General features: G+C 69.5%; 44 protein-coding genes and 1 pseudogene (2 of these 45 cut by a window edge). 21 read left to right on the top strand and 24 right to left on the bottom strand.

Features of this window, described 5'->3' with window-relative positions; genetic code table 11:
* On the top strand, nt 1-337 hold the final stretch of the coding sequence (locus tag Q7C18_RS06835; RefSeq protein ID WP_311024739.1) for an ATP-binding protein. The gene continues 1,166 nt to the left of window position 1, outside the view; 337 of the gene's 1,503 nt are visible here — the last part of the coding sequence; its start codon lies off the left edge, out of view; it ends in the stop codon at nt 335-337.
* A 9-nt stretch (nt 338-346) separates the two neighbouring features.
* On the opposite strand, the gene Q7C18_RS06840 is transcribed toward Q7C18_RS06835, so the two are convergent.
* A complete protein-coding gene (locus tag Q7C18_RS06840) occupies nt 347-1,297 on the bottom strand; it encodes an endonuclease/exonuclease/phosphatase family protein (protein WP_311024740.1) in 951 nt (316 codons plus the stop codon).
* 193 nt (nt 1,298-1,490) lie between these two features.
* On the opposite strand from Q7C18_RS06840, the gene Q7C18_RS06845 reads away from it, so the two are divergent.
* The 5 genes from Q7C18_RS06845 to Q7C18_RS06865 all read left to right on the top strand — a co-directional run bounded on the left by Q7C18_RS06845 (nt 1,491) and on the right by Q7C18_RS06865 (nt 5,116).
* Nucleotides 1,491-2,000 carry a hypothetical protein gene (locus Q7C18_RS06845; RefSeq protein ID WP_396954349.1) on the top strand — a complete coding sequence of 170 codons (510 nt, stop codon included), beginning with the start codon at nt 1,491-1,493 and terminating at the stop codon, nt 1,998-2,000.
* Complete coding sequence (locus tag Q7C18_RS06850; protein WP_311024741.1) at nt 1,997-3,775, top strand: TraM recognition domain-containing protein; 1,779 nt, start codon at nt 1,997-1,999, stop codon at nt 3,773-3,775. Before Q7C18_RS06845 ends, Q7C18_RS06850 begins: the two co-directional genes overlap by 4 nt.
* Before the next feature lie 257 nt (nt 3,776-4,032).
* Nucleotides 4,033-4,332, top strand: coding sequence for a hypothetical protein (locus Q7C18_RS06855; protein ID WP_311024742.1), 300 nt, complete (start codon nt 4,033-4,035; stop codon nt 4,330-4,332).
* A 14-nt stretch (nt 4,333-4,346) separates the two neighbouring features.
* Entirely contained in the window at nt 4,347-4,919 is a 573-nt protein-coding gene (locus Q7C18_RS06860; protein WP_311024743.1) for a hypothetical protein, read from the top strand.
* Nucleotides 4,916-5,116, top strand: coding sequence for a hypothetical protein (locus Q7C18_RS06865; RefSeq protein ID WP_311024744.1), 201 nt, complete (start codon nt 4,916-4,918; stop codon nt 5,114-5,116). The genes Q7C18_RS06860 and Q7C18_RS06865 overlap by 4 nt, the downstream gene beginning before the upstream one ends.
* Here Q7C18_RS06865 and Q7C18_RS06870 read toward each other — a convergent pair.
* The 12 genes and pseudogenes from Q7C18_RS06870 to ffh form a co-directional block, all read right to left on the bottom strand.
* On the bottom strand, nt 5,100-6,746 hold the full coding sequence (locus Q7C18_RS06870; protein ID WP_311024745.1) for a recombinase family protein: 1,647 nt from the start codon (nt 6,744-6,746) through the stop codon (nt 5,100-5,102). The two genes, Q7C18_RS06865 and Q7C18_RS06870, sit on opposite strands and share 17 nt — an antisense overlap.
* Before the next feature lie 49 nt (nt 6,747-6,795).
* Nucleotides 6,796-7,776: pseudogene (locus Q7C18_RS06875) on the bottom strand (ATP-binding protein); the annotation flags it as partial.
* The gene (locus Q7C18_RS06880) at nt 7,773-8,183 is read right to left on the bottom strand and encodes a YraN family protein (protein ID WP_070161417.1); all 411 of its coding nucleotides are present in this window, start codon (nt 8,181-8,183) and stop codon (nt 7,773-7,775) included. The pseudogene Q7C18_RS06875 and the gene Q7C18_RS06880, both read right to left, overlap by 4 nt.
* Before the next feature lie 95 nt (nt 8,184-8,278).
* Nucleotides 8,279-9,046, bottom strand: coding sequence for a ribonuclease HII (locus Q7C18_RS06885; protein WP_311024746.1), 768 nt, complete (start codon nt 9,044-9,046; stop codon nt 8,279-8,281).
* Nucleotides 9,046-9,825, bottom strand: a complete 780-nt coding sequence (gene lepB, locus Q7C18_RS06890) for a signal peptidase I (protein WP_083277663.1) — start codon at nt 9,823-9,825, stop codon at nt 9,046-9,048. The genes Q7C18_RS06885 and lepB (Q7C18_RS06890) overlap by 1 nt, the downstream gene beginning before the upstream one ends.
* The gene (lepB, locus tag Q7C18_RS06895) at nt 9,815-10,522 is read right to left on the bottom strand and encodes a signal peptidase I (RefSeq protein WP_070161413.1); all 708 of its coding nucleotides are present in this window, start codon (nt 10,520-10,522) and stop codon (nt 9,815-9,817) included. The genes lepB (Q7C18_RS06890) and lepB (Q7C18_RS06895) overlap by 11 nt, the downstream gene beginning before the upstream one ends.
* Nucleotides 10,523-10,674: 152 nt before the next feature.
* A complete protein-coding gene (rplS, locus tag Q7C18_RS06900) occupies nt 10,675-11,067 on the bottom strand; it encodes a 50S ribosomal protein L19 (RefSeq protein ID WP_070161411.1) in 393 nt (130 codons plus the stop codon).
* A 245-nt stretch (nt 11,068-11,312) separates the two neighbouring features.
* On the bottom strand, nt 11,313-12,059 hold the full coding sequence (gene trmD, locus Q7C18_RS06905) for a tRNA (guanosine(37)-N1)-methyltransferase TrmD (protein ID WP_070161409.1): 747 nt from the start codon (nt 12,057-12,059) through the stop codon (nt 11,313-11,315).
* Nucleotides 12,060-12,130: 71 nt separating this feature from the next.
* A complete protein-coding gene (rimM, locus tag Q7C18_RS06910; protein WP_083277662.1) occupies nt 12,131-12,712 on the bottom strand; it encodes a ribosome maturation factor RimM in 582 nt (193 codons plus the stop codon).
* Nucleotides 12,713-12,736: 24 nt separating this feature from the next.
* Nucleotides 12,737-12,979 carry an RNA-binding protein gene (locus tag Q7C18_RS06915; protein WP_070161407.1) on the bottom strand — a complete coding sequence of 81 codons (243 nt, stop codon included), beginning with the start codon at nt 12,977-12,979 and terminating at the stop codon, nt 12,737-12,739.
* A gap of 18 nt (nt 12,980-12,997) precedes the next feature.
* Complete coding sequence (gene rpsP / locus Q7C18_RS06920; RefSeq protein ID WP_311024747.1) at nt 12,998-13,423, bottom strand: 30S ribosomal protein S16; 426 nt, start codon at nt 13,421-13,423, stop codon at nt 12,998-13,000.
* 205 nt (nt 13,424-13,628) lie between these two features.
* Nucleotides 13,629-15,251 (bottom strand): signal recognition particle protein, encoded by a 1,623-nt coding sequence (ffh, locus tag Q7C18_RS06925; protein ID WP_311024748.1) that lies wholly within the window; start codon nt 15,249-15,251, stop codon nt 13,629-13,631.
* Nucleotides 15,252-15,357: 106 nt separating this feature from the next.
* Here ffh and Q7C18_RS06930 point away from each other — a divergent pair, with 106 nt between their 5' ends.
* From Q7C18_RS06930 to Q7C18_RS06945, 4 genes are all read left to right on the top strand, one after another.
* Nucleotides 15,358-18,780, top strand: a complete 3,423-nt coding sequence (locus tag Q7C18_RS06930) for a glycosyltransferase (RefSeq protein WP_311024749.1) — start codon at nt 15,358-15,360, stop codon at nt 18,778-18,780.
* Nucleotides 18,781-18,944: 164 nt separating this feature from the next.
* Nucleotides 18,945-19,316 (top strand): hypothetical protein, encoded by a 372-nt coding sequence (locus Q7C18_RS06935; protein WP_070158633.1) that lies wholly within the window; start codon nt 18,945-18,947, stop codon nt 19,314-19,316.
* Nucleotides 19,313-22,102, top strand: a complete 2,790-nt coding sequence (locus tag Q7C18_RS06940) for a glycosyltransferase family A protein (RefSeq protein WP_311024750.1) — start codon at nt 19,313-19,315, stop codon at nt 22,100-22,102. The genes Q7C18_RS06935 and Q7C18_RS06940 overlap by 4 nt, the downstream gene beginning before the upstream one ends.
* A 120-nt stretch (nt 22,103-22,222) precedes the next feature.
* Nucleotides 22,223-23,728 carry an ATP-grasp fold amidoligase family protein gene (locus Q7C18_RS06945; protein ID WP_311024751.1) on the top strand — a complete coding sequence of 502 codons (1,506 nt, stop codon included), beginning with the start codon at nt 22,223-22,225 and terminating at the stop codon, nt 23,726-23,728.
* Here the strand turns inward: Q7C18_RS06945 and Q7C18_RS06950 are convergent.
* Nucleotides 23,692-25,866 carry an acyltransferase family protein gene (locus tag Q7C18_RS06950; RefSeq protein ID WP_070158629.1) on the bottom strand — a complete coding sequence of 725 codons (2,175 nt, stop codon included), beginning with the start codon at nt 25,864-25,866 and terminating at the stop codon, nt 23,692-23,694. The two genes, Q7C18_RS06945 and Q7C18_RS06950, sit on opposite strands and share 37 nt — an antisense overlap.
* 281 nt (nt 25,867-26,147) lie before the next feature.
* On the opposite strand from Q7C18_RS06950, the gene Q7C18_RS06955 reads away from it, so the two are divergent.
* The 4 genes from Q7C18_RS06955 (at nt 26,148) to Q7C18_RS06970 (ending at nt 32,590) form a co-directional block, all read left to right on the top strand.
* Nucleotides 26,148-28,244 carry an acyltransferase family protein gene (locus Q7C18_RS06955; RefSeq protein WP_311024752.1) on the top strand — a complete coding sequence of 699 codons (2,097 nt, stop codon included), beginning with the start codon at nt 26,148-26,150 and terminating at the stop codon, nt 28,242-28,244.
* A 310-nt stretch (nt 28,245-28,554) separates the two neighbouring features.
* Complete coding sequence (wecC, locus tag Q7C18_RS06960) at nt 28,555-29,793, top strand: UDP-N-acetyl-D-mannosamine dehydrogenase (RefSeq protein ID WP_311024753.1); 1,239 nt, start codon at nt 28,555-28,557, stop codon at nt 29,791-29,793.
* Nucleotides 29,794-29,874: 81 nt separating this feature from the next.
* Nucleotides 29,875-31,092, top strand: coding sequence for a signal recognition particle-docking protein FtsY (ftsY, locus tag Q7C18_RS06965; protein ID WP_311024754.1), 1,218 nt, complete (start codon nt 29,875-29,877; stop codon nt 31,090-31,092).
* A 232-nt stretch (nt 31,093-31,324) separates the two neighbouring features.
* The gene (locus tag Q7C18_RS06970) at nt 31,325-32,590 is read left to right on the top strand and encodes an ammonium transporter (RefSeq protein ID WP_070160403.1); all 1,266 of its coding nucleotides are present in this window, start codon (nt 31,325-31,327) and stop codon (nt 32,588-32,590) included.
* A 101-nt stretch (nt 32,591-32,691) separates the two neighbouring features.
* Here Q7C18_RS06970 and Q7C18_RS06975 read toward each other — a convergent pair whose 3' ends face one another.
* Complete coding sequence (locus Q7C18_RS06975; RefSeq protein ID WP_311024755.1) at nt 32,692-33,930, bottom strand: MFS transporter; 1,239 nt, start codon at nt 33,928-33,930, stop codon at nt 32,692-32,694.
* 181 nt (nt 33,931-34,111) lie between these two features.
* Between Q7C18_RS06975 and Q7C18_RS06980 the strand changes: the two genes are divergently transcribed.
* The 3 genes from Q7C18_RS06980 to Q7C18_RS06990 are packed head-to-tail and all read left to right on the top strand — an operon-like array spanning nt 34,112 to nt 37,141.
* Nucleotides 34,112-35,098, top strand: a complete 987-nt coding sequence (locus tag Q7C18_RS06980; protein WP_311024756.1) for a hydroxyacid dehydrogenase — start codon at nt 34,112-34,114, stop codon at nt 35,096-35,098.
* A gap of 33 nt (nt 35,099-35,131) precedes the next feature.
* Nucleotides 35,132-35,821, top strand: a complete 690-nt coding sequence (locus Q7C18_RS06985) for a methyltransferase (protein ID WP_070160407.1) — start codon at nt 35,132-35,134, stop codon at nt 35,819-35,821.
* A 9-nt stretch (nt 35,822-35,830) separates the two neighbouring features.
* Nucleotides 35,831-37,141, top strand: coding sequence for a 2-hydroxycarboxylate transporter family protein (locus Q7C18_RS06990; RefSeq protein ID WP_311024757.1), 1,311 nt, complete (start codon nt 35,831-35,833; stop codon nt 37,139-37,141).
* A gap of 11 nt (nt 37,142-37,152) precedes the next feature.
* On the opposite strand, the gene Q7C18_RS06995 is transcribed toward Q7C18_RS06990, so the two are convergent.
* The 3 genes from Q7C18_RS06995 to wecB all read right to left on the bottom strand — a co-directional run bounded on the left by Q7C18_RS06995 (nt 37,153) and on the right by wecB (nt 43,564).
* Nucleotides 37,153-38,709 carry an IclR family transcriptional regulator C-terminal domain-containing protein gene (locus tag Q7C18_RS06995; RefSeq protein WP_311024758.1) on the bottom strand — a complete coding sequence of 519 codons (1,557 nt, stop codon included), beginning with the start codon at nt 38,707-38,709 and terminating at the stop codon, nt 37,153-37,155.
* Between the two features lie 38 nt (nt 38,710-38,747).
* Entirely contained in the window at nt 38,748-42,317 is a 3,570-nt protein-coding gene (gene smc, locus Q7C18_RS07000; protein WP_311024759.1) for a chromosome segregation protein SMC, read from the bottom strand.
* Between the two features lie 98 nt (nt 42,318-42,415).
* A complete protein-coding gene (gene wecB / locus Q7C18_RS07005; RefSeq protein WP_070160420.1) occupies nt 42,416-43,564 on the bottom strand; it encodes a non-hydrolyzing UDP-N-acetylglucosamine 2-epimerase in 1,149 nt (382 codons plus the stop codon).
* Between the two features lie 158 nt (nt 43,565-43,722).
* Between wecB and Q7C18_RS07010 the strand changes: the two genes are divergently transcribed.
* The 4 genes from Q7C18_RS07010 to Q7C18_RS07025 all read left to right on the top strand — a co-directional run bounded on the left by Q7C18_RS07010 (nt 43,723) and on the right by Q7C18_RS07025 (nt 49,182).
* Nucleotides 43,723-44,850 (top strand): hypothetical protein, encoded by a 1,128-nt coding sequence (locus tag Q7C18_RS07010; RefSeq protein WP_311024760.1) that lies wholly within the window; start codon nt 43,723-43,725, stop codon nt 44,848-44,850.
* 135 nt (nt 44,851-44,985) lie between these two features.
* Entirely contained in the window at nt 44,986-47,127 is a 2,142-nt protein-coding gene (locus Q7C18_RS07015; protein WP_311024761.1) for an acyltransferase family protein, read from the top strand.
* Nucleotides 47,128-47,194: 67 nt separating this feature from the next.
* Nucleotides 47,195-48,145: an ABC transporter permease gene (locus tag Q7C18_RS07020; protein ID WP_311024762.1), complete on the top strand. Its 951-nt coding sequence runs from the start codon at nt 47,195-47,197 to the stop codon at nt 48,143-48,145.
* Complete coding sequence (locus Q7C18_RS07025; RefSeq protein ID WP_083277532.1) at nt 48,142-49,182, top strand: ABC transporter ATP-binding protein; 1,041 nt, start codon at nt 48,142-48,144, stop codon at nt 49,180-49,182. The genes Q7C18_RS07020 and Q7C18_RS07025 overlap by 4 nt, the downstream gene beginning before the upstream one ends.
* A 155-nt stretch (nt 49,183-49,337) precedes the next feature.
* On the opposite strand, the gene Q7C18_RS07030 is transcribed toward Q7C18_RS07025, so the two are convergent.
* From Q7C18_RS07030 to ileS, 6 genes are all read right to left on the bottom strand, one after another.
* The gene (locus tag Q7C18_RS07030) at nt 49,338-50,051 is read right to left on the bottom strand and encodes a hypothetical protein (RefSeq protein WP_311024763.1); all 714 of its coding nucleotides are present in this window, start codon (nt 50,049-50,051) and stop codon (nt 49,338-49,340) included.
* A 130-nt stretch (nt 50,052-50,181) separates the two neighbouring features.
* Nucleotides 50,182-51,834, bottom strand: coding sequence for a hypothetical protein (locus Q7C18_RS07035; RefSeq protein WP_311024764.1), 1,653 nt, complete (start codon nt 51,832-51,834; stop codon nt 50,182-50,184).
* Between the two features lie 212 nt (nt 51,835-52,046).
* Nucleotides 52,047-52,460, bottom strand: coding sequence for a nucleoside-diphosphate kinase (gene ndk, locus Q7C18_RS07040; protein WP_311024765.1), 414 nt, complete (start codon nt 52,458-52,460; stop codon nt 52,047-52,049).
* Complete coding sequence (locus Q7C18_RS07045; RefSeq protein ID WP_311024766.1) at nt 52,461-52,967, bottom strand: DUF4233 domain-containing protein; 507 nt, start codon at nt 52,965-52,967, stop codon at nt 52,461-52,463.
* 1 nt (nt 52,968) lies between these two features.
* A complete protein-coding gene (locus Q7C18_RS07050) occupies nt 52,969-54,372 on the bottom strand; it encodes a folylpolyglutamate synthase/dihydrofolate synthase family protein (protein ID WP_070160428.1) in 1,404 nt (467 codons plus the stop codon).
* Between the two features lie 69 nt (nt 54,373-54,441).
* Nucleotides 54,442-57,671: the 3' portion of an isoleucine--tRNA ligase gene (gene ileS / locus Q7C18_RS07055; protein WP_311024767.1), read on the bottom strand. 115 nt of this gene lie beyond the right edge of the window; the window shows 3,230 of its 3,345 coding nt (coding positions 116-3,345); its start codon lies beyond the right edge, outside the window — the gene reads right to left on this strand; its stop codon occupies nt 54,442-54,444.

The following is a 57,671-nucleotide window of genomic DNA, read 5'->3' on the forward strand; positions in this document are numbered from 1 at the left end:
TTACGGGATCGCGAACATGCTGATCTTCCATAAGCTCTCTGACTTGGACAACGTGGGCGATGCCGGCTCGGCCATGCGCTCCCTCGCCAACAGCCTCCTCGCCAACGCCGAGACCCGAATCGTCTACCGCCAAGAATCCGACCAGCTCGGCCCCACCGCGAAAGCCCTCGGACTGACCGGCACCGAACAGAAACTCCTCCCCACCCTCGGCGTCGGACAGGGGCTCTGGCGGATCAAAGATCGCTCCTTCGTCACCCAGCACCAACTCCACCCAGCCGAACACTCCCTGTTCGACACCAGCGCCAGAGCCGCCGGTCTCGCTCAGAACACCCCCTGAGCGGCGGGCTCACAGGTCCAGGGTGGCGACCACCAGGGCGTGGTCCGAATACGGGGAATCCCGGCGCGTGTTCGGCAGATCGTCGATCGAGGCCAACGGTTCACCACCGGTCAGCGTGGTCGCCTCAGTCACGATCTGGCGGGTGGCGTTGGTGACGAACAGGTGGTCGATCAGCTCACCCCGGCCCCGGTAGACACGGGAGAACCGCAACTCCTCCGGGATCAGCGGAGCCAGGTTGAACAAGCGCCACGCATCGCCTTGGTCGGGACGGTTCTCACCCGGCGTGCCGATCTCGCTACCGGGCGGTCCGTGAATGATCTGCGTGGTCGCCGCCTGGACCTCGTCATTGAAGTCACCAGCCACGATCACGTGTCGGCTGTCGCCTTCGCCGTCGATCAGCTCATCAGCGAAGCCGCGTACCGCCACGGCCTCAGCCGCACGGCGGTAGAGCCCGTAAGCGGCGTAACGGGCGCGCTCGGCCTCATCCCGTGGAGTGAACCGGCCACCGGGGTAGGTGATCAGCTTGGACTTCAAATGCACGCTCACCACATCCACACCTGCGCCGTCCGGTGTCTGCACTCGAATGTGGAGGGCACCGCGTCCCATCGCCGTCAACGCTGTCTGGTTGTCATCGACCGGGACGCCTTGCAGCTCGGCCGGGATCGCATCGTGCTCACTGACGGCCTCGATCGGCAGGCGGGACACGATGCCGTTGCGGATGGTGTGCGGGGTCGCGAACCGGGTGGACAGCTCACCGGCCCACCCCGAACCGAGCGCATCGATGAGCGCGGCGAAGGCGTCCTCGTCGCCGACCTCCTGCGCTGCCACCACATCCAGCCCGGCATCGGTGATCGTTGAGGCCAGCCCTGCGACCTTCTCCTCGAACACACCCTGCTCGGTCGGCCCATAGGCAGCTCCGGGGGTGAACAGGTTCTCCACGTTCCACGTCCCTACCCGCATCCGCACGCACCCGCCTCTCTGTTCGTGCAGTCGTCCTGGGCATGACGGTACGGGTCGGAGATGACCAGCCGATGAACTCGCTCACGGTCGTGCTCGCCGGGCAGGGCCGGTGCACCTGGCCGGTATGGGTTCCAATGCTGATCATCCGTCTCGCCGTAACCGCCGCAACACGCCATCCGAGTCGTCGCCGGTGGTGCTGCCGCACGTGGTCATCACGGTCACCCAGACCGGTGCCCTGGACGTCACCGTCGACGGCGTCGCCTACCCGCCCCCGGCTGAAGGGCAGACGTGGACGCGTGCCACCTTCGGCGGCCTGTTGGACGCCATCACCAAGGACCGGACAGTCGCGGTGCGGATCGAGGTCCGCGAAACCGACGGCACCGTATTCACCGACCTCATCCACACCCGCAAGCCCACGGCGCCAGAACCGGCAGAGAGCCAGCCGAGGGAACCGCGCCGGAAGCACACCAAGACCAAACGCAGGCAGACACCGAAGCTGGTGGAAGTCACGAGCGAAGGGTTCGTGCCCGGCGAGGACATCGCCGTCGCCCTCGTCGTCGCGCGCACCGACGCGACCGGCACTGGCCACGCCCGTGCGCTGATCGACACCAACCGCATCGGTGACCTGCTCGACAATGGCGCCGGGGAGATCCTGTTGTTCGGCCGGGTCTCAGGCACCGTCGAGGTGCGGCGGCTCCCATGACCGGGCAGCGGCAGGCCGGGAGCATGGGCGATGAACTGACCAACGCCGCCATCATCGCCCTGATCGGGGCGTTCGGCGTCGCGCTGATCCTGCGTGGCGCAGGGTCAGTGGCGGCGTTCCTGACCGGCGCACCCCAACCCATAGCCGGACCTGCATCCGGGCTGGGGGTGCTGTTCAACCCCACCGACCCCGCGACGGCGTTGGATGCCGAGGGATTGAGCCCGGTCGCGTACTGGATCACCGCCGCCGTGCTCCTCGGTGGCCTCGCGACGGCTGGCGGGTGGGTCTGGGTGCGGCTGCGCCGCCACTCACGGAAGGTAGAGACCGATCCGCGGCGCCTGGCCGGCACCGCGACCGGTCCCGAGGTCGCCACGACAGCCTCAGGCAAGGCGCTGCTGCGCCGGGCCGGGACGCTACGCCCTTCGTTGGATGATCCCAAGCCTTCCGATGTCGGCTACCTGCTGGGGCGCTCGCGTGGGAAGCAGGTGTGGGCTTCGGTGGAGGACTCGATCCTGCTCATCGGTCCACCCCGTTCAGGCAAGGGCCTGCACGTGGTCATCAACGCGATCCTGGACGCCCCCGGCGCCGTGGTCACCACCTCGACGCGGCCGGACAACCTCACCGCCACCCTGCGGGCCCGAGAGCGAGACGGCAGGCCGGTGGCGGTGTTCGATCCCCAGCACCTGGCTGAGGGCATCCCTGCCGGGATGCGCTGGTCGCCCATCCGCGGATGCCACGATCCGCTCACAGCAATGATCCGTGCCACCGGACTCGCCTCCGCCACAGGACTCAGTGCTGGTGGGGTGGAGTCCGGGGGATTCTGGGAAGGCAAGACACGCACCGCTCTGCAAGCCCTGCTGCACGCCGCCGCCCTCGACGGACGCCCGCCATCGGAGCTGTTCCGGTGGACCCTTGACCCCACCGCGGCCGCCGAGGCCGTCGCCATCCTCACCAACAGCACCCATGCCGCGACCGGGTGGGCGGACTCGCTCGGGGCGATGATCGACTCAGACCCCAAGACAAGGGACTCCATCTGGCAGGGGGTGGCGCTGGCCCTCGGAGCGCTCGCCGACCCCCGCGTGCTGGACGCGGTCTCACCGGGGCCGGGTGAGGACTTCGATCCCGAGACTTTTATCCAAGAGCGCGGCACTCTCTACCTGCTCGCCACCGGAGCCGGAGCCGGCGCATCCGCCGCGCTGGTGGCGGCGTTCGTCGAAGATCTCATCGAGACCGCCCGCCGGATCGCCGCCCGTTCGACCGGTGCCCGCCTGGACCCTCCGCTGCTGCTGGCGCTCGATGAGATCGGCAACCTCGCACCACTGCCCTCCCTGCCGACGCTGATGGCCGAAGGCGGCGGCACCGGGATCACCACTTTGCCAGTGCTCCAGTCGTTGCCGCAGGCGCGGGAGAAGTGGTCGGACAATGCCGCCGGGGCGATCTGGGATGCCTCCATCGTGAAGGTCATCCTCGGGGGCGCCTCCAACTCCCGCGATCTCCAAGACCTCAGCACGCTCATCGGGGAACGCGACGAGTACACCGACAGCGTGACCCTGGGTGATCACGGGACTCGATCGAACCAGCGCTCGGTTCGCCGCGTGCCGATCCTGCCCCCAAACCGGATCAGGACCCTGCCCTTCGGCACCGGCGTGACCCTGCTGCGCGCCTCGCCACCGATCATCACGGACTTGCGCGCGTGGCCCACACGACCCGATGCCGCGTCGCTCAAGGAAGACCGTGCAGGGGTCGAAGCACTGCTACGCCGATCCGGTACTTGACGGCACGTTCTGCCTGGGCGGGCGGGTGCACCTTCCTCACACAGCCGCGTATCGACTGAGCGTGGCGCGAGCGACGGCAGGAGCAGAAGATGTCGATTCACACACGACCTTCGATCAGAGGATTCATCGCCTCAGAGCCACAGGTCTCCCAAACCCAGAACGGTGACCCACGGGTACGGGTCAGGTTCGGTCAGGAGCACTCCCGTAGGGAGTCAGACGGCTCGTTCACCAAGCTGGACACGACTTTCAACACGCTCGTGGCCTATGACGAGAACGCTCGGCGGATCGCGGAGAACTTCGTCAAAGGCGACCGGTTCGTTGCACAGGGCTACACCCGCTCCTACACGAACGACACCACCGGCGCCGAAGGTGAAGTCTTCGTCGCGACCGGGATCGGCCCCGATGCCGCCTACACCCGCTATGAGGTCGACCGCTCAGCTCGACGCAACGGCATCGAGCAGCCGACCCCCGAACGCGACGCCTCCCAGAATGCGGCGGCACTCGATCCCCCTGAACGTCAAGCGCCGACCAACACCGCCCCGGCGATCGGTCTGTGAAGCGGAGCCTAGCTATGGACGAATACACCCCCGAGCTGGACGCAGTAGACGACGATGACCCCGTTACGGATGACGATCTTGTCTCCGACGATGTACCGGAGACCGCCGAGCCGCCGCATCCGGTGAACTGGAACCTGCTGACTGCCGATGAGCTGGAGGCCGAGTGGTTCGCGCTGGACCGATGGGTGAAGTGGTTGCGCACGACATACGGGCTACCCGCCTCGGTGCTTCCTCCTTTCTGGCACCACCACCTAGAGTTGGTGTGGGAACTCTCAGCGCTGCATCTGCACTGGCTGGGTGCCTACGACCGCGAGCAGAACGCCTCCGCCGCAATCGGCTGGCACCGTGACTTCGCCGACACGAGAGCGCGACTGCGCGACTGGGTGGCCGCCTCGGGCACCCGCGTGGACCGTGACCGCCCCACCCGGCAGACCGTCTGGCCTGGCGAAGACCCGGCCGAACCAGTCGAGGAGACTGTGATCGCAGACCGGGACTCGGAGTTCACCGAGTTCGTTCAGGCTGATGTGGCACGGCGCCGCCAGGCCGAGGAGGATTTCTACGCCTCGATCGCCGGAGACGAACAATGAACATCGACCCGTTCTGCCCGCCGGCCAACGAGTTGCGTGAGGTCGTCGCAGAGCCCGCCTATGGCGCGTTCGCCGCTGGGTGGTGCGCCGGCACCCTCCGACGCACCACCCAGCCTGCTTGTCAAGAGGTGATCGAGCAGATCGCCACGATGCTCGATTCCGCGAGCCTGAGCGACACCCTTAGCCGACCGGAATGATCATCAACCGTTCCTCGGTCGGGGTCTTTCCCGGCGATGCGTCAATCCGGTGAATCATCCGCCGTAGATAGGCGCGCTTCTCGGCGATCGCGCGCTCCTTCCACGACGCAATCAGCGTCGGCCCGTCCTGGATCGGGGACTCCTCCAGTTCCATCGCGTCAAGACGCCGCTGGAGCCCATCGACTCGCCGCTGAGCATCCTCGATCAGGCTCAGCAGCACTGTGACCATCGCACCCCGGTACTCCCCGGTGCCCTGCTTCGATAACAGCGCGTCACGCTCGGCCCTGGCCTCGTCAAGCTCGGATAGGACCTCGTCGATCCCGGCATCTGAGCGGGCTGCCCGGCGGCGGGCGCGGGCCGCCGCGAGCGCGTCGTCGCTGATCTGGGCGAAGAACCAGCCCAGCACGAACGCCTCACCCTTGACCGCATCGATCGTGCACCCGCCCGAACAGTTCCCCGGCCCCCGCACCTTGTTGGCCTGGCACCGGTAAGCAAATGCCTGCACTCGCTCGCCTGAGGCGCGCTTGCGGTACTTCTGATGCCCGTAGAGACGCTCCCCGCACTGGCAGAACAACAGTCCGGTCAGCAGCCACTCATGCGAACCCCACGGCCGCCTTGCCCGGGAGGTCTTCGCCTCCTCCAAGAGCCGCCGAACCCGTAACCACGTCCCCCGGTCACACACCGGCTCCTGGGCGATCACCGGCTCACCCGAGGCATCACGGGCGATGTAATCCAACAGATCGAGTTTGATCCCACGCTGATGTTCGGGCACCTGCCGCATCCGATACCCGATCATCCGCGGCGAGATCAGTGCCCGATACACCGTCGCCTCATAGACCGGGCCGCCGGTCGCAGTTGTGATCCCGTAATGCTCGCCCCAATAGCGTCCGATCTGGGCCAGGCTCTTGCCAGCCAGCACCATGTCCACCGCATCCTTCAATGCCGGATGCTCCACCGGATGCGGCAGCAGTCGCACCCCCGAACGTCCAAACTCATCGACCACACGCGGGCCAGCCATCCACCCCAGCGGCGGCGTGCCGCCATGATGAAACCCAGCCTCAGCCAAGTGCCGCTTCGAGGCGAGCTGGCGCTCACTCATCGAGTCCGTCTCCACCTCCGCCAGCAGCGCCTTGATTCCAGTCACCAACTTCGCCCCCGCTGTCGCGGTGTTCAACTCATCAGCGCTGTCTTGATGCGACACCAAGTACACGCCCGATCGTTGGCACTGTCCGATCCACTCAATGCACTTCGCCGCGATACGGTTCGTGCGATCGAGCTTCCAGAACGCCACCGCTGGCACCGTCCCGGCTTGGATATCTTGGTTGAGTTGACGCCAGCCCTTGCGGTTCTTCGCCGCAGAAGCGCTCGCTGAGTCGTTGTCGATGTACTCACCCATCACCGTCCACCCGCCCTCTACCGCGAGCTTGCGAGTCAGATCAAGGCGCTGACGTTCGATCGCATCCGCTTTGTCCTTGTGATACTTCGACAGCCGCAGATACAGATAGATCGGCCGTGTGCCCTCCACCGGCACATCCGGACCCGTCTGGGTGAACGCCGGATAGACCACCGCGCGTGTGGCCCGTCCCGGCCGGGCATGAGCGCCAGGCGCTTGTTTCGTAGTCGTCTTCATCAGTGACCTCCTTCGATAAGGAGGTGCACTTTCCATTGCACGACTCATCGAGGAACAGGACGCCCCGGTGGGACCGCGTCACCGCGCCCGGGCGGGGCAGCCGGGAGCCGCCGCCGACGATCGCCGCCGTGCTGGCGCTGTGATGCGGCGCTTCGAAGGGAGGACGTCGTGTCAGGGCCGTGACAGGTCCCGTCGGCCCCGCCACCGAGCCGATGGCGGTCACCTCCATCGCCTCATCGTCGCCCAGCGGTGGAAGGACGCCGGGCAGTCGTTCCGCCAACATGGTCTTCCCGGCGCCGGGTGCACCCATGAGGAGGAGATGGTGACCACCGGCGGCGGCCGCTTCCAGCGCGAACCGTGCCTGGGGCTGCCCACGGACCTCTGCGAGATCGGGCAGGGCTTCGGGTCCCGGCTCCACGTGCTGGTCCGCCGCGGCGCTGCCGGTGTGGCGGTCCATCACCACATCCGGGTCCACCGGGAGACGGCGTGGATCCACGCCGGCGACGCCGCGATCCCGCCGTCCGGACACGGCGAAGCCTTGGGCAACCTCGTAGGCATGGGACGCGGCCCAGACTTCGATGCCGGGCACCAGCGCGGCCTCGGCCGCGTTCTGTCGGGAGACCACCACACGCACCGCCCCGGCCCGCGCGGCAGCCGCGACCGCAGGCAGAACGCCTCGCACCGGGCGCAGGCGGCCGTCCAGACCGAGTTCAGCCAGAAAGACCACGTCGTCGGTGCCGGCGACCAGCCCGTCGGCCGCCCACGCGCTCATCAGGATCGCCAGATCCAGGGCTGAGCCGGACTTCGGCAGAGAAGCAGGCAGCAGATTCACGGTCAGCCGCCGGGAGGGCAGGTCCAGTCCGGAGTTCTTCGCCGCGGACCGGATGCGGTCCTGGCTCTCCCGCAGCGATGCGTCCGGCAGCCCCAAGAGGATGAAGGCCGGCAGCGACTGGCCGATGTCGGCCTCCACGTCGATCAGGTGCCCTTGGACTCCCACGAGCACCACCGAGCGGGCGCGTCCCATGCTCATGGCCGCAGGTCCTCCAGGTGCTCGATCTGCGGCACACCCAGTGCGGTGTCGCGCTCGGCGGGGAAGAGCACCGAGACGGCGTCCACACGCAGAGGCACCCGCACGCCGCTGTGCTGAGCGGCGTACTCGCGGAGCAGCCGGTGCAGCCGGTGCAGCTTCACCGGGGTCACGGCTTCGAACGGATGACCCCAGCCACGGCCACGGCGGGTCTTGACCTCGACGGCCACCAGGACGCCGTCGTCGAGAGTGATCAGGTCCAGCTCACCGTGGCGGCTGCGCCAGCGTCGGTCCAGCACGATGTGGCCGGCCGCGACCAGGTGCGTCTCCGCGTACTCCTCCCCCAGCAGTCCCAGCTCGTCCTTGCTCGGCGGCGCCTGGTGCTGGTGCCGCGACGGAGTGATCTCCATCTGTGGTGCTCCCTTCCTCGGTGCGCACCACTCTGCCCCGCCGCCGAAAAGCCCACGAGCTCCGCGACGCGGTCTGTGGAGGGCTGGGCGTGTCGTCAGCCCACCGGTCGCTCCTGTGGAGGAACGGAAGACGCCACGTGCCGGCCCGAGTCACCGGCGGAGGGGGCGCGGAGGGCGGCGTCCCGGAGGGAATGCCCTCCCGGCACCAGCTTCCAGGAGCGCCGATGCTGAGGGGTCAGCCCCCGCTCCACCAGGGCTGCACGGTGGGCCGCCGAGCCATAGCCGCGGTTCGACTCCCAGCCGTAGCCGGGGTGCTGCTGCGCCAGGTCCGCCATCAGGGCATCGCGGCGCACCTTCGCCACCACACTGGCCGACGCGACGGAGAGGGCCTTGACATCAGCCTTCACCAGAGGATGGACGCGCGGGGACGCCCCGCCCGTCAGCCAGTCATGGGAGCCATCGAGGATGACCGCGTCGACGGCGAGCCCCAGCGAGTTCTCCACCTCGTCCAGGCCCGCCAGGCCCGCCTCGCGGAGCGCCGCCGTGATGCCGATCTGGTCGATGCGGGCGGCCTCTCGGTGCTGGACGCTGCACGAGGCTGCCCGTTCGAGCACCACCGGAGCCCATCGCTGCCGAGCTGCGGCGGTCAGCAGCTTCGAGTCTCGCACCCCGTCGAGCCCCTCGACCACGCCCGTCGTGGGACAGTACTCAAGTCCAGACTCGTAGAGGTCGAAGACCGTCACGCCGACGGTCACGGGCCCGGCCAACGCCCCACGGCCCACCTCGTCCACTCCGGCGACGTAGCGCGCACCGATCGACGAGGCCAGGGCCAGCTCCGGCAGCAGCGTCGCGTTCTCCGGCATCAGGGCGCCTCCGGCACCTCGATGAAGGGGTCGCGGTCCGACCCGCCACCGGCCCACCGGTCCCAGGGCCAGATGATCGCCGTCGAGCGGCCGATGACGTCGTCGAGCGGCACCGCTCCCATGTCACCGTCCTGCACATGAGCTCTCGAGTCCGCCGAGGCCGATCGGTGGTCACCGAGCAGCCAGACGTGACCCTCCGGCACCGTCACGGAGAACTCAGTCTGGCTCGGGGCGTCTCCGGGGAACAGGTACGGCTCGTGGATGGGTTCGCCGTTGACGCTGATTCTGCCGGAGTCGTCGCAGCACTCCACCTCGTCGCCGTCCATCCCGATCACCCGCTTGACCACGTAGTGCGCCGAGGTGTCAGGCATGAGGCCCAGGAAGATCAGTGTGTCCTGCAGCGCCGTCGTGTCGGCGGCCTCCGCGGCACCCCACCATCCGCGCGTGTCCTCGAAGACCACGACGTCTCCCCGCTCGACGTCCATGACCTCCGGTGCCAGCAGGTTCACCACGATGCGGTCATCGACCTCCAGCGTCGACTCCATCGACTCCGACGGGATGTAGAACGCCCGCATCAGGAAGGTCTTCACCACGAAGGAGATGATCAGCGCGAGCACCACGATGGTCGCGATCTCGACCAGGAAGGCGGCGGCCGGACTGCGATCCCGCAGCCGGCGGCGCTCCTGCGGACCGTCGGCCCCGGGCCGGTCCGGACCTCCCGTCCCCTCACCCGAAGCGGGCTCCTCGGACACGCCGCGCGGCTCGTCCTCACTGCTCATCCGTGCCCTCCTGGCGTTCGTGGTCGTCGGCGGATCCCAGCAGGGGATGCGGGTCCGCTGCGGACGTGCTGTCCTCGGCGAGGTCACGCCGCGCGCTCCAGGGCCAGAAGACATCGGTAGCGCGGCCGATCAGCCGATCCTCGCTGATCATACCGCCGCCCGGAGCCCCGAGCAGGGCTCGCGAGTCCACCGACTCGTCGCGATTGTCGCCCATGACCCACAGGCGTCCCGGGGGCACCTCGACGTCGAAGGACTGTTCGGAGGCCGGCTCCTCGGGGCTGGGACGCCACCCCAGGTAGGGCTCCTCGAGCGGTTCGCCGTCCACCGTCACACGCCCCTGCTCGTCACAGCAGGCCACCGTGTCGCCGCCGACGCCGATCACGCGCTTCACATAGGTCTGTGGGGGCGACCCGATGCCGAACCAGTGACCTGCCCTCTCAGCCAGCTCCACGAGCGCACCATGGTCTGCCTGGTACGGAGTGAAGGAACCCGTGCCGTCGAAGACGACGACGTCCCCACGGTCCGCACCCGAACTTCCCGGATAAGAGCGGTCCACCAGGATCCGTTCGCCGTCGTCCAGGGTGGGCTGCATCGAGTTCTGGTCGACCGTGTAGACGTCGACCACCCAGGTGCGCACCGCCGTGGTGGCCAGCACGGCCGCCAGCACGGTCAGCAGCATCAGATGCCAGAGCCTCACGCGTCGCTGAGCAGACGACGAACCCCGAGCCTCATCGGCAGTGCCGGGAGACTCGGGGTTCGGAGATGACGACATGGGCGCAGCCCGATCGGCTCGTCGGACATCGGACCGGGTCCGACAGACCGGAGCCGGTCAGACCTGGTCCAGACCGATCAGGCCTCGGTCGCCTCGACGTCCTCGCCCTGCTGCCGGGCGATGGCCGACTCGCGCTTCTCGCGGATGCGAGCGGCCTTGCCGTGGCGGTCACGCATGTAGTAGAGCTTGGCGCGACGGACGTCACCGCGGGCGACGACCTCGACCTTCTCGATCACCGGGGAGTGCACCGGGAAGGTGCGCTCCACGCCGACGCCGAAGGAGACCTTGCGGACGGTGAAGGTCTCGCCGACGCCGCGACCCTGGCGGCCGAGCACGTAACCCTTGAAGACCTGGACACGAGTGGTCTTGCCTTCGACGATGTTGACGTGCACGTTCACGGTGTCGCCGGGGGCGAACTCGGGGATGTCATCACGCAGGCTTGCTGCGTCGACGAAGTCGAGAGTGTGCATGGTGTTTCTCCTCGGACGACTGCCACAGGTCACTCGTCCTGATCGACAGACCTCTCACCCGGAGGCGGGCGTATGCCCTCGGGGCGCAGGTCATCAGGTGTGATCTCCGGCGCCGACAGGATCAGCGGCACCGGCGGCCTCACTGTTGACGGTCATCCCCCATGGCAGATGAACCCGTCCAGCAGGCACGGAGGACCATTATGCCAGATCGTCGACGCCTGGGCGACCGGACCGGGACGAGTCCCTCAGCCCTGGGCCTCGTCGGCGCGCCGCGCCGCCTCCTCCTGGGCGACGATGTGCTTCGCGTAGAGATCGGGGCGGATGCGCCGGGTCCGCAGCAGCTGCTCCTGGCGCCGGTGCTCGTCGATCTTCGCGTGGTTGCCCGAGAGTAGGATCTCCGGCACCTCATGCCCGCGCCAGACGGCCGGCTTCGTGTAGACGGGATACTCGAGGAGGCCGTCGGCGTGGGACTCCTCGTCGAGGGACTCCGGATTCCCCAGCACTCCGGGAAGCAGACGCGTGATCGCCTCCACCATCACGATGATGGCCGCCTCCCCCCCGTTGAGCACGTAGTCGCCGATGCTCAGAGGCAGGACGTCGAAGTGCTCCTGGGCCCAGTCCGTGACGCGCTGGTCGATGCCCTCGTAGCGACCAGCGGCGAACACGAGATGCTCCCGTGCGGCCAGCTCCTCGGCGGTGCGCTGGGTGAAGACGTCACCGGCGGGCGTGGGGATGATCAGCACGGGGCGCTCAGCGGGGCTCGGAGCCGCGAGCACGTTCTCCAAGGCCAAGGCCCACGGCTCCGGCTTCATGACCATGCCCGCGCCGCCGCCGGTCGGTGTGTCGTCGACCGTGCGATGCCGGTCGGTGGTGAAGTCGCGCAGCTGGTGGCGGCGCAGCTCCAGAAGTCCGTCACGCTGGGCCTTGCCGATGAGCGAGAGGTCCAGCACGTCGAAGAACTCGGGGAAGATCGAGACGGCGTCGATGCGCATCAGAACGGATGCCTTCCTGGTCATCGGTCACGGAGGGCCGGCTGAGAGGCCTGACGGCTCGGGACGTGGGGTCAGAAGAGACCGGCGGGAGGGTTGAGGCGGATGAGCTGGGCCTCGAGGTCGATCTCCGGAACGAGCTCGACGACGAAGGGAACCAACACCTCCTCGCCCGAAGGCGTCCCCACGGACAGCAGGTCCTGCGCGGCGCCGGTGATGAGCTCCCGCGCGGTGCCGAGCTCCTCACCGTCCGGGCCCACGCAGCGCAGGCCGGCGATCTGATGGCTGTACCAACCGTCGTCGTCCTCCGGCTCCGCCGGGACGTCGATATGCAGGAACGAGCCGCGCAGCGCCTCTGCGGCATCGCGGTCGTCGACCTCGGCGAACCGCAGCAGGCAGATGCTCTTGTTCCACCGCTGACCGGTCACAGTCAACGACGTGGTGCTCCGGTCGAGGGTGTCCCGCCCCGGCGTGCGGATGAGCTCGGCTCCGGGGGCGAGCCGCTCGGAGGGCTCATCGGTGAACAGCTGCACCGTGACCTCGCCACGGACGCCGTGCGGCTTGCCCACGCGAGCGACCCGCAGGCGCTCCGCCGTCTCCGGCGGTGCCTGCGGGTCGCTCGTCTCTGGGCGCTTCCCGTTCTGGGCAGTGCTCATAGTGGTCGCAGCCTGGGACGTCGCTCAGCGACGCCGGTCGGTGTCGACCACGTCGACGCGGACGTGCTCGCCGTCTGGGAGCGCGGCGATCACGGTGCGCAGTGCCTTGGCAGTGCGCCCCGCTCGACCGATGACCCGGCCGAGGTCGTCCGGGTGGACCCGGACCTGGAGCACATCGTGACGGCGCCCGCTGCGACGACGGACGTCGACGTCATCAGGTGAGTCGACGATGCCGCGCACCAGGTGTTCGAGAGCATCGGTCAGCACTGCATCAGCCACGCGGAATCACTCAGCCTTGTCCTCGGTGGTCTCCTCGGCGGAAGCCTCCGCGGACTCCTCGGCCTGGGGCTTCTCGGGAGCCTTCTCGGAGGTTCCGACGATGACCGAGCCCTTCTGCGGGACCTGGTACTCCTCCTTGGGAGCCTTGGTCTTCAGAGTGCCCTCGGCGCCGTCGAGGCCCTTGAACTTCTGCCAGTCACCGGTGATCTTCAGCAGTGCCATGACCTGCTCGGTCGGCTGAGCGCCGACGGAGAGCCAGTACTGGGCACGCTCAGAGTCGATCTCGATGAACGAGGGCTCCTCGGTGGGGTGGTACTTGCCGATCTGCTCGATGGCCGCTCCGTCACGCTTGGTGCGGGAGTCGGCGACGACGACACGGTAGTACGGTGCGCGGATCTTACCCATCCGCTTCAGACGAATCTTGACTGCCACTTGAGTGGTCCACTCCTGTTTCTTGTTTTCAGGGGCGCGGCCGAGCATCGTGCTGCGTGGGGATTGCTGCTCAGTCGATGCGACCGCTCAAGGAACAGTGATCTGCCGCAGGGTCAGAGGGTCGCCACGGCCGATCACAGTACCTGCCCATTGTGCCAGACAAACCCTCAGGGCGCGATTCGACGCGCCCCGGACGCACGGCGCCTCACTTGAGGTACTTCTCGAAGCCCTTCGGCAGGTTCAGCTGGGCCGGGTCGAAGGCGTCGTCACCGGCCGCTCCGAAGCTCGAACCGTCCATGCGCTTCTTGGCCGCCTCGGCCTTCCGGCGCTCCGCCTCCTGGGCCTCCTGCGCGGCGCGGGCCGGGTTGCCGGACTTCGCCTTCTTCTTCCCCTTGCCCTTGGCGGGCTTCTTCCGCCCCTTGCCGGCACCCATACCGGGCATGCCGGGCATCCCGGGCATCCCGCCGCCGGGCGCCCCTCCGCCGCCGGGCATCTGCGGCATCCCGCCCCCGCCGGCCATCTTCTTCATCATCTTCTGCGCCTGGGTGAACCGCTCGAGGAGCTGGTTCACCTCGGAGACATGGACGCCCGAACCCCGGGCGATGCGGGCCCGACGCGAGCCATTGATGATCTTCGGAGCGACCCGCTCATGCGGGGTCATCGAGTAGATGATCGCCTCCACGCGGCCGATCGAGGACTCGTCGAACTGGTCAAGCTGCTCCCGCATGCCCTGGGCGCCGGGCATCATGCCCAGCAGCTTCTTCATGGAGCCCATCTTCTTGAGCTGCTGCATCTGGGCGAGGAAGTCCTCGAGGGTGAAGTCCTCCCGGTCGGCGAACTTCTGGGCCATCTTGGCGGCCTCGGCCTTGTCCCAGCTGGCCTCGGCCTGCTCGATGAGCGAGAGCACGTCACCCATGTCCAGGATGCGCCGGGCCATCCTGTCGGGGTGGAAGACCTCGAAGTCCTTCAGCCCCTCACCGGTGGAGGCGTACATGACGGGCTTCCCCGTCACCGAGGCCACGGAGAGCGCGGCTCCGCCTCGGGCGTCGCCGTCGAGCTTGGAGAGCACCACGCCGGTGAAGTCCACGCCTTCGTTGAAGGCCTGCGCCGTGGTGACCGCGTCCTGACCGATCATCGCGTCGATGACGAACAGCACCTCGTGGGCACCGACGGCGGCCTTGATGTCGGCAGCCTGCTGCATCAGTTCGGAGTCGACGCCCAGACGGCCGGCGGTGTCGATGATGACGACGTCGTGGAGCTTCTCACGTGCCTCGGCCACACCGTCGCGGGCCACGCCCACCGGGTCCCCGGTGGGCGTCTCCTCCTCGGAGGACACCCCGGGATGCGGCGCATACACCGGCACGCCGGCCCGCCGCCCGCCGACCTGCAGCTGGTTCACCGCGTTGGGGCGCTGGAGGTCGCACGCGACCAGCAGGGGGGTATGACCCTGGTTCTTCAGTCGGTACGCGAGCTTCCCGGCCAGGGTCGTCTTTCCCGCGCCCTGGAGACCGGCGAGCATGATGATGGTGGGAGGCTGCTTGGCGAACTGCAGCTCGCGCGTCTGACCTCCGAGGATGCCCACGAGCTCCTCGTTGACGATCTTCACGACCTGCTGGCCTGGGTTGAGTGCCTCGGCAACCTCGGAGCCCAGCGCACGGGCCTTCACGCGGGCGATGAACTCACGCACCACCGGAACGGCGACGTCGGCGTCCAGCAGGGCCCGACGGATCTCACGGGCTGTGCCGTCGATGTCCGCCTCGGTCAGGCGCCCCTTGCCGCGGAGGTTCTTGAATGTCGCTGTGAGGCGATCGGAGAGGGAGTTGAACACTGGGTGCAGATCCTTAGATCGACAGAGCTGGGGCAGGCAGGGCAGAGCCGCTCCGGCCCGCGTGGCCGACCGGGCGTGTCATCTGCCGAACCTCTAGAGTAGCAATGTGCGTTGGACAGAGACTCCCCCGGCGGGGCCGCAGGAGCCGACAGGCTCCCTGACCGGCTCCCCCGCTGCCCCCTCCCCCCGACCCGGCCGACTCCGCGAGACGGATGTGCTCGGCGCCGCTCTGCGCACCCATCGCGCGGCGCTGCGGACCGTGGAGGACGCCCATCGGCGGGCGGCCGGGAGCTGGTGCACCGACGACGCGGCGGGAGACGACGGCGACGTCCGCAAGACCGGTGCCGAACCTCGACCCAGGACCGCCGCAGAGGCCGACGCGGGGGCGCATCCGACGGATCGGCTGCGCCGGGACCACGCTCGGGACCACCTGCGCCGCGCTGAGGAGCACCGCCAGCGGCACGAGTTCCTCGCCCAGATCGCGACCATCTCCCCGGGGGCGGTCTCCTCACTCACCGCGGACGACCTGCAGGCGCTCACCGTTGCGGACACCATCGGGCCTCAGGCCCTGCACACGCCTGCGCATCGCCTCCAGGAGGCCCTCGAGGCCGCCCAGGGCCTCCCCGACGGCGAGATGGGCATCTCTCGTCCTCGCCTGCCGGTGCGACTGGGGATCATCGGGGCTCCCCGGGTCCAGGCCCGCTTCAGCGGACTCGCCGACGTCGTGGCACTGACCGGCTCCACGTGGCGGGAGCACCTTGAGGACCTCGACCTGCTGCTGGTGGCCACCGACACGGGGCCTCTCCCGCTGCTCTGGGAGGACGGCTTCGAGGATGCCGCGGCCTCCCCCGCTGCTCGCGACGCGCTCGACGGCGCGGAGGCCGCCGAGGCTGCTGACGCGCGGGCCGAGCTGGAGCACGCGCTGACGATGCGCCATCTCGCGAAGACCGTCATCCCCGCGTTCCGGGGCAGAGGGGTCCCCACCGTGCTGGTGTCCACCGCAGGGACCGCCGTCGAGGAGACCGCGGAGCTGGCGCGCGCATGCTCGCGGATCGTCACCACCGACGCCGAAGCCGCGGCCCTGTACCGCGCTCAGGAGACCGAGTCGACCGGCGTGGACGTGATCCCGGCGGGCGTCAATCCGCTGATCCACAGTCCGATCGGCACGCGCCCGGCGCGCACCGACCTGGTGGCGCTGCTGGGCTGCGAGCAGACGCACCCGGCGGGCCACCTCTCTGACCCGCCCTACGCCCCGGCGCTGCTCGACGGTGCCCTGATCTCCGGTCGTCCCGTCGTCCTCCTGCAGCCCGACCCCGCGCAGGCGCCGGACTCGGAGCACTGGGTGATCCCCACCCGCTACGGGCCTTGGACGGTCTCGGCGGACGAGGCCGCCGACATCGACCTCACCTACGGCACCGACACGCTGCAGCGAGCCATGGATGTGGCGCTGACCATCAACGCCGTCGTCGACTCGCAGGCGGTGTTCGACCCGCAGATCCTGGAGCTGCAGGCCAGCGGCACGATGGTGCTCTCCACCTACAACCAGGGCCTGAACTCCTACCACCCGCACACCTACATCGCGAACTCCGCGGAGGACGTCGCCAAGACCCTGCAGCTGATGTCGCAGGAGGAGCTGCGCCGCGTCCAGGGCGACGGCATCCGCAAGGTCTTCACCGACCACCACGCCTCCGACGTGCTGCGGCGCATCTGCGAGCGCGCGGGGCTGAACGTGACGCCCGTGCGGGAGAGGGTCCTGGCGGTCACCGAGCAGCGCACGGACGACCTCGCCCGCGAGATGGCCGAGCAGACTCATGCCGACGTCGAGCTGATCACGTGGGAGGAGCTGGCCGGGCGGGTGGAGGAGTCCGGGGCGGAGGCCGCGGCCGGGAGCTTCGACGTGCTGCTGCCGGTCTCCCCCACCAGGCACCATGCCCCCACCTACGTGGCCGACCATGTGGCGGCGTTCCGCTATCAGTCGGCACCGGTGACCCAGAAGCTCTCCGGCGACGCCGCGGACAGCGACTCCCAGGCCCACCGCCATCGCCGCGGAGTCCTCGCGCTCGAGCTCACGGCCTGGTGGCGCCCGGCCCCTGACCTCCTCGGGACACGTGAGGAGCTGCTCCGGGCGGCCGAACGGAGCCGGGTCTACTGCGTGGACCACCTGGGCCATCGCCCGGCTGGTCCGCTCACCACCGGCGCTTCGCGTCGGGACGCCCGAGAGGCGTCGGGCACCGCATCGGCGGGGCCGACGACCCCGCATGCGGCCCCTGCCGAGCACCCGGAGACGCCGGCCTCCGCACGTCCGTCCTTCTGGGACGTCGTCCGCGGCGTCGCTGCCGCCTCGGAGGTGAGCACCCCGATGACCCCGAACCTGGAGCGGGAGTCCGCAGCGTCCGGCAGCGCCGGCACGCCCGCGCCGCCGGACGGCTCGTCGTCCGAGGCGGCGCGGCCATCCCCGGAGTCCGCGGCTCCGAGCACACGGGACGCCCCACCGCGACGTCGACCGGCGCCGTCGCCGCTGACCGCAGACGATCTCGAGGCGGTCCAGCAGGAGGCTCGCCGCACGGCCCACGAGCTCGGCCTTCAGCTGGCGGTGATCGTGCCCATCTACAACAACGGCGACCACCTGCGCCACAAGGCCTTCGCCTCGCTGCGACGCTCCTCGATCTTCGAGAGGATGCACGTCCTGCTGGTCAACGACGGGTCCACCGACCCGGTGACGGTGGACACGGTGGAGGAGCTCGCTCACCGGTGGCCGAACGTGACCGCCTACCACCATGCCCGCGGGGGCTCGGGCTCCGCCTCCCGTCCGCGCAACACGGGGCTGGCCCTGAGCTTCACCCCGTACGTGACCTACCTGGATCCGGATGACGAGGAGCTCGACGACGGCTACTGGGAGCTGATGGACACGCTCGAACAGGCCCCAGAGGCGAACTTCGCCCTGGGCACCATGGCGGTGTGGACCAGGAAGCATTCGGTGCACGACTACCACGCGTGGTTCGCCGGAGCGATACCACACCGCGACGGACTGTTCCGCGTGGACCGGGAGTCGCTGCCGGCTGTCGGCTTCAGGCCGGCCAGCATCGAGGCCCTGGTCGCCCGGACCGACTGGCTCAAGGGGCTGGGACTCGTCCAGCCGGAAGGGGCCGTCGGTCAGGACACCTACTTCTTCCAGCAGATGCTCTTCCACACCGAGGCCTACGCTCCGGTGTACCGCCCCGTGTACACCTACTACGGCGCGGTGGACACCTCGATCGTCAATGTCGTCTCCCCGGGCTACTTCCGCAAGTACCTCATCCTGGAGCAGGCCCGGGCGGCCTGGCTGCGCGAGACCGGGCTGCTGGAGGCCTACATGGAGCAGCGGTTCGAGAAGTTCTTCGTCACCTGGTACCTGGACAAGTACAAGCGAGTCCTCCCCCACCAGCGGGCGGAGGCCGCGGCCGTGTTGCGTGAGATCGCCGCAGCCTACGGCGAGTACAGTTGGACGTCACCGAAGGCCAGGAGGTTCTTCGAGAGCGGGTCCGGCTGACCTGCGGCCCGCCTGCGTCAGCCGACCTGTCTGTTCCGCCCGCCCATCCTGCTGTGGCCCTTCCCCGCAAGGCCCGCTACCGTGAAGCACAGCCCGCCCTGTGCGGTCCGCCGCCTCTGGAGGCGCTGCGGCCCGCCCCATGACAAGGAGTACCGAGGACACGCATGAGTGCAGAAGCCGCGACCGAGCAGCCCCTGTCGGAGGACGCGCGTGACGTCATCGTCGCACTGCTCGGGCAGCAGGAGGCCCTCCTGGCCGAACTCCGCTGGGCCTACGACCAGCTGGAACGCACCCAGGAGGCCGACATCGCCGAGCTGCGCTCCCGGGTGGCCAAGCTGGAGCACCGCGTGGCGGCCCGCCGACAGGCTCCGACTCCCCCGGTGACGGGCAGCTCCCCTGACGAATCTCCGGCCAGCAGGATGCGGCGACGGCTGGAGTCCGCCGTCCAGGATCCGGAGCGGACCGTCCGGGCGGCTTCCCGTCGTGTGCGCCGCCAGGTGGGGAAGGTCGCCCGGCGCGCGGGGATCTCCCGGTGAGCCGGGCTCGACTCCTGGGGCCCTCAGCCCGCCAGTCGGAGCTGGATGAGGCTCGAGAGCGGATCGTCGGCCTCGTGGCGTCCCGCGATCCGTTGCGCCAGCTGCTGGAGCCCGGGGCCCTGCAGTCGCTCGGTGTCCGTGACTCCTCTCCCTTCTGGGGCGGGCGGGCCGGGGCCGAGGCGTTCCTGGACCAGCTGATGCCCGCCCTGGAGGCGCTGCCGCCGCTCGAGGCGGGAGTCTCGCGTCCGGCGCTTCCGAAGACCGTGGCGGTGCTGGGCGATCCTGACCTGATGGAGGTCCTGGCCGGTGCCGCCGATCTCCGGCTGATCGACCCGGACGACTGGGAGTCGACGCTGTCCGCCGCCGACGCGGTGCTGCTCTCCCCCCGCACCGTGAAGGCCCCCCGGGCACGCGGCCGGGTGATCACTGCCGCCCGGGAGGCGGCCATCCCGCTGATCTACTGCGACACGACGCTGCCGGAACCTGGGCGCCCCGAGGTGAAGCTCGCGGCACGCTGCGACGTCGTGCTCACGACCTCCGAGGAGGGCGCCGAGGAGTACCGCCGTGGCGTGCCGAGCTCAGTGCCGGTGGCCACGGTGGTCCAGCCGGTGAGTCCGCTGCGCCGGTCGCCGCTGGGGTCCCGGACGCACACGCATCGGCTGGTGACGCATCTGGAGCGCCGCCGCGCCGGAGCGCTGGATGCGGATGCCCGCCGCGGTCTGCAGTGGATCCACGACGGCATCGTCTCCTCCGGGTCGCCGCTGCTCCTGGGCCTGGAGGTCCGCGGGCCGGGCGCACGGCGGGAGACTCTCCCCGTCCGGCACCGCCCCTACTGCGCACCGTCGGCGATCTCCCACGCGCCCGGTCTCGACCGGCTCTCCCCGGTCGGCGTCGTCACTCAGGCCGTGGCCGGCTCTCAGACCTTCTTCTCCCCCCGGACCCTGGATCTGCTGGCCTCCGGCTCCCTGGTGCTCTCCACCTACAACCAGGGGCTGAACTCGCACTATCCGGAAGTGCGCATCGCGAACTCGGCCGAGGATGTGGCGGTGGGGCTGGAGTCCCTTGAGCTCGAGGAGCTCCGGCGGGCCCAGGGCGACGGCGTCCGCCACGCGTTCCGTCGGCATCATGCCGTGGATGTGCTGCGCACCGCGCTGGGCATGGCGGGCATCTCCGTGCCGGAAGCCCCGGACCGCGTGCTGGCGGTCGCCTCGGGGGACGACGCCGCCGACCCTGTGCTGGCCGAGCAGCTGCGCCTGCAGACGGCTGGGGCCGTCGAGACCGTGACGTGGGACGAGCTGACGGGCCGCCACGGCGACTACGACGTGCTGGTGCCGGTCTCCTCTGCTCACAGCTACGCTCCCACCTATGTGGAGGACCACCTGGCCGCGCTGGCGCACCAGTCCTGCCCGGTGACCGCCAAGGTGGACGTCCGGCGCGCCGACGCCGGTGATCCGCACGCCCAGCGGCATCATGGGGCGGGCGCCCTCGCGGCCGAGGAGGTCCCGCCGTCGGGCCGGCCGCTGACCGAGCTGGCGCTCTCGGCCTGGTTCCAGCCCCCGGCTGACGCGTCGCTCTCGCCGGAGACGCTGATCGCGTCGCTCCAGCGCGTGCATCTGTCCGATCATCTGGGACACCGGCCTCGCCGGGGGCACACCGTGGTGACGTCCGACGGCGGAGCCGTGCCGGGCCCCCGGACCCCTTCCGGGCTCGCCGACGGAGACGACCTGGAGACCGTGCGGCGCGAGGTCGCCGCCACCGCAGAGAGGGAGGGGCTGCAGCTCTCCGTCATCGTGCCCGTCTACGACAACGGCGACCATCTGCGGCACAAGGCCTTCGCCTCGCTACGGCGCTCGTCGATCTTCGAGACGATGCACGTCCTGCTCATCAGCGACGGTTCCACCGACCCCTCGACGGTGGACACGGTCGAGGAGCTGGCCGCGGAGCACCCCAATGTGACGTCCTTCCACCACGGCGGGGGAGGCTCCGGCTCGGCCTCCCGGCCGCGCAACACCGGACTGGACCTGGCCCAGACCCCGTTCGTGACCTACCTGGACCCGGACAACGAGGCGATCGAGGACGGCTACGCGCAGCTGCTGGAGGATCTCCGCGCCCACGAGGACGTCGACTTCGTGCTGGGCAACATGTCGCAGTGGGCCCGGCACCACACCCGTCTGCCCTACGCCGGCATCCTTGAGGAGACCTTCGCCGACCATGCTGAGCCGGACGGCACCCTCGTGGTCCCGGACCGTGCCCTGGAGGCGCTGCGGTTCCGGCCGTTGGGCATCCAGACGGTCGTGGCCCGCACGGGGTGGCTGAAGTCGCTGGGCATCAGCCAGCCGTTGGGCGCGGTGGGACAGGACTCCTACTTCTTCCAGCAGATGCTCCACTATGCCCGACGGATCCGGACCCTCGACGTCGGAGTGCACACGTACTACATGGCAGTGAGCAGCTCCACCATCAACACGCTCAATCCGGGGTACTTCAAGAAGTACCTCCCGCTGGACTCCTCCCGCGCCCGATGGCTTCAGGAGGTGGGGCTCCTGGAGGCCTACCGGCGCGACCGGCTCGAGAGGTTCCTCGTCTCCTGGCACCTGCCGAAGCTGAAGAGGGTCCGGCCCGAGGAGTGGTTCGACGCCGCTGAGAACCTCGCGGAGCTGCTGGCCTGCTACGGGGATCATGAGTGGACGGACCCGGCGGCGCTGGAGTTCTGGGACGACCTGGACCTGGCGCGACGGCGCGAATCGTCGCGCCGTCGTCGTGCCGGCGAGAGGACCGGGGCAGGCTGAGCACGCCACCTGCGCCCGGCCGGGACCTTCCCCGATCAGGCTCGGAGCAGTAGGTTGGAGGCGATGAGCCAGACCCTGGGACACGCTCGTCGCCCCTGATCAGCCGCAGAAGGGAGCCGCATGGTCCGCATCCCGGCCGCAGTGCGTCGCCGCCTGCCGGGCATCGCCTGGCGGGACAGGAAGATTCTCCATCTGGAGACCAGGGTGGCTCACCTCGAGGCCTCCCGCGAGAGGGTGCGGCGTCTGCTGCGGGAGGCGCGCAGCTCCGGCCGCGATGAGCTCCGTCGTCGCGAGGAGGAGATCACGAGGCTCTCCGATGATCTTCAGGAGGCCATCCTCCGCGCGGAGGCCGCTGAGGCGGAGCATGCCCGATTCCGCCGCTCCTCCTTCAAGGGGAAGCTGTCCTCCCACATGGCGGCGGTCAACGCAGCGAAGCTCAGCGGCTGGCAGGCGACCACTCCGGCGCTGCAGCTGCCCTACAAGCTCCGCAGCTACGCTCTGGCACAGAGCCACGGAATCGCCGTGCCGAGGATCCACCAGGTGTGGTCACGCACCGAGGACATCCGGATCCCCGACGACCTGCCCGCAGACCGGGTGGTGCTCAAGGCCGACGGCGGCCACAGCGGTCTCGGAGTCATGCCGCTGCGTCGCACCGCCGAAGGCTGGCAGACGCTCACCGGACGCGACACGCTCGTCGACGGGCGACCCGGCGATCGACTGCTGAGCCGGCTCGAGCGAGCTCGAGGGCCGTTCTTCCTGGAGTCCTTCCTGGAGCCCTTCGCGGAGCCCTTCGCGCAGCCCTTCGCGACGACGGACTCCCGGGCGGGCGCGGATCACGGGGCCGCCGGTCAGGGATCCGCCGATCTGGCGCTGGTCGGCCCGCCCCAGGGAGCCGAGGTCCGCCTCCCGGAGGACATCAAGGTCTACACCGCCTATGGCGAGATCATGCAGGTGCTGGTGATGCGCACCCACGGGGTGAAGGTCATGAACCGGAGCCGCTTCACCCGGCGCTACTTCGACGCCGAGGCGCGCCCGCTGGGCGAGGTGCTGCCCGGCAGGCCGGAGGACCCGGAGATCACCGCGCCGGAGAGGTGGGAGGATCTCATGGAGGCCGCTCGCCGCCTCTCCATCGCCGTGGGGCTCCCTTTCGTCCGTGTCGACCTCTACTCGACCCCTGACGGCCCGGTGCTCGGGGAGCTCACGCCGATGCCCGGAGGCGTCCAGGAGTACCGGCTGAACCACGACCTGCGATTGGGCGCCGCGTGGATGCGCGCCGACCTGAGGCTGGCCCGAGACCTGGCGCGGGGGCGGCCCAGCGGGACGCTGTTCGGCTCTGAGCCCTACCAGTGGTGGTATCCGGAGCCGAGGGGCGGAGAGCCGGCAGGCACGGAGGGAGGTCCTTCCCGGTGGCCGCGGCTCCAGGCGGACCCGTTGCAGTGGTACACCCCGCCGGAGGACGTGGTCCGACTGGGGACGGACGGGAATGGCGCCGACCAGACAGGCGCCGACGAGACAGGCGCCGAGGGTGCAACTGCCGAGGTGTCGATCCCTGAAGAGTCCCGTCCGGACGACCGCGGCCCGGATGAGGATCAGGTGGAGCTGAGGATCGCCGACTCGAGCCGCTGACCGATCTCGCCAGTCGCTGACCGCACGAAGTTCTCGGAGACATGGCTGTTGTCGCGGAAGGTGATGGCGCCGCCCAGCACCGCGTAGCAGAACTCGTCGTCGCAGAGCATGTCCTCGGTGGGGATGAAGTGGAAGTTGTCCTCGTCGCCGAACACCTCGACCGACCGGGTCAGCCAGCGGTCGCCCACGTGCGTGTCGTCGACCTCGTCCCGGCACGCCGCCGGATCCTCCTCGTGGAGCGCGACGCATTCGGGCAGCGTCTGCTCGTCCTCGGTCTCCTTGTTCATCCGCGGCACCTCGCCGAAGACGGCCACCTCCTTGCCGGCCTCGAGCCAGGCGTCGATCGGCGCGTACATGGCTCGCGCCGTGTCGGTGAGCTCCAGATCCGTCTCGGGCAGCTCGAGGTCGTCATCGGGCCCGGAGAAGCTGCTGTGGATCTGGCTGCCGGCGACGACCACCGTCTCGACGTCGTCATCTTCGGCCAGCCGGTCCATGATCTCGGCATTGGCCCTCACGCAGGCGTTGGAGTCGTCGTCAAGCGCACTGACCCGCGGCGAGCAGGCGGAGCGGGTGAGCACCAGCAGACGTTTGTCATGCTCCTGGGCGATCTCGTCGAGCGCCGGCAGCCACATGGTGGCATGCGAGTCACCGAACACGGCGACGGTCCCGTCGGCATCGGTCTCCTCCGCGCCCAGCCAGCACTCCTTGACGCCCTCCTCCTCGGTGTCAGCCTGACAGTCCGGGTAGATCGGTTCGTTGTTCTGCGCCGTGACCTCGGCCGGATGGGGAGCAAGGCCCAGGTCACCTTCCAGCGGGTCACCGCACTGGTCGGGGTTGGCCAGCGCCCGATACCCGTAACAGGGGTGGTCCTCCGAGAGCTCTGTGTCGGCGAAGCCCCGCTCGACGGCGGCCACGGCCGCATGGGCGGTGGAGATCACCAGGACCATCCCGGCCGCCGCCGCCACCACGGCGCGCCAGGTCGGCAGCAGGAACCGCGCACGGCGCAGCGGCGCCTCCACGTACCGCGTGGTCACCGCGGAGAGGCCGACGACGCCGAGGATCAGCATCACCTTGATGTACCAGTGCTTCGCCTCCTCGCTCAGATACGGTGAGAAGACCACGATCGGCCAGTGCCACAGGTAGATCGCGTAGGACCAGTCGCCGATCGCCGTAGCGGGGCGCAGGGAGAACCACCAATGCACGCCCGTGCCGGCTTCGCGCCCGCCGCACATCATCAGCAGCACGGCCCCCAGAGTGGGCATCAGCGCCGCCCCACCGGGGAAGGCGGTGGCGTCGGAGTAGAGCCATGCCGACGCCAGGATCATCCCCAGGCCGGCCCATCCGACCAGATTGGCCGCTCGTCCGGTGAATTGGCTGGAGCCCATCCACAGCGCCAGCAGCGCACCGAGGGTGAACTCCCAGATGCGGGTGGGGGTCACGAAGTATGCCTGGGCCGGCTCATGGGCGGTGTACCAGACCGAGAAGCCGAAGGACGCGGCCCCGAGTGCCACGAGCACCACGATGAACGTGGTGCGCACCGCCTGCGCCGTGCGGGCCGCCCGGGCGCCGGTGACCAGCAGTGCCAGCACCAGCAGCAGCGGCCACAGGATGTAGAACTGCTCCTCCACCGACAGGGACCAGAAATGCTGCACAGCGGTGGCCTGCTCGTCGAGCTTGGAATAGTCCACCGAATCGGCGGCGAGGATCCAGTTCTGCACATAGAGGGTCGAGGCGACGATCTGCCGCAGCGTGGACTGCCAGGCCGTCGACGGCAGCACCAGCACCGCCGAGACCGCGGTGACGAGCAGGACCAGCAGGCTCAGGGGCAGCAGACGACGGATCCGGCGAGCCCAGAACCTCCCCAGCCGCACCGTGCCGGTCTGAGCCGCCTCCTTAAAGAGGTGTGCCGTGATCAGATAGCCCGAGATCACGAAGAACACGTCCACGCCCACGTAGCCGCCCGGCAGATGCTCGGGCCAGAAGTGGTAGAGCACGACGAGCAGCACGGCCAGGGCCCGGAGCCCCTGGATCTCCGGCTGGAAGCGGCTCCCCCTGCGCCGACGCTGGTCCTCGGCGTGCTCCGGCGCCGAGCCTGCGGCGTCGGCCGATGAACGGCGCGTCGTGGAGGGTACGGTCATCTGCTCTACAGTCCTGTCTCGGGGTCGGATCGGCGCGGACGCGACAGCGGCGACGGGCCCACCGGCGCTGCGTCCTGGTGAACAGTAACCGATGAGCCGCCCCGCGGACCCGCTCGCAGGCCACACTCCCAGCAAGTTCCCGGCCACCTCCCAGGGTGCTCGTCGAACCTCTACGCCAGCCCTGCGTCCGCGCCGTGATCCACGTCTCGCCGCGGGCTGGGCGCCGTGTCCGGGCCGGGGCACTAGAGTGGTGCGTCGCCGACCCTTCCAGGAGCGCCCCTGTGTCTGCCCCGCAGTCCTCAGCCCGTCCGACCGCCCCGCCGTCGTCGTCAGCGTCGCAGGAGCGGCTGTCGCGCGGCGTCCCGGCGAGCCGGTTCCGCCCGGAGCTGCACGGCGTGCGGGGCCTGGCGATCCTCGGCGTGGTGCTCTTCCATCTCTTCGGAGCAGGGCGGGTCTCCGGAGGCATCGACATCTTCCTGGCCGTCTCCGGGTTCCTCTTCACGGCGATGCTGCTCCGCGAGGCCGCATCCCGCGGCGGGGTGCTCGATGTGGGCCGCTATCTGGCGCGTCTGGCCCGCCGCATCCTGCCCCCGGCCGTCGTCGCGATCGCGGTCACCACGATGGCCGGCTTGCTGATCCTGCCCTCCACCCGCCACCACCAGCTGCTCACGGAGGCCCGGGCCTCACTGCTGTACTGGGAGAACATCGAGCTGGTGTCCTCTCAGCTGGCCTATGAGGCGGCCGGGCCCGCCAGCAGTCCGTTCCAGCATTTCTGGTCGTTGTCGGTCCAGGGGCAGTTCTACCTCCTCTGGCCGGTGCTCGCGGTGCTGGCCGTGCTGCTGGCGCGGGCGCTGCGCCGACCTGCGGTGCACGTGATGGCGGTGTTCGTGGTGCTGGTGCTGGGTGCGTCCTTCGCCTGGGCGCTGTGGATGCGCCAGCAGGCCCCTGAGGCGGCGTACCTGATGACCAGCACACGACTCTGGGAGCTGGCCTTCGGGGGTGTCCTCGCGCTGCTCGGCGCCCGTCTGACCCTCCCCCGTCCGGTGCGCGGGGTCGCGGGATGGCTCGGGCTGGCTCTCATCATCTCCTGCGGCTTCGTCCTGGACGGCGCTTCCTTGTTCCCGGGAGCATGGGCGCTGTGGCCCCTGCTGGGACTGGCCCTGGTGCTGGCCTCCGCCGGCCCGCAGGGAGGGCTTCAGGATCCTCCCGGAACAGCGGCCCGTCTCCTCTCCACGCGACCCCTGGCCTGGGTGGGCAGCATCGCCTACGGCCTCTACCTGTGGCACTGGCCGCTGCTGATCTTCCATCTGGAGCTCACCGACCAGGACGGACTGGGCGTCCTCGACGGGGCCGGCCTCCTGGTGGTCTCCATCCTGGCCGGATGGGCCACCCACCGGTGGATCGAACGCCCGACGGCCGCCCGCGCATCCCTGGCGCCCCGCGTGCCGCTGACGGCGGCCGCAGGCACGCTGGCCATCGGTGCGGTGGCGACCACCATCGGAGTGATCGGCACCACGGTGACCCTGCCGGAGGGGTACTCGATGGCCGGGGTGGACCGTGCGCTGCATCCCGGAGCGGCGGCGACGGCGCCGGGTGCGGACCCCGCCCCTCCCGACGTCGCCCCGGTGCCCGCCGCCGAGGTGCTCGCCGCGGACCGCCCGCAGTACTACGACTGGGACTGCCGCCAGTCGCAGGGCGGGGGGCTGGAAGCCTCCGAGGTGCTCATCTGTGAGGACCCCGACCCGCCGGCGTCGCCGACTGCGACCGTCATGCTCACCGGGGGCTCCCACGCCGGCCAGTGGCAGCACGCCTGGATGATGCTGGCGGACACCTACGACTGGGAGCTGATCATCGCCGACAAGTCCGGGTGCCGCCTGCAGTCCACGGAGAACGCCGGCTCCTCCTCCTGCGCCGCGTGGAACGCGAACCTGATCGACGCGGTCGCCGAGCGGGCCCCGGACCTGGTGGTCACCCCGGGCACCGTGATGAACCGGAGCACGGAGTCGATCGAGGACGGGGCCCCGCAGCGCTGGCGGGAGCTGCGCAGCACCGGTGCGGAGGTTCTGCTGATGCGTGGGACGCCCCGCCCGGATGGCTCAGTGGCCGACTGCCTGGCCCAGGGTCGGGGATCAGGCGAGTGCGGTGCCGACCCCTCGCAGATCGCCGCCGCCGACCCGCTCGATGACCTCGACCTCCCCGACGGAGTGCACACCGTGGACCTGACGGACCACATCTGCCCCGACGGAACCTGCGACGCCGTCGTCGGCAACGTCGTGGTCTGGTATGACGACTCCCATCTGAGCACCTCCTATGTCGAGACCCTCGCCCCCCTGCTGGACGCCGAGCTGCAGGCCAACGTCCCTGACCTTTTCCGGTGACCTGTTCCGGTGACTCGTTCCGGTGGCTCGTTCCTGTGCCTCCTCCTGTGTCTCCTTCCAGCGACGTGGAGCGTTCCGGACGCCCGATGCGCACGGAGATGACGCACCGCAGAGTCACTGCTGACCTGCAACTCCGGGCGGCGCGCTGAAGCCCGGAGGCCGCAGGGCCTCTCGTGACCGAGCCGTGATATAAGCTTGCGGGCGTTGCTGTGCTCTGCGCGTCAGTGTCGGCGGGCCCCCTGTCCGGACGGCCTCGCTCCTGTGCGGGGCCGGCGTGCGTACTTTTTGTTCTTCGAGGAAAAGAGTTCTTGTGGTTTCGAGGGAGTTCTCGACCGTCGGTGTGATCGGCCTGGGCTACATCGGTCTGCCCACCGCGGCCATCCTGGCCGACAGCGGGGTGCGAGTCGTGGGGATGGATGTCTCGCCGATCAATGTCGACGCGGTCAACAACGGGGAAGTGCCGTTCGTGGAGCCGGGCCTGAGGGAGGTCGTGGAGCGCGCGGTGGCCGCCGGGAAGCTCTCAGCCTCCACCGAGACCCCGGTGGCGGACGCCTACATCGTGGCGGTGCCCACGCCCTTCACCGACTCCCACTCGGCGGACCTGTCGTACATCGAGGCCGCCGCCGACGGCATCGCGCCGAAGCTGACCGGCGGTGAGCTGGTGATCCTGGAGTCCACCTCTCCCCCCGGGGCGACCGAGCACATGGCCGAGCGGATCCTGAAGTCCCGCCCGGACCTCGCAGCGGGTGACCTGCTCGTGGCCCACTGCCCTGAGCGCGTGCTGCCTGGGCGGATCATGGTGGAGATGGCCACCAACGATCGGATCGTGGGCGGCCTGACCCAGGCGGCTGCCGAGGCGGCGAAGACCCTGTACCAGAACTTCTGCACCGGTGAGGTCCTGCTCACCGACGCGAAGACCGCGGAGATGGCCAAGCTGACCGAGAACAGCTTCCGCGACGTCAACATCGCCTTCGCCAACGAGCTCTCTGTGATCTGCGACCAGCTGGGCGTCGACGTGTGGGAGCTCATCGACCTGGCCAACCACCACCCGCGCGTCAACATCCTGCAGCCGGGGCCGGGCGTCGGGGGTCACTGCATCGCGGTGGACCCCTGGTTCATCGTGGACGCGGCCCCAGACGCTTCACGGCTGATCCGCACCGCGCGGGAGACCAACGATGCCAAGCCTGAGTGGGTGCTCGGCCGCATCGAGCAGGCACTGGAGCACCACGGGCGGGAGGCCACGGTGGCGCTGATGGGACTGGCGTTCAAGGCCAACATCGACGACCTGCGGGAGTCGCCGTCGCTGTCGATCGCCCAGCGGCTGGCCGAGCGGGCGCCGGAGGCCCGCATCCTGGCCGTGGAGCCGCACATCGACCAGCTCCCCGCGCAGCTCGCCGGTTCCGGAAACGTCACGCTGGCCGGGATCGACGAGGCCCTGCAGACGGCACAGATCCTCGTGCTGCTGGTCGATCACGACCAGTTCAAGGCCATCGACACCGCCCGGCTGGCCGGGCACACGGTGATCGACTCCCGCGGCATCTGGCGCTGACGCCCCGGCTCCCCCGCGAGGCGCCCGCGGCACGTGCGAAATCCACCCGATCAGGGTCACGGACTGTGACACACTGGTCGGGTGGATTTTGACGTTCTGACCCTTTTCATCGTTCTGGCAGTGGTCCTCGCCGGCACCATCGGCCTGTTCCTCCTCACCGGCGGCCGCAGGCTGCCCGAGGGGACCTTCCCCGAGACCCGCGACGCCGACGACCTCCCGGAGCCTGACGGCCCTGACGCCCCTGCCGGCACCGCCGTCGCCGAAGACACCGACGCCGCCCCGCTGACCACCGCAGAGGCGACGGCCGAGACGGTCGCCGAGCCCGAGCTCTCCGAGGAGGTCGCCGAGGAGGCGGCCCCGACGATCGAGACGCCGGAGCCTGTGGCCGGACGGCTCGCCCGTCTTCGTGCCCGGCTGGTGAAGTCCAACAACGTCTTCGGCCGGTCGCTGCTGGCACTGCTCTCCTCGGACCAGATCGACGAGGACGTCTGGGACGAGATCGAGGAGACGCTGCTGATGGCGGACCTCGGCACCGAGCCGACCATGGAACTGGTGGATCGACTGCGTGAGCGGGTGAAGGTCGAGGGATCGCGGGACCCGGACCGGGTGCGTGCGCTGCTGCGTGAAGAGCTCACAACGCTGGTTGACCCTTCCCTGGACCGCAGCCTGAACGTCCGCGCCGCCGGCCGCCCGGCGGTGGTGCTCGTCGTCGGCGTCAACGGCGTCGGCAAGACCACCACCGTGGGTAAGCTGGCCCGCGTCCTGGTGGCGGAGGACAAGGACGTCCTGTTGGGTGCGGCCGACACGTTCCGGGCGGCCGCCGCCGAACAGCTCACCACCTGGGGCTCCCGGGTGGGCGTGCCCACAGTCTCCCGCGACGAGGGCACCGACCCCGCCTCAGTGGCCTATGACGCCGTCGCAGCCGGCATCGAGGGCGAAGTCGACGTCGTCATGGTCGACACCGCCGGCCGGCTCCAGAACAAGGCGAACCTCATGGACGAGCTCGGCAAGGTCAAGCGAGTCATCGAGAAGCAGTCCCAGGTCGACGAGGTCCTGCTGGTCCTGGACGCGACCACCGGACAGAACGGGCTGAACCAGGCCAAGGTCTTCTCCGAGGTCGTCGACGTCTCCGGAATCGTGCTCACCAAGCTCGACGGCACCGCACGCGGCGGCATCGTCGTGGCCATCCAGCGGCAGCTCGGCGTGCCGGTGAAGCTGGTGGGCCTCGGCGAGGGGCCGGACGACCTGGCACCCTTCGATGCGGAGACCTTCGTCGACGCCCTGCTCGAGGAGCGCTGAGCAGCCTCCCTCCCTGCCTCGATCCGCGTGCGAGCGGTCCCTCCGATCCGGCCCGCTGCCGCGCGTCAGCTCCCGTTCCTGCCCCGGAATCCCTGAGATTCCGGGGCAGGAGCGGGAGTTTTTACGTCACCGAAACATCAGGGCGCGGTCGGTGAAACACGGACCGAGAACCATGGAGATCAGCTCGCATCGGTGAAAGACATCGGTGAGTACTTGTTTCCTGGAGGGACACATGGAAATCGTGATCGAAGACGTGGGAGCGATCTGGGTGGTCGTCGCCGGTGCGCTCGTGCTGTTCATGACGCCGGGCCTCGCGCTCTTCTACGGCGGGCTTTCACAGACCCGCTCGGCAGTCAACATGATGATGATGAGCTTCGCCGCGATGGGCCTCGTCGCCCTGACCTGGGCGCTGTGGGGCAACGCCATCGCCGGGGCTGACCCGGTGGCGGGCGGCCTGTTCGGCAACCCCACCTCTGACTTCGTGCTCTACGAGTCCCTGGCTGAAGGCGGAGACTCTCTGGTGTGGGTCGGCTTCGGCGCCACCTTCGCCATCATCACCTGCGCGCTGATCTCCGGTGCGGTCGCCGACCGTGCCAAGTTCGCCGGCTGGATGGTGTTCGTGCCCATCTGGATCACGCTGGTCTACGCTCCGCTGGCCTTCTGGGTCTGGGGCGACGGCGGCCTGCTCGTCGAGGGCGGATTCATCGGTGACACCGTCGGTGAGGCCGTGGACTTCGCCGGCGGGCTCGTGGTGCACATGTGTGCCGGCGTCGCCGCCCTGGCTCTGGTGCTGGTCATCGGCCCGCGCCGCAACTTCGCCCCGAACAAGCCGCACAACGTCCCCTTCGTCCTGCTGGGTGCCTCGATCTTGTGGTTCGGCTGGTTCGGCTTCAACATCGGTGAGGCCGGCAGCGTCGAAGAGGCATCGCTGAACTGGATCAACACGCTGCTCGCTCCGGCCGCCGCCCTGGTGGCCTGGCTGCTCACCGAGTGGGCCCGCGGCAAGAAGCCGACTCCGGTCGGCGCCGCCTCGGGCATCGTGGCCGGACTGGTCGCCATCACTCCCGCGGTGGCCTTCGTCTCGCCGCTGGGCGCCATCGTCATCGGCCTGGTCGCTGGTGCGGTCTGCTGCTTCGCCGTGGAGTTCAAGTACGGCAAGTTCGACGACACGCTCGACGTCGTCGGCCTGCACCTGGTCGCCGGCCTCTGGGGCACGCTGGCCATCGGACTGTTCGGCCGCGAGGAGCTCATCGCCGACGGCCGCGGCAGCCTCTTCCTCAACGGCGACTTCTCCCTGCTGTGGGCCCAGATCGTCGCCTGCCTGGTGACCCTGGTGTTCACCTTCGTGGCCACTTACATCATCGCCACGCTGATCCACAAGACCATGGGCTTCCGGGTGGAGGCCGAGGTCGAGCAGGGCGGCATCGACGCCGTCGCCCACCACACCGAGGCGTACTCCCACGACGCCGTCCCTGCCGGGGCCGGTGCCCGGGAGTGACAGCCTGATCTGACCGATCACTCGCCCAGATCAGGACGGGCCGGGTGGATGCGCATCGCGCTCCGCCCGGCCCGTCCTCGTGTGTCCAGTGTGGTCTGGTCTCAGGTGCGGGCGGCGGCAGGTCGACCGCTGTGGTCGAGGGTCTCCGGTGCGCGTGTCCAGGCCAGCGCCCCGACCATGAGGATCACCCCGGTGAGCCCGAAGGCCCACGCATAGCCGAAGTGGTCCACGATCAGCCCGGCGAGCAGCGGGCCGATGATGGCGCCGAAGTCCTGCGTCATCTGGAAGGTCGAGACCACAGGCCCACCGTTGCGCCCCTCGCCCACGACGTCGGCGATGGCCGCCTGCTGGGCCGGATTGACCAGCCCCGTGCCGACGCCGGCCACGAGACTGAGGGCGAGCAGCACCCAGGGCTCCGGCGCCAGCCCCAGCACGCCGGTGGCGCAGGCGGTGATGACCAGCCCCAGGATGATGGGAGGCCTGCGCCCGAAGCGGTCGGTGCGGCGGGAGAACAGCAGCACGGCGGCCACATTGCCGGCGGCGAAGGTCGCCAGCGCCACACCGGCGAGCTGGGAGGAGTCGATGACGAACCCGGACCCGGCGAACGCCGTGGCGGCGAAGAGCGGAACCAGGGAGTTGCGCAGACCGAAGGTGGCCCACCCGTTGGCGAACCCTGCCGTGAGCGCCGCCCGATACCCCGGCACGGACCACGCCTCCTTCAGAGTCGCCCGTTCGCGCGCGTCCCGGCGGCCGCGATCCTCCAGACGCGAGCCCCGCAGCATCACGAACACGATCAGCGCTGCGATCACCAGTGCGCCCCCGTAGACCAGGAACGGGACATGCGGCCCGAAGACGAGCAGCCCAGAGCCCACCAGGGGCCCCGCCACATTGCCGATGAGGAAGGCCGAGGCGTAGGCGCCGGAGATCTTGCCGCGGATGCTCGGCGGTGACTTCCTGGCCAGGAAGGTCATCGCCGAGACCGTGAAGAACGTGGAACCGATTCCTCCGACGGCGCGGAACGCCAACAGCAGCTCATAGGTGGGGGCGAAGGCCGTGGCGATCATCGAGGCCGCCACGATCAGCAGGCCCACCACATAGACCGGGGTCTCCCCCAACGCCTGCGTGAGCCTGCCGGAGGCCGGAGCGAAGACCAGACGGAAGAGCCCGAAGGCCGAGACCACTGCGGAGACGGCGAACGCGGATACGCCGAAGTCGGCGGCATACTGCGGCAGGATCGGCGCCACGATGCCGAATCCGATCGCCACCACGAAGGCCGCGACGATCAGCACGCGCAGTTCGTTGGGGATCGGTGGACTCTGGACAGCAGGCTTCTCAGGCATGTCGCTCACATCTCGTCGTCAACGCCCGCCGGGCTCCGCTTGTTCCTCGGCGCGCCGCACCCTGCTTCGAGCCCTGTGACCTCCACCACGTCTCGTGCTACGATGTCGACACAAAGTAGGACACTGTCCCATTTTTTGAGTTCCCGGTCGTTTTTCCCACCCTCGACGAAAGGAGCGGCCCGTGGCTGTCATCTACGTGTCGGATCCCATCGACCCCGCCCATCTGGAACGTCTCCACCGCAGCCACACCGTCCATGTCGGCTTCGGCCCGGACCGGTGCGACTACCTCGACGTCGCCGATTCGGTCGAGGCCGTCCTGCTGCGGGGCGAACAGTTCGACCGAGGGATGATCGAGGCGTCTCCCCGGCTGACGATCATCGCCCGCCACGGCGTCGGCACCAACAACGTCGACCTCGAGGCGGCGCAGGAGCAGGGCATCTGGGTCACCGTCACCCCCGGCGGCAACAGTCGCGCGGTGGCCGAGCATGTCTTCGCGCTCGCCCTCGCGCTGGCACGGCATGTGCCGGAGGCTGACCGACGCATCCGGCACGGGCGCTGGGGCGCCGGCAAGCAGACGCTGACGGGACTCGAACTCCACAGCAAGGTCCTCGGTCTGCTCGGATTCGGGCACATCGGCAGGATGGTGGCCCAGATCGGCAGAGGATTCGGCATGCACGTCATCGCCGCCGACCCCGCCTTGGACGAGGACACCGCCGCGGAGCTGCAGGTTCGCCGAGTGGAGCTTCCCGAGCTGCTGGAGCAGGCCGACCTGCTCTCCCTGCATCTCCCCCTGACCTCCGGCACCGCCGGGATCCTGGGGGCCGACGAGCTGGCACGGCTGAAGCCCAGCGCTCTGGTCGTCAACACCTCGAGGGGCGGCCTCATCGATGAGGACGCCCTGCAGAGCGCCCTCCAGGAGAAGCGCCTCCGCGGAGCGGCGCTCGACGTGATCCACCACGAGGCCGTCGACGCGACGGATCCGCTCTCCCACACTCGGCTCGACGTCGCCGCGACGGAGAACCTGATCCTGACCCCGCACATCGGTGGACAGACGCTCGAGTCCCTCGACGCGGTCGCCGAGATCGCGATCACCTGCATTAACCAGGCGCTGGCCGGGGAGACCCCCGACCATGTCATCGTCGGTCCCGCGCTGCAGACCTCATCCTGATACCGCATCCCCACGACCCAGGAGTCACCGACCATGTACATCTCAGTCCCTGACACGTCCTCCGTCACGGTGGACCTCCCGGAGCACGCAGCCTCCCCAGCACCCGCGGACAGGCTCCGTGGCGTCCCCGCGGCCCATGTGGGCGACGTCTTCCAGCGCATGCTGGTCCTCGACGGGGAGATCCGGAGCCTGACCTCGTCCACCGACACCGTCGTCGGACGAGCCCTCACCGTCCATACCCGCGCCGGAGACAATCTGGCGATCCACATGGCCCTGGACGTCGCCCGCCCCGGGGACATCCTCGTCATCAATGGTCAGGGCGACATCAGTCGAGCCGTGATCGGCGATCTCATCGGGGAGATCATGCTGGCCACCGGCGTCATCGGTGCTGTCGTCGACGGTGCTGTGCGCGACGCCGCGGCCCTCGGCGAGCAGGGCCTGCACATCTACGCCCGCGCCACCACACCGGCTGGACCCTTCAAACATGGTCCCGGCGCCGTGGGTCGACCGGTCGCCGTCGGGGGCGTGTCCATCGCCACGGGGGACATCATCGTCGCCGACGCCGACGGCGTCGCCGTGATCCCCGCGGACCAGGTGGACCACGCCCTGGAGCGACTCCCCCAGATCCACGCCGCCGAGGAGCGGATCCGGGAGGCCGTCCGGCTCGATGCCACGGCCACGCTCGCCTCGACGGCCGGCCCCACACCCCTCGACCGACAGTAGGTGCCCACCATGACCACCGAGACCCAGACCACCGCCGCACCGAAGGTGGCCGGCCTGTCCTGGCCGCTCTTCCTGATCAGTGCCGCAGCGTTCGTCCTGGCCGCCCTCACCGGGGTCCTCCCCGAGGACGGCATCCTGCCGGGGGCAGTCTTCGCGACCCTGGTCGGCATGGTCCTGATGTGGCTCGGCCGCCAATCCCGGGTGCTGCGCACCCTCGGCGCCCCGACCCTGTTCACCATCCTGGTCCCCTCGATCCTCAACCACTTCGGGCTCATCCCGGAGACCCTGGGGACGATGCTCGGGAATTTCCTCTCCGGCTACCAGGTGCTCGACCTCTTCATCGCCACCCTCATGGTCGGCAGCATCCTGGGGCTCAGCGCCGACGTGCTGAAGAAGTCCATCCTCAGGTTCCTCGTGCCCCTGCTCTCGGCGATCGCTGCCGGCATCGCCACGGCCGGCTTCCTGGCCTGGGTGCTCGGGCTCGGCCTCATGACCGGGATCCTGAACGTCGGTCTCGCCATCGCCGGCGCCGGGACCGGATCCAGCGCGATCCCGATGGCGGAGATCTACAGCGACGCAACGGGGTCGCCGGCGGGCGTCTTCCTCGCCGTCATGATCCCCGCCGTGATCTTTGCGAACTTCGTCGCCGTGATGATCGCTGTCCTCTACAACTGGCTGGCCAAGAAGCCCGACCGTCCCTTCCGAGGCTTCAACGGCCAGGGCACGATCATGCGCGGTGGGGACGGCGCCCTCGAGCAGGAGGACTCTCGCCCCGCCACGAGTGCGGGATCCGTCCTGACAGGTCTGATGATCACCGGAATGATCTACATCGTCAGCGTGGTCATCCACTCCACGCTCACCCCGGGACTGCACTACTTCGCCTGGATCTGCATCCTGGCGGTCGTCTTCAAGCTCAGCGGGCGTTGCCCGGACTACGTGCAGCACGGCGCCGTGGAGTGGTTCGACATCACCCTGAAATACGTCACCCCGGCCGTCCTGGTGGCCGTCAGCGTCGCCGTGGTCGACTTCGCCCAGGTCATCGAGGTCGTGAAGGAGCCCGCGTACCTCGTCGTCATCACCGGGACCGTGGTCGTGATCGCCGTGGTGGCCGGAGGCGTGGGATACCTGATGAAGATGCACTTCCTCGAGGCGTCCCTGACGGCCGGTCTGTGCACCGCCAACATGGGAGCCGGCGGCGACGTGATCACCCTGAGCACAGCTGGCCGACTGCATCTGATGCCCTATGCCGCCATCGCCTCACGCGTCGGCGGGACCATCGTCCTGATCACGGCGTCTCTGTTCGCCGGGTCCCTCCTCTGAGGCTGACGGCGTCACCCGACGCTGATCAGGACGGAGGCCTCCGTGGCGGTGCGACGCAGCGTTGAGACCAACGTGTCGACGTCGACCTGGTCCTTCCGGAACCGCGGGATCGTGATCGCGATCGACGCCACCACGGAGCCCCCCTCGAACACGGGGGCGGCCAAGCCGAAGGCGTCGGAGAAGCGCTCGCCCTCCCCCACGGCCCATCCCCGATCGCGGATCGCGGCCAGATCCTCTCTGAGGGCATCGCGCGTGACCAATGTGCCAGGTGCCAGGCGCGGCAGATCCAGCTGTTCCGCCGTACTCGTCGGCAGGTGGGCCAGCAGCGCCTTGCCCGAGGCTCCGGCGTGCAGCGGCACCTCAGCACCCGTGACGACCCCGTAACGGACGGGATTCGGACCGTCCACGACCTCAGCGATGGTGGCGGTCCGCTCCTCCGGGGCGAGGACCACCAGCGCCGTGGTCTCGCCGGTGGCCGCGGACAACTCGCGGAGACGGGGGCGGAGCAGGTCTCCGAGCCCGGGTCGGGGTCCCAGCTGTGCGGCCCACCGGAGCAGCAGGGATCCGCACGCGGCAGTGTTCGACGGCTCCGCGTACCGGAGGAGCCCACAGTCTGCGGCTGAAGCGAGCAGCTTCTTGGCCGTCGCGGAGTGGGCCTGCAGAGACCGGGCGGCCGCTGTCGGAGAGCCCAGCCCGGGGGCGCCTGCCGCCAGGAGAGTCATGAGCCGCTCCACGCGGCCTGCCGCCGAAGACGCGCCGTCCCGCGGTGTCGGCGGCTCCGCGGACGGCGCCACCGGCGTCGTCACGGCGGAGGATCCGAGTGCCTGCGCGGCTGCGATCACCTGGGCTGCGATCGCCTCGAGGTCCGTCGTGGAGGTCTCAGTGCGTGGACGTGTGGCCGAGACAGCCCCGATCTGTCCGTCCGGGGTACGGAAGGGAGCCGCCACTCCGGCGGCCAGCGGGATGTGCTGACCGATGCTGGTCACATACCCACGCGCCCCGGCCTCATCCAGGATCTGCCTCAGCTCGGCGACGTCCACGTGTGTGGCCTCGGTGAACCGTTCAGGGGCGATCTGGGCGAGCACAGCCGGGTCCAGCTCGCTGAGGATCGCCTGGCCCGCGGCCCCTGCGTGAAGCGGGAGCCCCATACCGGGAGCCAGGCGATACTGGATCCCGCCAGGAGCCTGGTGGACGGCCGCCACGAATGCCTCTGTCGGACGGGGTCCCTGCATGACGGCCATGGCAGTCGCGCCCGTGTCCCGGGTCAGCTCGGCCAGCACCGCGGGGCCCTCTCGCAGTACGCCATGGCTGCGGTGAGCCATGCCCGCGATCACCCGCAGCCGAGGGCCGACGGCGTAGGTCCCCCCACCCTCGGCCCTCACCAAGGAGAGGTCGGCGAGCGCCTGAAGTGCCCGGTTGACGGTGGTGCGGCTGGCGCCCATCTCCTCGGCCAGCTCCCTGACGCCCCAGCCCTGGCCCGGGAACCGCGAGACGAGCCTGTCCAGGATGACCATCAGGCGTCGTGTGGGATCCGAGGAACCGGGGAGGACATGACGATCGACAACCATGGTCTCAGCCTAGCCGGGTCCGGCCGCTGACCTGGCCGTCACGTGGCGTTCTGCAGTGCCACGGACTCGGTGTCCTGGGCGCGGGCCAACCGCTGGGACACCACCCGGGTGGAGCCGTCCTGGCGCATGGACACCCCGTAGAGGGCATCGGCGATCTCCATGGTGCGCTTCTGGTGCGTGATGACGATCAGCTGCGACGACTCCCGCAGCTCCTCGAAGATGACCAGCAGACGCGAGAGGTTCGTGTCGTCCAGCGCCGCTTCGACCTCGTCCATCACGTAGAAGGGACTCGGGCGGGCCTTGAAGATCGCCACCAGCAGGGCCACTGCGGTCAGGGACCGTTCCCCTCCGGAGAGCAGCGAGAGCCGACGGATGCGCTTGCCCGGAGGACGCGCGTGGACCTCGATGCCGGTGTTGAGCATGTCCTCCGGGTTGGTCAGCTCCAGCCGCCCTTCCCCGCCGGGGAACAACCGAGCGAAGACCCGCTCGAACTGCTCCTTGGTGTCGCCCCAGGCTTGGGTGAACACCTGCTCCACGGTCTGGTCCACGTCTGAGATGATGTCCAACAGGTCCTGCCGGGAGGCCTTCAGATCCGCAAGCTGCTCCTGCAGGTAGGCGTGCCGCTCCTCGAGGGCGGCGTGCTCCTCCAGGGCGAGGGGGTTCACCTTGCCCAGCGCTTTGAGGTCTCGGCGGGCACGCTGCAGCCGGGCCTCCTGCTCCCCGCGGTCGTAGGGGCGCGGCTCCGCCTCCTCGTCCTCCGGGTCGGGCACGGGCTGGTCCGGGCCGTAGTTCTCGATCAGATACTCGGGGCTGAGGCTGAGCTCCTCGTGGCCCCGCTGCTCCGCGGCTTCCAGGCTGAGCCGCAGCTCCGTACGGGTCAGCTCCGCCTGGTGCAGACGCGCAGTGACCGTGTCGAGCTGCTCAGCCTCGGCGCTGCGCGCGGTGCGCAGGCGCTGGATCTCCGTAGAGACCTCGCGGTGCCTCTGCTGAGCCTCGTCGTGGGCGTCCTGGGCACGCGCCAGCACGGAGGCGAGCCGATCCACGGCCTCTTCAGCCTCCGCCTGGACCTCCTCGGCCTCCTGAGCCCGACGGTTCCGAGCCTCCGCGACGCGCCGAGCCTCCTCACGTCGGGACTCCTCCGCCTGAGCGCTGCGGCGCAGTGAGGCGGCACGCTCCTGGAGCTGATTGAGCTGCTCCTCTGCGGCACGAAGGGCCAGTCGCGCCTCGACCTCGTCACGACGATGCGTCGACGCCAGTTCCGCCAGGCGGTCCCGCTCCGCGGTGGAAGGGTCCTCATCGATGTCGTCGCTCTCGGCTGCGGCCAGGCGGGCGCTCGCCTCGTCGAGCTGCTCCTGGGCCTCATCCCGGGCTTCTCCGGCCTCGAGGATCTCCGTCTGTGCGGAGGCGATGCGCTCCTCGGCGCGAGACACCTCCGCGCTGAGCCGTCCCAGCTGCTCCGTGGTGGCGGTCATCTCGGCATCGTTGGCGTGCAGGGCCTCCAGGCTCTCCTCCACCGCCAGCTCCGCGGCGCGGACCTCGGAGGCCTGGGCGTCCGCCTCGGCAGACACCTGCGCGAGCTCCCGCTCGGAGGTCTCCGCGGTCTGCGTCAGCTCCGTGATCTGAGCCGAGATGGCCACATCGGAGTTCTCCAGTGCGGTGCCGCCGATGTGCTCTCCGAGACGCAGCACATCCCCGGAGGCCGTCACTGCGGTGTGCACCCCTTCGACGGCGAGGCACTGCCGGGCCGCCTCCAGGTCCGGGCACAGCACGACGCCGCCGAGGGCATGCGCCAACGGCACGGAGAGGTTCTCGGGCCCGGTGATGGCCTCCGCGGCCGGCACGCTGCCCGGAGGCAGCTGCGGTGCGGTCACGGCCTCGGGAACGGGAGGCGACGCCGAGCGATCCACCGGGTGGACGAGGTGGGCGCGCCCGCCGTCGTGATCCGCCAGCCACGCCAGGACCTCAGCGGCCCGGTCGGCGTGGGCCACCACCAATGCCGTGTCCAGGGACCCCAGGCAGGCGGCCAGCGCCTTCTCCCAGCCCCCGGTGACGCTGAGGCGGTCTGCCAGCGGCTCGACGTCGTCGTGCTCCCGCCGCAGGGCGCCGGCACCGTCTCGCGGCGCCCGCGCCGCGGAGAGTCCCGAGAGCCGGGCCCGATATTCGCTCACGGCGGCCTCGAGACGACGCCGCTGGGCCTGCAGCTCGTCGTGACGGGCCCGGAGGGTCTCGTAGCGGCTCTGAGCCGTCTCATAGGCGGCGTCGAGGCCCTCTTCACCGGTCTCGATGCCGGCGACGCGCTGTTCCAGGTCGGAGAACTCCGCTCGAGCACGCTGCTGCGCCTGGCGAGCCTGCTCGCTCTGCTCCTCGGCTCGACGACGGCGCGCTTCTGCTGCCTCGATCCGCCCCTGGGCCGCATCTGCGCGGCCCCGCAGCGTGGCCAGGCCCGCGCGTCGGTCGGCGACGGCGCGCAGCTGCTCCGTCAGGCGGGTCTCCTCCGTCTTCAGCGCGTCCTCGCTCGCGGCGCGACGCTCACTGGTCTCTTCGAGCCGGCTCCGGGCCTGGTCCACCTCGGCCTGGGCGGTCTCGGCCTCCTGCGTGACCTGCTGGGCCTGGGCGCGCAGCTGCTCGGGGTCGCGGCCGGAGGTGTCCACCGTGGCGGAGGCGTAGAGACTGCGTGCCCGCTCGGCCGCGACGGAGGCGACCGACCGCAGCCGCTCCTGCACCTGGGCCAGCCGGTGGTGTCCGGCCAGCAGCTTCTCCCCCCGCAGACGCAGGGCACGGGCCTGCTCGTCCCATGCTGTGATCTGCTCGTCCTGGCCCTGCAGGGAGGCCCGGAGCCGTTCCGCCAGCGCCCTGTCCTCCTCCTCGCCGCGCCCGGACTCATGGAGCGCGGTGGCGGCCTGCACGAGGTCGTCGGCGATGAGCCGGGACAGAGCATCCCGCACGTCGTGCTGGATGCGCTGCGCCCGTCGGGCCACCTTGGCCTGACGGCCCAGCGGCGCGAGCTGACGGGAGATCTCAGAGATCAGGTCCTCGAGCCGGTCCAGGTTGCCCTGCATGGACTCGAGCTTGCGCACGGTGCGCTCTCGACGCCGTCGGTGCTTCAGCACCCCGGCGGCCTCCTCGATGAACCCGCGCCGCTGCTCCGGGGTGGCGTGGAGGATCTGGTCCAGCTGGCCCTGGCCGACGATGACATGCATCTCGCGGCCCAGCCCCGAGTCGGAGAGCAGCTCCTGGATGTCCAGGAGCCGACACTTCTGACCGTTGATCGTGTACTCGGACCCGCCGGTGCGGAACATGGTCCGGCTGATGGTGACCTCGGTGTACTCGATGGGCAGCGCGCCGTCGGAGTTGTCGATGGTGAGGCTGACCGACGCCCGTCCCAGAGGCTGCCGCTCGGCGGTTCCGGCGAAGATGACGTCCTCCATGGACCCCCCGCGCAGAGACTTCGCCCCCTGCTCCCCCATCACCCAGGCCAGCGCGTCCACCACATTGGACTTTCCGGAGCCGTTGGGTCCCACCACAGCGGTCACGCCAGGTTCGAACTCGAAGGTGGTGGCCGAGGCGAAGGACTTGAAGCCCCGGATGGTGAGCGTCTTCAGGTGCACGCCCGGTCCTCCTCCGTCACATCGTCTGGGTCACATCGTCTGGGTCACATCGTCTCCGTCACACAGTCGGCTCTCGGCAGCCGCGTGCCGCGGGCTGCTCAGCCCTGCGGGGCGAAGTCCGGCATGCGCTCACCGAGTCCGAAGAGCTTCTCGACGGCGGCGACAGTGCGGGCGGCCGCCTGGCCGTCCCCGTAGGGGTTCACGGCGTTGGCCATCGCCCGGTAGGCAGCGGCGTCGTCGAAGAGCGTGGACACCTCGTCCACCACACGGTCCTCATCTGTTCCGATGAGCCGCACCGTGCCGGCGTCGACCGCTTCCGGTCGCTCGGTGTTCTCGCGCATCACCAGCACCGGCTTGCCCAGGCTGGGAGCCTCCTCCTGAACGCCGCCGGAGTCGGTGAGCACCACCGTGGCCAGGCTCATCAGGCGCGTGAACTCCCCGTAGGGCAGCGGCTCGGTGACGATGACATTGTCGTGGCCGGCCAGTGCCGGCAGGATGGCTTCACGCACCACCGGGTTGCGGTGGGCCGGCAGCACGATGAGCTTCTCCGGGTACCGCTCGGAGAGCCGGGCCAGCGCGCGGCCCACACCCTCCATGGCGGAGCCCTGGTTCTCCCGCCGGTGCGTGGTGACCAGCAGGACCTCCTGACCGGAGGCGGCGGCATCCTCGAGCTGACTGTCGGAGAACGGCACCTGCTTCTGGGCGACCTCCAGCAGCGCATCGATGACCGTGTTTCCTGTCACCACGACGTCCTCCTCCGCGACGGCCTCCCGCAGCAGGTTCGCGCGGGACTGGCCGGTCGGCGCCAGGTGCAGCGAGGTGATCTGCGAGGTCATCTTCCTGTTGGCCTCCTCCGGGAACGGAGAGAACAGGTTGAACGACCGCAGGCCGGCCTCGGCGTGGATCACCGGGATGCCGACATAGAAGGCCGCCAGGGCGCCGGCGGTGGTCGTGGTCGTGTCGCCCTGGACGATCACCGCGTCCGGCCGGTCCTCGGCGAAGAGGGCGTCGAGGCCGGAGACGGTCCGGGTGAGCACCCCGTTGAGGGTCTGCCGCTGCTGGATGATGTTCAAGTCATGGTCCGGGACGATCCCGAAGAGCTCGTTGACCTGGTCCAGCATCTCGCGATGCTGGCCGGTGACGGTCACCCGGCACTCGAAGTGCTCGCTGGCCTGCAGGGCCTTCACGATCGGGGCCATCTTGATGGCCTCCGGCCGGGTTCCGTAGATCGGCATGATGCGCTTCATCGCCGGTGTGCTTCCCCTCTGATGGTGATTCTCGTCTGCTCGCTCGTGGGCGTCGTCGCTGCCGGAGTCGCCGACTCCAGCCTATCCCCTGCGACGCGCCCGCGGGCGGAGACCCTCCGGGCCGGGGACGGGCGCGGCCCTGCGCTACTGTGGTGGCGATGAGCAGCTCAGCAGACTTCTCCGGGGAGGCCCTCCAGGGACGCCGACTTCAGCGCGCACGCCACGCCGCGGCCTTCCGGGACCCCGACTCCCCGCCGCGTCGCCTGATCACGCGCCTCCCCGACGTGGACTGGGCGGCCCCCCGCGAGTTCGAGGGCGCCCCATCGGCCACACGGCAGATGTTCGCCGCCGCTCGGCGCAAGAAGGTCACCAAGCATGAGGTGCAGCACGCCTTCCGGACCTTCACACTCAACGGAGACGTCATCGGCGGACTCAACCACCGCACGCATTCGCTGGTGAGCGATCAGGCCAAGCGTGCCTGCCGCTCCCGGCCGCTGGCCAAACAGCACCTGCAGGCCGTGGAGGTCCCCACCCCGGACGGCCGGGGATTCCGGGTGCGCGAGCTGGACGAAGCACTGGCCCACCGGGCGCAGCTCGACGGGCCGGTGGTGATCAGACCGGCCACCGGGTCAGCCGGCGTCGGCGTCTCCTGGGGAGTCCGGACCGAGGAGGAGTTCCGCGCGGCCTGGGCCTACGCCGGAGCCGCCCGGACCAATCCGCTGTACCGGAGCCTCTCGCTGCTCGTCGAGGAGCAGGCCACCGGCATCGATGTGCGCGCCTACGTGGTCGGGGAGAAGACAGTGGCGGCCGTCGCCCGGCTGCCGCTGTTCATCGTCGGTGACGGGCGCGCCACGGTGCGGCGCCTCGTGGACGACGCCGTGGCGGCCCGGGCCCGCAATGCCCATCTGGCCAAGCACCCGCCGGAGGTCGACGACGACGCCCTCGCCGACCTCGGACTCCGCGCCTCCGAGGTGCTCCCCCGCGGGGAGCACCGTGACGTCAGCGGCACGTCGAATCCGCTGCAGGGCGGGATCACCGTGGACATCACGGCCGAGCTCCGCGAGGCCCATGCCGAGCTGGCCGTGGAGGCGATGTGGGCGCTGCCGGGGCTGCGCGCGGCCGGAGTGGACCTGCTCATCCCCGACCTCGACGGCGACGACGGCGCGGTCGTCGTCGACGTCGCCGACGACGCTGACATCTCTCTGCATCGCTATCCCTCCCACGGGAGCCTGAGCCGTCCGGCCAACGCCGTGGTGGAACAGATGATGCGGCGCGCGAGGCGCTGACCCGTGCGCCCCGTGGGACCTTCTGCACCTCCGCCCTCCCCATCCACGTCGGGCTCTTGCGAGGACCCGGCTGCGGGCCGCGGGGCGACGACGTCGCTGACTCAGGGCCTTCCGGATCGTCGTCGGCTGCCTGCGTTGGAGGGCACCAGAGGCCTCGCCATCCTCGGCGTGGTGCTCTTCCACCTGTTCGGGGCCGGGCGTGTCTCCGGCGGCATCGACATCTTCCTGGCCGTCTCCGGCTTCCTGTTCACCGGCATGCTGCTGCGCGAGGCGGCGAGCACGGGCCGCATCGCCCTCGGCCCCTACCTGAGCCGCCTGGCGCGGCGCATCCTCGCCCCGGCCGCGCTCGTGATCACAACGACCACGGTGGCCGGACTGCTCATCCTGCCGGTCACCCGCCACGGTCAGCTGGTCACCGAAGCCCGCGCCTCGCTGCTGTGGCTGGAGAACCTGGAGCTCATCCGGTCCCAGCTCTCCTATGAGGCGGCCGGGCCCGAGACGAGTCCGTTCCAGCACTTCTGGTCCCTGTCCGTCCAGGGGCAGTTCTATCTGCTCTGGCCGCTGGTGGCCGTGGCGGCGGTGCTGCTCGCCCGCCGTATGGGCCGTTCGGCCGCCGCGACGATGGGGGTGCTCACTGCTGGTGTGCTCATCGCCTCGTTCCTGTGGGCCGCGCACCGTCAGCACGTGGACCCCGCTGAGGCCTATCTGTCCTCCAGCACCCGTGCCTGGGAGCTGGCCTTGGGCGGGCTGATGGCACTGCTGGCCGTCCGGTTCCGGCTGCCTGATCGGTTCCGCTCCGCCGCCGCCTGGACGGGACTGGGGCTGGTGGTCAGCTGCGGGTTCGTCCTCGACGGCGCCGCGCTGTTCCCGGGTCCGTGGGCGCTGTGGCCGCTCTTCGGGCTCGCCCTGATCCTCGCGGCGGCGCAGAGCTCCTCCTCCGCGATCGCACAGCCTGCGCCGCTGCGGCTGCTGTCCTCCCGTCCGCTGGCCCGAGTCGCCGACCTGGGCTATGGGCTGTATCTGTGGCACTGGCCGGCCCTGATCCTCTTCCTCGAGGCCACCGGGGCGGAGTCCCTGGGGCTGCCGGGGGCGCTGGCGGTTCTCGCGTTCTCCCTGACGGCGGCCTGGGCCACGCACCGCTGGGTCGAACGGCCGCTGGCCCGACTCGGCCGGAGCACGCCGGGCCAGCACCCCACGCATGGGCCGTCTGCAGGTCGCGGCGCGTCCCGGTCCCAGCGTGTCACCCTGGCGCTGGCCGCCACGACCCTGTCCCTGGGAGCGGCGGCGACGACGGCCCACCTCCACCTGACCACGGCCCCGCAGGAGGACGGTCTGGCGATGCAGGGCATGGACCGGGCGCTCTACCCGGGAGCCTCGGTGTCCGGCTCCTCGGCCGCCGTCGCCGGGACTCCGGAGCTCGACGAGGTCCCGGCCTTCCCCGAGCTCACGGGCCTGAGCCGCAGAGTTCCCGAGTACGCGACCCGGGACTGCCATCAGCGCACCGGGAACCGGCCGGGGACCTCTGAGGTGCTGGTCTGTGAGGACCTGGACGCCCCGGAGGACCCCCGGGCCACGATCATGCTGGCGGGCGGCTCCCATGCGGGCCACTGGCAGCACGCCTGGCTCATGCTGGCCGAGACGCACGACTGGGAGATCCTGGTGGCCACCAAGGGCGGGTGCGTGTTCCGTCATATCGAGGACGTCGAGGACAACCAGTGCGCCCAGTGGAACGCCGGCTTCGCCGAGGTGGTCGCGGACCGGGAACCCGACGTCGTGGTGACTCCCGGCACCCGCATCCCCCGCGAACCGGGAGAGGAGTTCGTCGTCGAGGGTGCCCCGGAACGGTGGCAGGAGATCACCGACGCCGGTGCCGAGCTGCTGCTGATGCGCGGCACGCCTCGCCAGCTCGACGACGTCCCCGACTGTCTGGCCTCGGGCGGGGATGCCCACAGCTGCGCCCCCGACGGCTCCAAGTTCGCGGAGGTCGACCCGCTGAGCACGCTGGAACTGCCCTCCGGAGCCTCCACGGTGGACCTCACGGATCTGTTCTGCCCTGCGGGTCGATGCGCGGCCGTCATCGGCAACGTGGTGGTCTATCGGGACAGCCACCACCTGACGAACGAATACGTGGAGACGGCGGCTCCGTACCTCGAGGAGCGGGTGCGCGAGGTCATGCCGCATCTGTTCGAGCCGGAGGCCCAGGCGGTTCGACCGCCGGGCGCCGAGGACCCCGCTGATACAATGGCTGGCGCTCCGCGGGAAGAAGACTCCCTGTGAACGCCCCGCAACAACGGACCCGGCGGATGGCCGGACCCGCGACGACGCCCCTGGAAGGAACGTGGTGATGGCCACCCCGACAGCAGAGCGCTCGGCCGCCCCGACGCACGTGGACGAGCCTCGCCAGGCCGGACACGTGGTGCAGCTGGATGGCAGCTCCTTGGTCCGCGTGGGCGCGCGCCCCCGGCTCCTGGACTACGTCCAGCGGCTGTGGGCGTTCCGGCACTTCATCATCTACGACTCCCATTCGAAGGTGCAGACCGCCAACTCCAATGACGCGATGGGTCGTGTCTGGATGGTGGTCAACCCGATCCTGAGCGGCCTGGCCTACTTCCTGGTGTTCGGGCTGCTGCTGGACCTCTCCCGCGGGATCAGCAACTTCATCGGCTACCTGATCATCGGCGTGTTCATGTTCCGGTACACCACCTCGGCGGTGTCCTCCGGCGCCAGCTCCATGGTCAGCAACCAGTCGGTCGTCCAAGCCTTCAACTTCCCCCGGGCGAGCCTCCCGTTCGCGATCAACGTCCGCGAGCTCTTCGCCAATGTGCCCATGCTGATCGTGATGGCCCTGTTGGTCATCACCATCGGCGACATCCCGTTGGCGGACACTCCTCCGACTCCGGTCAGCGTGGACTGGCTGTGGCTGTTCATCTTCCCGGTGCTGGCGCTGAACTTCCTGCTCAGCACGGGTCTGGGCATGCTGCTGGCCCGCGCGGTCTCGGCCTACACCGATGTGAAGCACATGATCAGCTTCGGCATGCGCATCTGGTTCTACACCTCGGCCGTGTTCTTCACCGTGGACCGTTTCGCCGGGTCGCCGGGAGGCGAGTACATCGAGTTCGTGATGTACCACAACCCCATGTTCTGCGTGCTGGACATCATCCGCTCCACGTGGCTCTACGGCGAGATGGCGGACCCGTATCGCTGGGTCGTGCTGACCGTCTCCTCGGTATGCATCTTCATCATCGGATTCCTCGTGTTCTGGCACGGCGAGGAGAAGTACGGGAGGGAGCGATGAGCACCCCGGTGCGCAACTACACGCCCCGACGCGTGAACTGGCGGTCCTCCGGAGCACCGGCCACGGAGGCTCCCGCCCCTACCGCCACCGGCGAGCTGGACATTCTGGAGGATGAGCAGCTCTTCGAGGAGATCTCGTGGGCGGAGGAGGACTCCGCGCCCGTGGTCGAGCGCCTCGACTCCTCGGACATCGCCGTCGCCGTCGACCACGCCTCGATGATCTACCGGATCCGCTCCTCCACCGAGTACCTGAACTCCACCGGCCGGTTCTCCCGGCAGCTGCGGCGGATCACCGGTTCCGGGTGGGCGAACGTCCCGGCCCTCCAGGACCTCAGCTTCGTGGTCCGTCAGGGCGAATCCGTCGGGGTCATCGGCACCAACGGGTCGGGCAAATCCACCCTGATGAAGCTGCTGACCGGGAAGATCCGCCCGACCACGGGGGAGATCTATGCGACCTCCACCCCGATCATGCTCGGCGTCAACGCGGCACTGGTGAAGCAGCTCTCCGGCCGGGAGAACATCAAACTGGGCTGCCTGGCCATGGGGCTGACGCCCAAGGAGGCCGCGGAGAAGTATGACATGGTCGTGGAGCTCTCCGGGCTGGAGGACTCGCTGAACCTGCCGCTGAAGTCCTACTCCTCGGGCATGGCCTCCCGCCTTCAGTTCGCGATCGCCACAGCGGTGGACCCCGACATCCTCATCATCGATGAGGCCCTGAACACCGGTGATGCGCAGTTCCGCGCGCGCACGAAGCGCCGCCTCGACGAAGTCCGGCAGCAGGCCGGCTGCGTCTTCCTGGTGTCGCACTCCTTGGGAACCATCAAGCAGATGTGCTCTCGGGTCCTGTGGATCGAGCAGGGACGTCTCCTGGCCGACGGCGACCCGGAGTGGGTCACCCAGCAGTATCAGGAGTACACCGAGCACAAGTCTCAGAACCGGATGCGCTCGGCGCAGATCGTCTACGAGCGCACCCTCATGCAGCTCGACCAGGTGCAGGTGGAGTTCGACTCCGGCACGCGCCCGAAGCGCGCCGGCTGAGGCACTCCGGCGGGAGAAGCCGACGCTGCCGCCGGCCGGCCGGAGTCATGCCGACCTCCGCAGCAGCCCGACGGACATGCTGACGGCCCCTGACCTGAGGACTCGTGTCCTGCAGGTCAGGGGCCGTCAGCGTCCGCCGCGGGCCCGGCCGGTGATCAGTCCTCGGACTCCTCCTCCGAAGCGGTCTCGTCCGGGCCCTGCTCGAAGCGCTCCTGCGCCTCGTCGATGAACCCCTCCAGGGTCTCGACATCCCGCGGGTCAGCGGAGAAGCCGACGGCGGTGAAGTGGTTGTTGCCGTAGCTCTCGATCACCAGGAGCACAACGCCGCCGTCAGCACCATCGTTGACCAGCAGCATCCCCTCTCCAGAGGTGTCCGGAGAGGACACCTCGAAGTCGTCGCCGTCCAGTCCGGTGCTGCGCCCCAGGTCCTCGACGATCTCGCTCTCGCAGGCCTCGAGCATGTCATGCGTCAGCGAGGCGAAGTCGACGTCGTCCTCGGTGGAGAAGACCTCCACTTCGGTCATCGCCTGGTCCGTGACGTAGGTGGCGGTGGCACCGGCGACCATCCCCGCCTCGGCCAGCTCCTCGTCGCCGGCGCTTCGTGCCTCGACGCAGCCCTCCGAGGGGTCACCGAGCTGGCCGTCGAGCGGACCGAAGCCGTCGAGGGTCTCGCCGAACCTGTCCCGGGATGACGGGCTGCCCTGCAGGTCCCACCCCTCGGGCACCGCCCGTCCGGTCAGGAAGACCGTCTCCAGCTCGTTCTCGTCCATCGGCCCGCTCGGCAGGTCGTTCCCGCAGGCGGTCACCGCCAGCGTGAGCACCGCGCTCGCCCCTGCGGCGCGCAGCACGCGCCGTCGCTTCGTCGTCATCGTATCCATCGGCCTCCCCCTCATAGGTGTGTGTCGTCCACAGCCGGCCGCCGGTGGCAGCCAGCCATCTGCTCATCCCCGTCGCCTCGGCCGATCCCTGACGAGCACGAGGGACCGGCCGGGCGGCGAGTCACTCGTCCTCGTCGGCCTCGTCGTCAGCGTCGGAGTCCTCGTCGGCCTCAGCGTCGGCGTCATCGTCCTCGTCAGGGTCGTCGGAGTCGTCGTCGGACGCCTCCGGCTCCGACTGCGGGAAATCCACCGTCGAGGAGTCGGTCTCCAAGGTCAGGGTGGCGATGTTGTCATCCCAATCCTCGACCCGTGTCTCAAAAGTCTGGCTCAGGGTGACCTCCGTGACGTCGGCGGGCATCGCCACCGCCATCCAATAGGTCGAGTTCCAGGTGCGGGTGTCGATGTCGATCGTCCGCGAAGCGGAGTACGTCTCTCCTGCCCCATCGGTGACCGTCAGGCTGGGGGTGAGCTCCTTGAATCGGGGGTTGAAGTCATCGCTGTCCAGGATCGCGTCGAACTCCAGGAGCAGCCAGGCCTCGTCCTCCTCCGCCCAGCCGTCAGCGCCGCCGACCTCCGAGTAGGCCGTGAGCCAGGCGGACTGCAGGCTCAGATACATCGAGGCCTCATAGTCTCTCTCATCCAGCGCGAAGGGCTGGTCGGCGATCGAGAACTCGTGGTTCGTGTCCTGCTGGGTCACGTCACGGTAGTAGGCACGGGTCACCGGGTCCGCCTCGCGCTGGCCCTCCGGCAGGTCCACGACCTGGTCCCGGCCCGCCGACGAGACGACCAGGTGAGCGTCGTCCTCCGGGACGGAGGCCAGGAAGCTTCCCGACTGCTCGCTGGGTCCGCTCCAGCCGTCGTCCTCGCCGAACTCCGCCAGCGTCCTCTGCTGACCGCCGGCGTTCAGCGCCAACGCCGCTGTGGACGTCTCGTCCTCGCCGGGCCGCTCCGTGGGCTGGTAGTCGTACTCGACGAACACGAAGGTCTCACCGTCCGCGGGAGCATGGGGCTCCCCGTCCAGGCTGACTCCGATGTCGCCGTCATCCGTGTCGCCGTCGAGATGATCCTCCATACCCTCCTCATGAGTCGGGGCGCCGGCGACCGGGACGGTCTCGAGCGTCGCGACAGAGGTGATCGTCACGCGCCCCCCGGGAGTCATGACCGGGCCGTCGTCGCCCGGGCTGACCTGCTCGTCACCCGGCTGCACAAGGTCACCGGGCAGGGACTCCCCGCTGAGGATGAACCCCGAATCGGTCTGCGGCATCGGCGGCGCCGCCAGGGCGTCGATGGAGTCGGGGGCCTCGTCGCCGTCGGCATCCACCACGGGACCCTCCGGCCGGGTCCGTCCACGCTCCAGACCGGCGGTCCATCCCTCCGGGAGACGGGCCTCCATCTCGCTGTCCGAGTTCGGGCGGATCTCGAAGGTTCCGATGTCCCAGACCTCACCCTCCTGGGCCGTGCTGGTGCGCACGCCTCCGCAGGCGAGCTCGCCCGTCACGTCCTCGTCCTCACCCAGCACGAAGAAGCACCCGGCGTCCTCACTGACCTCCACGTTCTGCGTCGGGCGCGACTCCTCCCATTCCGCGGAGGCCTGCTGGAGGAACTCAGCGGCGTTCTCGAGCGGGTCCCCGTCCTCGGTGGTCGGGCCGCCGCTGCCCGTGAGACCCCCGCAGCCGGAGAGCACCAGGGCCAATGACGCCGCCCCGGCTCCGAGTCCGGCGACACGACGGCGCAGATCAGTCCTCTTCTTCGTCTGCCCTGCAGACTTTCTCAACGCAGGCTTCATCAATGATCGTCCCCCTCGTCATGCGATTCTCAGCGATCGCACATGAGTCTATAGACCACCACTGACACGCGCAGGTCCTTGCGCCCACGGGATGGTTGTGTGACGTAAGCACCGCTGGGCACCCGGCATGCGGCTCCGGGAACACGCAGGGCCCGGGACGACGCGTCGTCCCGGGCCCTGCGTGTTCTCTGACCGACCGGTCAGCCGAACCAGATGCCGATCTCGCGCTCAGCGGACTCCACGGAGTCGGAGCCGTGCACCAGGTTCTTCTGGACCTTCTCTCCCCAGTCTCGCCCCAGGTCACCACGGATGGTCCCCGGAGCGGCGGTGGTGGGGTCGGTGGTGCCGGCCAGGGAGCGGAACCCTTCGATGACCCGGTCACCCTCCAGGATGGCCGCCACGACGGGCCCGGAGAGCATGAAGTCCACCAGCGGCTGGTAGAACGACTTGCCCTCGTGCTCGGCATAGTGGGCGGCCAGCTGCTCGGTGGTCGCCTCCAGCTGCGCCAGGGCGGCGATGCGGTAGCCCTTGGCCTCCACCCGGCGTAGGATCTCCCCGGTCAGACCCCGGGCGACGCCGTCGGGCTTGACCAGGATCAGCGTACGTTCAGTCATTCAGCTCTCCTCGTGATGCGTGTGATCGTTCTCGGGCGGGCTCGGCTCCTGCTCGGCGGCCAACCGCTCCTCCGCCCTCCATCTTTCCATCTTCTCCACGTCCAGCTGGCGTCCCTTGACCACCGCGTACCACCAGCAGGCCAGGAAGAGGACGCCGACGAAGTACATGTAGGGCTCGACCAGCCCGCCGGCCAGGATGATGAACTGCAGGATCCAGCCGAGCCACCAGCCCACCGGACGCTTCAGCAGCGCGCAGGTGAGGATCAGCAGCACGGAGACCCCCAGCGACCCGCCGAAGAGCCACCAGGCGTACCACTCGTTCTGGTGGAGCCCCCACGCCATGAGCCCGAAGAAGAACATCAGCAGAGCCTCAAGGCTGAGCACGGCGGAGCCGAACATGACCCGCACCGAGCGCGGCGGCCGGGTCATCCCGGGGCGCCACTCCCGCTGGGCCCGGGTCTGGCGGCGCGGCCGCCCGCCGCGGTCGGCGTCGTCCTGAGCGGTCATCTCAGAGCTCACCTCCGCCCAGCAGCGTGCGGGCCTCACCCACCACGGTGATCGACCCGGTGATCAGGACTCCGCCCGCAGCCCCCTCGGCGGAGGAGTCCAGGCGACCGACTGCCCAGTCGATGGCCTCGTCCAGACGTTCGGTGAGGTGAATGTCCTCCTCGCGGAAGCCGACGTCGAGAGCCAGCTCCGCCAGCTGTCCGGCCGGTATCGCCCGGGGAGACGTGGACTGGGTGAAGCAGATGTCCTCCGCCAGACCGTCGTACTCCCGGTGCAGGGTCGCGAGGATCTCGCGGGCGTCCTTCTCCTGGAGGATGCCGACCACCAGCACCAGCTGTCCCAGGCCGAAGGACTCCTTGAGCGCCTGGGCGCTGGCCTCGACCCCGGCCGGATTGTGGGCGGCGTCGATGATCATGGAGGGTCCGGTCCGCAGCACCTCCAGCCGGCCCGGGGAGCTCATGTGCTCACAGGCCAGCTGCAGTGTCTCCAGGGACAGCTCCTGCTCTCCTCCCCCGATGAACGCCTCCAGCGCCGCCACGGCGACCGCCAGGTTCTCGGCCTGATGCGCCCCGTGCAGAGGAAGAAGCAGGTCGGGGTACCGGCCCGCCAGACCCCGGAGGGTCACCTGCTGGCCGCCCACCCCGGGGGCGCGGCTCTCCACGCCGAACTCCACCCCTTCGAACCGGAATGGCGCCTCCGCCTCCCGGGCCGCCTCGAGGAGGACGTCGGCCGCCTCGGGCACCTGCGCCGCGGAGACCAGGAAGCCTCCCGGCTTGATGATGCCGGCCTTCTCCAGGGCGATGTCCCGCTCGGAGTCCCCCAGCAGGTCGGTGTGGTCCAGGGAGATCGGGGTGATGACGCTGACCGCACCGTCGGCCACATTGGTGGCGTCGGTGATGCCGCCCAGCCCGACTTCGAGGACCATCACGTCCACCGGCTCATCGGCGAAGATCGCGAAGGCCAGGATCGTGACGCACTCGAAGTAGGTCAGCGGCACCTCGCCGCGCTCGGCGAGCTGCTGGTCCACCAGGCCCAGATGCGGGCGGATCTCATCCCAGATCCGGACGAAGGTCTCGTCCGGCACCGGGGAGCCGTCCAGGCAGATGCGTTCGGTGACCTTCGCCAGGTGCGGAGAGGTGTACCGGCCCACGCGCAGATCATGGGCCAGCAGCCCGGCCTCGATCATCCGGGCGGTGGAGGTCTTGCCGTTGGTGCCGCTGAGGTGGATCACCGGGGCCGCGCGCTGAGGCTCGCCGAGGAAGTCCATGGCCATACGCATCGGTTCCATGCGCGGCTCCATCTTGTTCTCCGGAGCTCGGGAGAGCAGCTCAGCGTAGACGCTGGCCACGGAGAACTGGTCCAGCGGCTGTCCCTCCACAGGGTTCAGCGACTCAGAATCTGACATGTCAGGTCTCCTTGCAGAAGGTCGAGTAGCGGGCGATCGTGCTGCAGCCGGCCGGCGTCGGGGTCCTCGTCACGCCCGGACCACGCTGATCAGCGGCTCGGAGGCGCCGTCGTCGCTGAACAGCCGCAGATCGTCGGTCAGCGTCTCCTCGCAGAGGAGATCCCGGTGGCTCTCCAGCGCGGAGATCGTCGCCGGGGTCGCCGTGACGGTGGTGCGGATGCGGTCGGAGACCTGCAGGTCGGCGTCCTTGCGTGCCTGCTGCACGGAGCGGACCAGGTCACGCGCCGTGCCCTCCGCGCGCAGGGCGGCCGTGAGACGGGTGTCCAGGACCAGGAAGCCGCCGCCGGCACCCTCGACGACGCCGTCCAGCACGGTGACGGCCTGATCGGCCAAGGCGTCGGAGACGGTGGTGGTCAGCGTGTACTCCCCCTCCTGCAGCCGGAGCCCGCCGGCGACGACGACACCCTCGGAGACCGACCAGTCTCCGGACTTCGCCCCCTTGATGGCCTTCTGCACGTCCTTGCCCAGCCGCGGGCCGGCTGCCCGCGCGTTGACCACCAGCTGCTGGCCGATCCCCCAGTCGTCGGCGGAGACCTCCGTGGCGTCGAGCAGCCTGACCTCTTTGATGTTGAGCTCCTCGGCGACGATCTGCTGGTAGGTGCCGGCCAGCGCCTCGGCGTCGGGCACCACGACGGTCAGCGTCGCCAGGGGCTGGCGGACTCGCAGCTTCGCGGACTTCCGCAGCGAGGAGCCTGCGGAGGTGATGCCCCGGGTCAGGTCCATCAGCTCCACGGCGCGCTCGTCGCGCAGGTAGTCCTCCGGGTCCGGCCAGTCGGCCAGGTGCACGGAGCGCTCACCGGTGAGGCCCCGCCAGATCTCTTCGCTGATCAGCGGCAGCAGTGGAGCCGCGACTCGTGCGAAGGTCTCCAACGCGGTGTACAGCACGTCATAGGCGGCGGTGTCCTCCTCGTAGAACCGCTGACGGGACCGGCGGATGTACCAGTTGGTCAGCGTCTCAGAGAAGGCCCGGAGCGCCTCGCAGGCTCCGGAGACGTCATAGGCGTCGAGGGCCGCGGTGGCGTCACGGACCAGATCTCCGGTCGCGGCCAGGATGTACCGGTCCAGGGGGTTCAGTCCCTCGACGTCGGCCTCGGCCGCGGTCACCCGCCGCGCCTGGTAGCCCTGCCCCCCGTTCGCGGTGTTGGCGTAGAGGGTGAAGAAGTGCCAGGCGTTCCACATGGGCAGCAGCACCTGCCGCACACCTTCGCGGATGCCCTCCTCGGTGACCACCAGGTTGCCGCCGCGCAGGATCGGTGAGCTCATGAGGAACCAGCGCATCGCGTCGGAGCCGTCACGGTCGAAGACCTCGTTGACGTCCGGGTAGTTCTGCAGGGACTTGGACATCTTCTGTCCGTCCGAGCCGAGCACGATCCCGTGGCTGATGACGTTGGTGAAGGCGGGACGGTCGAACAGGGCGGTCGCCAGGATGTGCATGGTGTAGAACCAGCCGCGCGTCTGCCCGATGTACTCCACGATGAAGTCCGCCGGATGGTGGTCCTCGAACCAGTCGGAGTTCTCGAAGGGGTAGTGCACCTGGGCGAACTGCATGGAGCCGGAGTCGAACCAGACGTCGAGGACGTCGGGCACGCGGACCATCCGCGCCCTGCCGGAGGGGTCGTCCGGGTTGGGACGGGTCAGCTGGTCGATCCAGGGGCGATGCAGGTCCGGCTCCCCCTCGGCGTTGCGCGGCACGTCGCCGAAGGCCTCCTGCAGCTCCTCGAGCGAGCCGTAGACCTCGGTGCGCGGGTAGGCGGGGTCGTCAGAGACCCACACAGGGATCGGGCTTCCCCAGTACCGGTTGCGTGAGATGGACCAGTCCCGGGCGTTCTCGAGCCACTTGCCGAACTGGCCGTGCTTGACGTTGCCGGGGATCCAGTTGATCTTCTCGTTGTGCTCCAGCATGCGGTCCTTGATCTGGGTGACCGCCACGTACCAGGAGGTGACGGCCTTGTAGATCAGGGGCGTCCGGCAGCGCCAGCAGTGCGGGTAGGAGTGCACATAGGACTGCTCCCGGACCAGCCGCCCGGCGGCCTTGAGGACGTTGATGATGGTGCGATTGGCCTCGAAGACCTGGACTCCGGCGATGTCGGCCAGCGGCGCCTCGCCGGCCGCCGTCGGTTCGGCGAACAGGGGCAGGAACCTTGCGCCCTCGTCCACCGAGAGGATCACCGGGATGCCGGCCTCCTCGGAGGACCTCTGGTCCTCCTCACCGTAGGCCGAGGCCTGGTGGACCAGTCCGGTGCCGTCCGAGGTGGTGACGTAGTCCTCCACCAGCACGCGGAACGCGTGCTGCGTGCCCCAGGTGTCGGCGTCGGTGTAGTAGTCCCACAGCGGCTGGTACTCCAGGCCGGCCAGGTCCGAGCCGAGGTACCGGGAGACGACGGCGGCGGAGGCGTGCTCAGCGGCGGTACCGTCCTCGGTGTCGGCGAAACCGAGGTCCTTCGCATAGGAGGCGAGCAGCTCGGCGCCCAGCAGGTGGCGCCCCGGCAACGGCCCGTCCGCAGGAGCTTCGACGACGACGTACTCCACCTCCGGGCCCACGGCCACGGAGAAGTTGGTGGGCAGCGTCCAGGGCGTGGTGGTCCACGCCAGCAGGTTGACCCCGCGCAGGGCGTCCCCATGATCACCGCCCCCTGTGATGGGGAAGGTCACGGTGATCGAGGGGTCCTGGCGGTCCTTGTAGACCTCGTCGTCCATGCGCAGCTCATGGTTGGACAGCGGGGTCTCGTCCTTCCAGCAGTACGGGAGCACCCGGAAGCCCTGATAGGTCAGGCCCTTCTCGTGGAGCTGCTTGAACGCCCAGATGACCGACTCCATGTACTCGACGTTGAGCGTCTTGTAATCGTTGTCGAAGTCCACCCAGCGGGCCTGCCGGGTGACATAGTCCTGCCACTCGGCCGTGTACTTCAGCACGGAGGCGCGGCAGGCGTCGTTGAACCGGTCCATGCCCATGGACTCGATCTCGGCCTTGTCGGTCATCCCGAGCTGCTTCATGGCCTCGAGCTCGGCGGGGAGCCCGTGGGTGTCCCAGCCGAAGCGGCGCTCCACCCGGTGTCCGCGCTGCGTCTGGTAGCGGGCGACCAGATCCTTCACGTACCCGGTGAGCAGGTGCCCGTAGTGCGGCAGGCCGTTGGCGAAGGGCGGGCCGTCGTAGAAGACGAACTCCCCGCCGCGTCCTCCCTCAGCATCGGCGGGCCGGTTCTCCACGGAGGCCTGGAAGGTGTCGTCCTCGGCCCAGC

The sequence above is a fragment of the Nesterenkonia sp. CL21 genome, assembly GCF_031705515.1.
GTDB classification, from domain to species: domain Bacteria; phylum Actinomycetota; class Actinomycetes; order Actinomycetales; family Micrococcaceae; genus Nesterenkonia; species Nesterenkonia aethiopica.

Coding starts and splice junctions, on each gene's coding strand:
- Q7C18_RS06840 (WP_311024740.1), bottom strand. CDS start 1,297: ATGCGGGTAGGGACGTGGAACGTGGAGAACCTGTTCACCCCCGGAGCT.
- Q7C18_RS06945 (WP_311024751.1), top strand. CDS start 22,223: ATGGTCCGCATCCCGGCCGCAGTGCGTCGCCGCCTGCCGGGCATCGCC.
- rplS (WP_070161411.1), bottom strand. CDS start 11,067: ATGCACACTCTCGACTTCGTCGACGCAGCAAGCCTGCGTGATGACATC.
- Q7C18_RS07025 (WP_083277532.1), top strand. CDS start 48,142: ATGAGCACCCCGGTGCGCAACTACACGCCCCGACGCGTGAACTGGCGG.
- Q7C18_RS06885 (WP_311024746.1), bottom strand. CDS start 9,046: ATGCCGGAGAACGCGACGCTGCTGCCGGAGCTGGCCCTGGCCTCGTCG.
- Q7C18_RS06860 (WP_311024743.1), top strand. CDS start 4,347: ATGGACGAATACACCCCCGAGCTGGACGCAGTAGACGACGATGACCCC.
- Q7C18_RS06985 (WP_070160407.1), top strand. CDS start 35,132: ATGTACATCTCAGTCCCTGACACGTCCTCCGTCACGGTGGACCTCCCG.
- wecB (WP_070160420.1), bottom strand. CDS start 43,564: ATGAAGCGCATCATGCCGATCTACGGAACCCGGCCGGAGGCCATCAAG.
- Q7C18_RS07010 (WP_311024760.1), top strand. CDS start 43,723: ATGAGCAGCTCAGCAGACTTCTCCGGGGAGGCCCTCCAGGGACGCCGA.
- Q7C18_RS06850 (WP_311024741.1), top strand. CDS start 1,997: ATGACCGGGCAGCGGCAGGCCGGGAGCATGGGCGATGAACTGACCAAC.
- Q7C18_RS07020 (WP_311024762.1), top strand. CDS start 47,195: ATGGCCACCCCGACAGCAGAGCGCTCGGCCGCCCCGACGCACGTGGAC.
- Q7C18_RS07045 (WP_311024766.1), bottom strand. CDS start 52,967: ATGACCGCTCAGGACGACGCCGACCGCGGCGGGCGGCCGCGCCGCCAG.
- Q7C18_RS06995 (WP_311024758.1), bottom strand. CDS start 38,709: ATGGTTGTCGATCGTCATGTCCTCCCCGGTTCCTCGGATCCCACACGA.
- Q7C18_RS07050 (WP_070160428.1), bottom strand. CDS start 54,372: ATGTCAGATTCTGAGTCGCTGAACCCTGTGGAGGGACAGCCGCTGGAC.
- Q7C18_RS06970 (WP_070160403.1), top strand. CDS start 31,325: ATGGAAATCGTGATCGAAGACGTGGGAGCGATCTGGGTGGTCGTCGCC.
- Q7C18_RS06870 (WP_311024745.1), bottom strand. CDS start 6,746: ATGAAGACGACTACGAAACAAGCGCCTGGCGCTCATGCCCGGCCGGGA.
- Q7C18_RS06880 (WP_070161417.1), bottom strand. CDS start 8,183: ATGGAGATCACTCCGTCGCGGCACCAGCACCAGGCGCCGCCGAGCAAG.
- Q7C18_RS06990 (WP_311024757.1), top strand. CDS start 35,831: ATGACCACCGAGACCCAGACCACCGCCGCACCGAAGGTGGCCGGCCTG.
- trmD (WP_070161409.1), bottom strand. CDS start 12,059: ATGCGCATCGACGCCGTCTCGATCTTCCCCGAGTTCTTCGACGTGCTG.
- Q7C18_RS06935 (WP_070158633.1), top strand. CDS start 18,945: ATGAGTGCAGAAGCCGCGACCGAGCAGCCCCTGTCGGAGGACGCGCGT.
- rimM (WP_083277662.1), bottom strand. CDS start 12,712: ATGAGCACTGCCCAGAACGGGAAGCGCCCAGAGACGAGCGACCCGCAG.
- ndk (WP_311024765.1), bottom strand. CDS start 52,460: ATGACTGAACGTACGCTGATCCTGGTCAAGCCCGACGGCGTCGCCCGG.
- Q7C18_RS06975 (WP_311024755.1), bottom strand. CDS start 33,930: ATGCCTGAGAAGCCTGCTGTCCAGAGTCCACCGATCCCCAACGAACTG.
- Q7C18_RS06950 (WP_070158629.1), bottom strand. CDS start 25,866: ATGACCGTACCCTCCACGACGCGCCGTTCATCGGCCGACGCCGCAGGC.
- Q7C18_RS07030 (WP_311024763.1), bottom strand. CDS start 50,051: ATGACGACGAAGCGACGGCGCGTGCTGCGCGCCGCAGGGGCGAGCGCG.
- lepB (WP_083277663.1), bottom strand. CDS start 9,825: ATGAGCAGTGAGGACGAGCCGCGCGGCGTGTCCGAGGAGCCCGCTTCG.
- Q7C18_RS06865 (WP_311024744.1), top strand. CDS start 4,916: ATGAACATCGACCCGTTCTGCCCGCCGGCCAACGAGTTGCGTGAGGTC.